This window comes from Streptococcus sp. 2021WUSS126, from assembly GCF_044427255.1.
GTDB classification, from domain to species: domain Bacteria; phylum Bacillota; class Bacilli; order Lactobacillales; family Streptococcaceae; genus Streptococcus; species Streptococcus hashimotonensis.
In genome coordinates, this window is the sequence record NZ_JAOTGI010000014.1 from 1 (window position 1) to 53,003 (window position 53,003).

At 41.8% G+C, this 53,003-nt stretch carries 47 protein-coding genes, 2 tRNA genes, 1 rRNA gene and 2 pseudogenes; 48 read left to right on the forward strand and 4 right to left on the reverse strand.

The window, feature by feature from the left end:
* Window positions 1-10 precede the first annotated feature (10 nt).
* From rrf to recG, 4 genes are all read left to right on the forward strand, one after another.
* Window positions 11-126: ribosomal RNA gene (rrf, locus tag ODU39_RS06615) — 5S ribosomal RNA — on the forward strand.
* Window positions 127-130: 4 nt separating this feature from the next.
* Window positions 131-203, forward strand: a tRNA-Asn gene (locus ODU39_RS06620).
* A 22-nt stretch (window positions 204-225) separates the two neighbouring features.
* Window positions 226-297, forward strand: a tRNA-Glu gene (locus tag ODU39_RS06625).
* A 115-nt stretch (window positions 298-412) separates the two neighbouring features.
* Window positions 413-2,431, forward strand: a complete 2,019-nt coding sequence (gene recG, locus ODU39_RS06630; RefSeq protein ID WP_398580125.1) for an ATP-dependent DNA helicase RecG — start codon at window positions 413-415, stop codon at window positions 2,429-2,431.
* Between the two features lie 63 nt (window positions 2,432-2,494).
* On the opposite strand, the gene ODU39_RS06635 is transcribed toward recG, so the two are convergent.
* Complete coding sequence (locus tag ODU39_RS06635; protein ID WP_398580126.1) at window positions 2,495-3,454, reverse strand: asparaginase; 960 nt, start codon at window positions 3,452-3,454, stop codon at window positions 2,495-2,497.
* 69 nt (window positions 3,455-3,523) lie between these two features.
* Here ODU39_RS06635 and ODU39_RS06640 point away from each other — a divergent pair.
* Window positions 3,524-4,889, forward strand: a pseudogene (locus ODU39_RS06640) (Cof-type HAD-IIB family hydrolase).
* A gap of 15 nt (window positions 4,890-4,904) precedes the next feature.
* On the opposite strand, the gene ODU39_RS06645 reads toward ODU39_RS06640, so the two are convergent.
* Window positions 4,905-5,357: a universal stress protein gene (locus tag ODU39_RS06645; protein WP_004195772.1), complete on the reverse strand. Its 453-nt coding sequence runs from the start codon at window positions 5,355-5,357 to the stop codon at window positions 4,905-4,907.
* A gap of 154 nt (window positions 5,358-5,511) precedes the next feature.
* Here ODU39_RS06645 and ODU39_RS06650 point away from each other — a divergent pair, with 154 nt between their 5' ends.
* The 9 genes and pseudogenes from ODU39_RS06650 to ODU39_RS06690 all read left to right on the forward strand — a co-directional run bounded on the left by ODU39_RS06650 (window position 5,512) and on the right by ODU39_RS06690 (window position 14,614).
* Window positions 5,512-6,726 (forward strand): pyridoxal phosphate-dependent aminotransferase, encoded by a 1,215-nt coding sequence (locus ODU39_RS06650; protein ID WP_105119851.1) that lies wholly within the window; start codon window positions 5,512-5,514, stop codon window positions 6,724-6,726.
* Window positions 6,727-6,877: 151 nt separating this feature from the next.
* On the forward strand, window positions 6,878-7,666 hold the full coding sequence (gene codY, locus ODU39_RS06655) for a GTP-sensing pleiotropic transcriptional regulator CodY (RefSeq protein ID WP_029172019.1): 789 nt from the start codon (window positions 6,878-6,880) through the stop codon (window positions 7,664-7,666).
* 12 nt (window positions 7,667-7,678) lie between these two features.
* Window positions 7,679-8,210, forward strand: a pseudogene (locus tag ODU39_RS06660) (cysteine hydrolase family protein).
* A gap of 311 nt (window positions 8,211-8,521) precedes the next feature.
* Window positions 8,522-8,869 carry a 50S ribosomal protein L19 gene (gene rplS, locus ODU39_RS06665; RefSeq protein ID WP_011921928.1) on the forward strand — a complete coding sequence of 116 codons (348 nt, stop codon included), beginning with the start codon at window positions 8,522-8,524 and terminating at the stop codon, window positions 8,867-8,869.
* 186 nt (window positions 8,870-9,055) lie between these two features.
* The gene (locus ODU39_RS06670; protein ID WP_012774968.1) at window positions 9,056-9,730 is read left to right on the forward strand and encodes a hydrolase; all 675 of its coding nucleotides are present in this window, start codon (window positions 9,056-9,058) and stop codon (window positions 9,728-9,730) included.
* Window positions 9,731-9,946: 216 nt separating this feature from the next.
* Window positions 9,947-10,249 carry an Asp-tRNA(Asn)/Glu-tRNA(Gln) amidotransferase subunit GatC gene (gatC, locus tag ODU39_RS06675; RefSeq protein ID WP_024408528.1) on the forward strand — a complete coding sequence of 101 codons (303 nt, stop codon included), beginning with the start codon at window positions 9,947-9,949 and terminating at the stop codon, window positions 10,247-10,249.
* Window positions 10,249-11,715, forward strand: coding sequence for an Asp-tRNA(Asn)/Glu-tRNA(Gln) amidotransferase subunit GatA (gene gatA, locus ODU39_RS06680; RefSeq protein WP_398580127.1), 1,467 nt, complete (start codon window positions 10,249-10,251; stop codon window positions 11,713-11,715). The genes gatC and gatA overlap by 1 nt, the downstream gene beginning before the upstream one ends.
* Complete coding sequence (gene gatB / locus ODU39_RS06685; protein ID WP_398580128.1) at window positions 11,715-13,154, forward strand: Asp-tRNA(Asn)/Glu-tRNA(Gln) amidotransferase subunit GatB; 1,440 nt, start codon at window positions 11,715-11,717, stop codon at window positions 13,152-13,154. The genes gatA and gatB overlap by 1 nt, the downstream gene beginning before the upstream one ends.
* Window positions 13,155-13,264: 110 nt before the next feature.
* On the forward strand, window positions 13,265-14,614 hold the full coding sequence (locus ODU39_RS06690) for a deoxyguanosinetriphosphate triphosphohydrolase family protein (protein WP_053866837.1): 1,350 nt from the start codon (window positions 13,265-13,267) through the stop codon (window positions 14,612-14,614).
* Between the two features lie 54 nt (window positions 14,615-14,668).
* Here ODU39_RS06690 and ODU39_RS06695 read toward each other — a convergent pair whose 3' ends face one another.
* A complete protein-coding gene (locus tag ODU39_RS06695; RefSeq protein WP_398580129.1) occupies window positions 14,669-15,667 on the reverse strand; it encodes a LacI family DNA-binding transcriptional regulator in 999 nt (332 codons plus the stop codon).
* Between the two features lie 132 nt (window positions 15,668-15,799).
* On the opposite strand from ODU39_RS06695, the gene ODU39_RS06700 reads away from it, so the two are divergent.
* The 23 genes from ODU39_RS06700 to glgP all read left to right on the forward strand — a co-directional run bounded on the left by ODU39_RS06700 (window position 15,800) and on the right by glgP (window position 40,579).
* Window positions 15,800-16,963, forward strand: a complete 1,164-nt coding sequence (locus ODU39_RS06700) for a galactokinase (protein WP_398580130.1) — start codon at window positions 15,800-15,802, stop codon at window positions 16,961-16,963.
* A 147-nt stretch (window positions 16,964-17,110) separates the two neighbouring features.
* Window positions 17,111-18,592 carry a UDP-glucose--hexose-1-phosphate uridylyltransferase gene (galT, locus tag ODU39_RS06705; protein ID WP_398580131.1) on the forward strand — a complete coding sequence of 494 codons (1,482 nt, stop codon included), beginning with the start codon at window positions 17,111-17,113 and terminating at the stop codon, window positions 18,590-18,592.
* Window positions 18,593-19,046: 454 nt separating this feature from the next.
* Window positions 19,047-19,955, forward strand: coding sequence for a DMT family transporter (locus ODU39_RS06710; protein WP_024384114.1), 909 nt, complete (start codon window positions 19,047-19,049; stop codon window positions 19,953-19,955).
* 48 nt (window positions 19,956-20,003) lie between these two features.
* Complete coding sequence (locus tag ODU39_RS06715) at window positions 20,004-20,633, forward strand: copper homeostasis protein CutC (RefSeq protein WP_398580132.1); 630 nt, start codon at window positions 20,004-20,006, stop codon at window positions 20,631-20,633.
* Between the two features lie 206 nt (window positions 20,634-20,839).
* Window positions 20,840-21,178 carry a hypothetical protein gene (locus tag ODU39_RS06720; RefSeq protein ID WP_174853945.1) on the forward strand — a complete coding sequence of 113 codons (339 nt, stop codon included), beginning with the start codon at window positions 20,840-20,842 and terminating at the stop codon, window positions 21,176-21,178.
* A 103-nt stretch (window positions 21,179-21,281) separates the two neighbouring features.
* The gene (locus ODU39_RS06725) at window positions 21,282-21,809 is read left to right on the forward strand and encodes a YqeG family HAD IIIA-type phosphatase (protein WP_105249352.1); all 528 of its coding nucleotides are present in this window, start codon (window positions 21,282-21,284) and stop codon (window positions 21,807-21,809) included.
* Window positions 21,810-22,916, forward strand: coding sequence for a ribosome biogenesis GTPase YqeH (yqeH, locus tag ODU39_RS06730; RefSeq protein WP_011922650.1), 1,107 nt, complete (start codon window positions 21,810-21,812; stop codon window positions 22,914-22,916).
* Window positions 22,917-23,287: 371 nt separating this feature from the next.
* Window positions 23,288-23,599 carry a ribosome assembly RNA-binding protein YhbY gene (yhbY, locus tag ODU39_RS06735; RefSeq protein WP_024379048.1) on the forward strand — a complete coding sequence of 104 codons (312 nt, stop codon included), beginning with the start codon at window positions 23,288-23,290 and terminating at the stop codon, window positions 23,597-23,599.
* Between the two features lie 12 nt (window positions 23,600-23,611).
* Window positions 23,612-24,244, forward strand: a complete 633-nt coding sequence (locus ODU39_RS06740) for a nicotinate-nucleotide adenylyltransferase (protein WP_105257502.1) — start codon at window positions 23,612-23,614, stop codon at window positions 24,242-24,244.
* Entirely contained in the window at window positions 24,241-24,828 is a 588-nt protein-coding gene (yqeK, locus tag ODU39_RS06745; RefSeq protein ID WP_105257501.1) for a bis(5'-nucleosyl)-tetraphosphatase (symmetrical) YqeK, read from the forward strand. The genes ODU39_RS06740 and yqeK overlap by 4 nt, the downstream gene beginning before the upstream one ends.
* A gap of 1 nt (window position 24,829) precedes the next feature.
* Window positions 24,830-25,339, forward strand: coding sequence for a cysteine hydrolase family protein (locus ODU39_RS06750; RefSeq protein WP_105257500.1), 510 nt, complete (start codon window positions 24,830-24,832; stop codon window positions 25,337-25,339).
* 1 nt (window position 25,340) lies between these two features.
* Window positions 25,341-25,700: a ribosome silencing factor gene (rsfS, locus tag ODU39_RS06755; RefSeq protein WP_105257499.1), complete on the forward strand. Its 360-nt coding sequence runs from the start codon at window positions 25,341-25,343 to the stop codon at window positions 25,698-25,700.
* 294 nt (window positions 25,701-25,994) lie between these two features.
* Window positions 25,995-26,741, forward strand: coding sequence for a class I SAM-dependent DNA methyltransferase (locus ODU39_RS06760; RefSeq protein ID WP_398580133.1), 747 nt, complete (start codon window positions 25,995-25,997; stop codon window positions 26,739-26,741).
* Window positions 26,738-27,826 carry a nucleotidyltransferase gene (locus ODU39_RS06765; protein ID WP_398580134.1) on the forward strand — a complete coding sequence of 363 codons (1,089 nt, stop codon included), beginning with the start codon at window positions 26,738-26,740 and terminating at the stop codon, window positions 27,824-27,826. The genes ODU39_RS06760 and ODU39_RS06765 overlap by 4 nt, the downstream gene beginning before the upstream one ends.
* A gap of 98 nt (window positions 27,827-27,924) precedes the next feature.
* The gene (locus tag ODU39_RS06770; protein ID WP_398580135.1) at window positions 27,925-29,577 is read left to right on the forward strand and encodes an SWIM zinc finger domain-containing protein; all 1,653 of its coding nucleotides are present in this window, start codon (window positions 27,925-27,927) and stop codon (window positions 29,575-29,577) included.
* Between the two features lie 3 nt (window positions 29,578-29,580).
* Window positions 29,581-30,021 carry a UPF0158 family protein gene (locus ODU39_RS06775; protein WP_172032978.1) on the forward strand — a complete coding sequence of 147 codons (441 nt, stop codon included), beginning with the start codon at window positions 29,581-29,583 and terminating at the stop codon, window positions 30,019-30,021.
* A 60-nt stretch (window positions 30,022-30,081) separates the two neighbouring features.
* Window positions 30,082-30,810, forward strand: a complete 729-nt coding sequence (locus ODU39_RS06780; RefSeq protein ID WP_398580136.1) for a MerR family transcriptional regulator — start codon at window positions 30,082-30,084, stop codon at window positions 30,808-30,810.
* A gap of 295 nt (window positions 30,811-31,105) precedes the next feature.
* Window positions 31,106-32,332, forward strand: coding sequence for a peptidoglycan bridge formation glycyltransferase FemA/FemB family protein (locus tag ODU39_RS06785; RefSeq protein WP_398580137.1), 1,227 nt, complete (start codon window positions 31,106-31,108; stop codon window positions 32,330-32,332).
* Window positions 32,332-33,564 carry an aminoacyltransferase gene (locus ODU39_RS06790; protein ID WP_398580138.1) on the forward strand — a complete coding sequence of 411 codons (1,233 nt, stop codon included), beginning with the start codon at window positions 32,332-32,334 and terminating at the stop codon, window positions 33,562-33,564. The genes ODU39_RS06785 and ODU39_RS06790 overlap by 1 nt, the downstream gene beginning before the upstream one ends.
* 30 nt (window positions 33,565-33,594) lie before the next feature.
* The gene (locus tag ODU39_RS06795; RefSeq protein WP_398580139.1) at window positions 33,595-34,005 is read left to right on the forward strand and encodes a peptide deformylase; all 411 of its coding nucleotides are present in this window, start codon (window positions 33,595-33,597) and stop codon (window positions 34,003-34,005) included.
* 526 nt (window positions 34,006-34,531) lie between these two features.
* The gene (locus ODU39_RS06800) at window positions 34,532-36,631 is read left to right on the forward strand and encodes an ATP-dependent Clp protease ATP-binding subunit (protein WP_398580140.1); all 2,100 of its coding nucleotides are present in this window, start codon (window positions 34,532-34,534) and stop codon (window positions 36,629-36,631) included.
* A 182-nt stretch (window positions 36,632-36,813) separates the two neighbouring features.
* Window positions 36,814-38,322 carry a 4-alpha-glucanotransferase gene (malQ, locus tag ODU39_RS06805; RefSeq protein WP_011922661.1) on the forward strand — a complete coding sequence of 503 codons (1,509 nt, stop codon included), beginning with the start codon at window positions 36,814-36,816 and terminating at the stop codon, window positions 38,320-38,322.
* On the forward strand, window positions 38,315-40,579 hold the full coding sequence (gene glgP / locus ODU39_RS06810) for a glycogen/starch/alpha-glucan family phosphorylase (protein ID WP_105121089.1): 2,265 nt from the start codon (window positions 38,315-38,317) through the stop codon (window positions 40,577-40,579). The genes malQ and glgP overlap by 8 nt, the downstream gene beginning before the upstream one ends.
* A gap of 229 nt (window positions 40,580-40,808) precedes the next feature.
* Here glgP and ODU39_RS06815 read toward each other — a convergent pair whose 3' ends face one another.
* Entirely contained in the window at window positions 40,809-41,516 is a 708-nt protein-coding gene (locus tag ODU39_RS06815) for a UTRA domain-containing protein (protein ID WP_004194205.1), read from the reverse strand.
* A gap of 199 nt (window positions 41,517-41,715) precedes the next feature.
* On the opposite strand from ODU39_RS06815, the gene ODU39_RS06820 reads away from it, so the two are divergent.
* The 11 genes from ODU39_RS06820 to ODU39_RS06870 all read left to right on the forward strand — a co-directional run bounded on the left by ODU39_RS06820 (window position 41,716) and on the right by ODU39_RS06870 (window position 52,856).
* Window positions 41,716-42,507, forward strand: coding sequence for an endonuclease/exonuclease/phosphatase family protein (locus tag ODU39_RS06820; RefSeq protein WP_014637507.1), 792 nt, complete (start codon window positions 41,716-41,718; stop codon window positions 42,505-42,507).
* 33 nt (window positions 42,508-42,540) lie between these two features.
* Window positions 42,541-44,709 (forward strand): PTS transporter subunit IIBC, encoded by a 2,169-nt coding sequence (locus ODU39_RS06825; protein ID WP_398580141.1) that lies wholly within the window; start codon window positions 42,541-42,543, stop codon window positions 44,707-44,709.
* Between the two features lie 109 nt (window positions 44,710-44,818).
* Window positions 44,819-45,535: a YebC/PmpR family DNA-binding transcriptional regulator gene (locus ODU39_RS06830; RefSeq protein WP_004194195.1), complete on the forward strand. Its 717-nt coding sequence runs from the start codon at window positions 44,819-44,821 to the stop codon at window positions 45,533-45,535.
* Window positions 45,536-45,962: 427 nt separating this feature from the next.
* Window positions 45,963-46,811 (forward strand): S-adenosyl-l-methionine hydroxide adenosyltransferase family protein, encoded by an 849-nt coding sequence (locus tag ODU39_RS06835; protein ID WP_398580142.1) that lies wholly within the window; start codon window positions 45,963-45,965, stop codon window positions 46,809-46,811.
* Window positions 46,812-46,831: 20 nt separating this feature from the next.
* A complete protein-coding gene (locus ODU39_RS06840; RefSeq protein WP_105249336.1) occupies window positions 46,832-47,380 on the forward strand; it encodes an ECF-type riboflavin transporter substrate-binding protein in 549 nt (182 codons plus the stop codon).
* Window positions 47,381-47,486: 106 nt separating this feature from the next.
* Window positions 47,487-48,407 (forward strand): hypothetical protein, encoded by a 921-nt coding sequence (locus tag ODU39_RS06845; protein WP_398580143.1) that lies wholly within the window; start codon window positions 47,487-47,489, stop codon window positions 48,405-48,407.
* A gap of 210 nt (window positions 48,408-48,617) precedes the next feature.
* Complete coding sequence (locus ODU39_RS06850) at window positions 48,618-49,601, forward strand: rhodanese-related sulfurtransferase (RefSeq protein ID WP_398580144.1); 984 nt, start codon at window positions 48,618-48,620, stop codon at window positions 49,599-49,601.
* Between the two features lie 118 nt (window positions 49,602-49,719).
* On the forward strand, window positions 49,720-49,872 hold the full coding sequence (locus ODU39_RS06855; protein WP_398580145.1) for a hypothetical protein: 153 nt from the start codon (window positions 49,720-49,722) through the stop codon (window positions 49,870-49,872).
* Between the two features lie 117 nt (window positions 49,873-49,989).
* Window positions 49,990-51,663 carry an ABC transporter ATP-binding protein gene (locus ODU39_RS06860; protein ID WP_398580146.1) on the forward strand — a complete coding sequence of 558 codons (1,674 nt, stop codon included), beginning with the start codon at window positions 49,990-49,992 and terminating at the stop codon, window positions 51,661-51,663.
* A complete protein-coding gene (locus ODU39_RS06865) occupies window positions 51,660-52,493 on the forward strand; it encodes an energy-coupling factor transporter transmembrane component T family protein (protein ID WP_398580147.1) in 834 nt (277 codons plus the stop codon). The genes ODU39_RS06860 and ODU39_RS06865 overlap by 4 nt, the downstream gene beginning before the upstream one ends.
* Before the next feature lie 159 nt (window positions 52,494-52,652).
* Entirely contained in the window at window positions 52,653-52,856 is a 204-nt protein-coding gene (locus ODU39_RS06870; RefSeq protein WP_004195223.1) for a cold-shock protein, read from the forward strand.
* Window positions 52,857-53,003: the final 147 nt, after the last annotated feature.

The following is a 53,003-nucleotide window of genomic DNA, read 5'->3' on the forward strand; positions in this document are numbered from 1 at the left end:
GACTCAGTAGTTAAGTGACGATAGCCTAGGAGATACACCTGTACCCATGCCGAACACAGTAGTTAAGCCCTAGAACGCCTGAAGTAGTTGGGGGTTGCCCCCTGTTAGATACGGTAGTCGCTTAGCATATTCCGCCATAGCTCAGTTGGTAGAGCGCATGACTGTTAATCATGATGTCACAGGTTCGAGCCCTGTTGGCGGAGTAAAGAGAAATCTTTAGTATATGGTCCGTTGGTCAAGGGGTTAAGACACCGCCTTTTCACGGCGGTAACACGGGTTCGAATCCCGTACGGACTATATTGGGAGGCTGCTTAGGTCTCTTTTTTTGTTTTTTGAGGTAAATGGGCTTTAATTGGCTCCTTTTCTTTTCTTGTTGCTTTGTCTATTCATTGTTTGTTGATATAATAGAGACATGAAAAGATTATGTGATGAATTATCGGTTTTGCCAGGGATTGGTCCAAAATCGGCTGAAAAATTTTTAAAAATTAACATTCAGAATATTAATGATTTGCTGACTTACTATCCATTTAGATATGAAGATTTTGAGAGTAAGTCTATTTATGATTTGCAGGATGGTGAGAAGGCAGTGGTAGTTGGGGAGGTGGTATCTCCAGCTAATGTACAGTATTATGGTTACAAAAGAAATAGACTCCGTTTTTCAATGAAACAGGGTGAGGTTGTCTTAGCAGTTTCGTTTTTTAATCAGCCTTATTTAGCAGATAAGATTGTTTTGGGGCAGGATATTGCAGTTTGGGGAAAGTGGGATAAGGCTAAGGCAAGTTTGACAGGAATGAAAGTTTTGGCTCAAGTATCAGATGAGCTGCAGCCTGTCTATCATGTGGCGCAAGGGATTTCGCAAGTAAATTTGGTTAAGGCAATTAAAACAGCTATTGATCAGGGATATTTGCATTTATTAGAGGAGAATTTACCATCAGTTTTACGAGAGCGCTATCGGTTAATGAATCGCCGAGAGGCGGTTTTTGCGATGCATTTTCCGACAAATTTAGAAGAGTATAGACAAGCTTTGCGACGTATGAAGTTTGAGGAATTATTTTATTTTCAATTACAGTTGCAAATGCTGAAAGCCAACAATCGTGATATTTCGAATGGTTTGAAGATTGCCTATGATGCTGATAGATTGGCTATGCAAATAAGACAATTGCCGTTTGTCTTAACGGATGCTCAGTCTGGGGCTTTGGCTGAAATACTATCAGATATGAAGTCCTATGGGCACATGAATCGTTTGTTACAAGGGGATGTTGGTTCAGGGAAGACAGTAGTTGCTGGATTGGCTATGTTTGCTGCTGTGACTGCGGGAATGCAGGCTGCAATTATGGTCCCGACAGAAATTTTGGCTGAGCAACACTTTGAGAGTTTGCGCCAGCTTTTTCCAGAACTTTCTATTGCTCTTTTGACAGGGGGAATGAAGGTTGCGGAGCGTCGTACTGCTTTAGAGGCGATTTCTAGTGGTCAGGTAGACATCATTGTAGGAACTCATGCTCTTATCCAGGAAAGTGTGACGTACCATAAGCTTGGTTTGGTTGTGACGGATGAGCAACATCGTTTTGGTGTTAAACAGCGCCGTCTGTTTCGTGAGAAGGGTGATAATCCGGATGTGCTTATGATGACTGCTACACCTATTCCTCGGACGTTAGCCATTACAGCTTTTGGAGATATGGATGTATCGATTATTAATCAGTTGCCTGCTGGTAGGAAGCCAATTATCACTCGCTGGGTCAAACATCAACAGCTACCCACGGTCTTAGCTTGGTTGGAGCGGGAGTTAGAAGTGGGTGCTCAGGTTTATTTTATCTCTCCGCTGATTGAAGAATCTGAGGCTCTGGATTTAAAGAATGCTGTAGATCTGCAATCTGATTTACAGGCGCATTTTGGAGAGCAAGTTACAGTGGATTTGTTACACGGTAAGATGAAAAATGACGAGAAAGATGCCATCATGCATGCTTTTAAGGAGCGAAAAACGAATATTTTGGTTTCTACCACTGTTATTGAAGTCGGAGTCAATGTGCCCAATGCAACGGTGATGGTTATTATGGATGCAGATCGTTTTGGTTTAAGCCAATTACATCAGTTGAGAGGGCGTGTAGGACGTGGTCATAAGCAGTCTTATGCAGTGTTAGTTGCTAATCCTAAAACAGAGTCTGGTAAGGAACGCATGAAAATTATGACAGAGACGACAGATGGTTTTATTTTGGCTGAAGCTGACTTAAAAATGCGTGGGTCTGGAGAAATATTTGGAACTCGTCAATCAGGTTTGCCAGAATTTCAGGTTGCAAATATTATCGAGGACTATCCAATTTTAGAGGAAGCAAGACGAGTTGCTAGTCAGATTGTTAGCGTGGAAAATTGGCAGGAGGACCCTAATTGGTCGATTTTACTTGCTAATTTGAAAGATGGAGAGGAATTGGATTAGTCATATAAAAAAGGCCAACACACATGTGTTGGTCTTTTGACATATTGTATAGTTCGTCAGCGATTAACCTTGGATGTAATCTGCCAAGCTTTGCTCTTCCAAGCCTGCATTGAGAGCGATAAGGAGTTTGAGTCGGGCTTTTTGAGCATTCAATTCTTTAACAAATAGAATGCCGTCTTGTTCCAGTTGGATGCCACCTCCTTGGTAAGCATAGACAGGCTCAGCAATTCCGTTAAAACAGCGAGATACCAGAATAATGGGTATCTTTTGATCAAGGAGTTTCTTAATGGCTGGAAGGATGGTAGGCGGAAGATTTCCGGCGCCGAGTGCTTCAATGACTAAGCCGGAAATTGAGCTTGCAGTGAGAGAATCAAGGAGGATGGAGTCCATATCTGCATAAGCTTTTATGATTGGGACCGTTCCTGTGACTGTTGACAAGTCAAATCGAACACGTGGTTCAGCAGTTTTAAAATAGAGAATCTCTCGTTTGGTGACTAAGCCCAGTGGTCCATGGGTTGGTGTTTGAAAGGTTGAGACATTGGTGGTATGCGTTTTTGTAACATATTTAGCAGCATGAATTTCATCGTTCATGACCACTAGAACACCTTTATTTGCGGATTTATCATCAGCAGCCACACGTAGGGCTGTTCGGTAGTTATAAATCCCGTCGCTACCTAGTTCATTTGAGGAACGCATGGCTCCGGTCAATACAATTGGTTTTTCTGGAATAGCCATTGTATCAAGGAAATAGGCAGTTTCTTCTAAAGTATCTGTGCCATGTGTAATGACAAAACCATCGAAGTTCATTTGTTCTTCTTTGATTTTTTGGTATAGAGCCATCATGTGTTCTAAGCGAATGTGTGGACTTGGAACATTGAGAAAATCCAAGGATGTCACTTGAATTTCTTCTAGTGGGCTATCAATTTGGGTCATTGGATTGATTTTACTCGATGCAACTTCACCCTGATGATTGGCTTGCATAGAAATGGTTCCACCTGTATGCAATACTAGAATTTTTTTCATAAATTTTCAGTTTCTTTCAAAGTGTGATATACTAATTGTAACATAATTATTAGAAAGTAGGTGAGTTGGTTGACGATAAAGGCTGTATTTTTCGATATTGATGGTACCTTATTGGCCGACAATCGTATGGTTAGTAGTTCAACTATTCTCGCCATTAATGCTTTGAAAGAGAAGGGAATTTTAGTTGGTCTAGCTACAGGACGTGACCCTCGTTTTGTTTTGCAGTATATGGCTAGTTTAGGGCTAGATTTGGTCATTGCTTATAATGGTCAATATATTTTTTCAAGAGAAGAAGTTATTTATAGTCAGAGTTTAGAGCCAAAGCAAATTGAACAAATTATGGAGTATGCGCAAACTCACCATAAGGATTTGTCTTTTGGAACTGCTAAAGGCATATTTGGTAGTAAGATTATGAGTGCTGGAACAGGAAACTTTGCATATCGTGTGACGCGTATGATTCCGGAGTCCTGGGCTGGAATCATAAACTTTATTTTCAATCGCTTGGTACGTTGGATCAGTCCTCAACAGGAAACGAATTTGAAGGGTTTTCTCTTTCAACCAATCTATCAGCTGATGTTGCTGACGACGGAAAGGGAGACGCAATCATTGGAGGTGCTCTTTCCGAACTTGTCTTTTACGCGTTCGAGTCCCTATGCGACTGATATTATCAGTAAGGGAAATTCAAAATTATCGGGTATTGTAAAGGTTGCAGGACGATATGGTTTTGAGTTAGATGAAGTTATGGTATTCGGGGATTCTAATAATGATTTTGAAATGTTGAATGAAATTCAGCACTCGGTAGCGATGGGAAATGGGACGAAAAAGGTTAAACAAGCAGCTTCCTTTGTTACAGATACAAATAATCGTGATGGGATTTATAAGGCATTAATTCATTTTGGTGTGATTGAGGGATAAGATGTTTCAGAGTAAGGACGATAATTTTAATAGGGTAAAGGATTTTCATTTTTTAATGGATGGTGAAACCCAAGAACTTCCCAGTGTGTATGATGGACAGACGGCTTTGCATCGCGCTGGTTTTAAATTGGAGGAGTTGGTAGAATTTCTACATGCAGCTTCAGAATCTGAAGTTGAGTTTCATGATTTTATTCAACAACTTCATCAGGATTTAGATACTGCTGCTGATAAGGTATCTGGCAAGAGAAGTTTCGGGGTTTCGATGCAGGATCAGGTAGATGCTTTGCTGGATATTCTTTATTTTACATATGGTTCGTTTGTTTTGATGGGGGTTGATCCAGAACCAATCTTTCAGATAGTCCATACTGCTAATATGGGGAAAACATTTCCAGATGGGAAGGCCCATTTTGATCCAATTACTCATAAAATTTTAAAACCTGATGATTGGGAAGAACGGTTTGCGCCGGAGGAAAAGATTCAGGAAGAGCTGAAAAGACAGATGAAAAGACTTGATTCGTAAATCAAGTCTTTTGGTTTATAAACTTTTTTCTCCATCGCGAACAATGAGTAAATCGATAGTTGCGTGGCGCATGATATATTCGGATGAGGATCCGATTAGGAGACGTTCAAAGGCATTTAGACCAGTTGCTCCAAGTAGCATAAGATCTGCACCAGTTTCCTTTGGAATATCAATAGCCAGGAGGGTTTTAGGGTTACCGAATTCAATGCGAATCTGTACATCGGTCAGACCAGCGTTGAGGGCTTCTTGTTTGTATTCTTCGAGGAGGAGCTCCGCCTCTCTTTCTAAAGATTCATAGACAGAGGCGTCAAATGCAACAACATTGTGGAGAGCACGGGTATCAATCACATGGGCGATAATCAGACGTGCTTGGTTGCGTAGTGCAACATGAATGGCTTTATGAAGAGCTAATTCTGCTCCTTTAGAGCCGTCTACAGCGACGAGTATTGTTTTGTAAGATTGTGTCATAATAATCACTCCTTTCAGAAGAGCTTTGTCCCGAAATAGGTAGAGTAGTTCCTTACATTTTTATTATAAGCCTTTTAAGAGAAAATGTAAAGGATTCTTGTACTTTTTTTGCTTTTACAGTACAATATAAAAGATAGAAAGTCGAGGTGACGACATGAAGCAATTTAACAAGTCAACAAAATTGGATGATGTAGCATATGATATTCGTGGACCTGTTTTGGAAGAGGCCATGCGCATGCGTGCCAATGGAGAGCAGATTTTACGTTTGAATACGGGGAATCCTGCAGAATTTGGTTTTACTGCTCCAGATGAAGTTATTCGTGACTTGATTCATAACGCCCGTAAATCAGAGGGATATTCGAACAGTAAGGGAATTTTTTCTGCACGTAAGGCTATCATGCAGTATTGTCAGCTAAAGAAATTTCCAAATGTTGATATTGAAGATATTTATCTTGGAAACGGCGTGAGTGAGCTGATTGTTATGTCTATGCAAGGTTTGCTAGATAATGGTGATGAGGTGTTGGTGCCAATGCCAGACTATCCTCTCTGGACTGCTGCGGTTAGTTTGGCTGGTGGTAAAGCTGTTCACTATGTTTGTGATGAAGCAGCTGAATGGTATCCGGATTTGGCAGACATGGAGTCCAAGGTGACTTCTCGAACCAAGGCAATTGTCCTTATCAATCCAAATAATCCAACTGGAGCTCTCTATCCGAAAGAAATTTTAGAAGGAATCATTGATATTGCTCGTAGACATGAATTGATCATTTTCTCTGATGAGATTTATGATCGCATGGTTTTTGATGGAGCTGTTCATATCCCTATTGCGACACTGGCTCCAGATTTATTTATTGTGACGATGAATGGACTGTCTAAATCGCATCGTATTTGTGGTTTCCGAGTAGGCTGGATGGTCTTATCTGGTCCGAAAAAACATGTAAAAGGTTACATTGAAGGCTTGAATATGTTGTCCAATATGCGTTTGTGTTCAAACGTTTTGGCTCAACAGGTTGTTCAAACTTCTTTGGGAGGTTACCAATCGGTTGATGAACTCTTGATGCCTGGCGGACGCTTATATGAACAAAGGGAGTTTATTACCAAGGCGATTAATGATATTCCAGGGCTTTCTGCTGTAAAACCTAAGGCTGGTCTGTATGTCTTTCCAAAAATTGATTGTGAGATGTACAGAGTTGATGATGATGAACAATTTGTATTGGATTTCCTCAAGCAAGAAAAAGTACTTTTGGTCCATGGTCGAGGTTTTAACTGGAAGGATCCAGATCATTTCCGTATTGTGTATTTACCACGTGTGGATGAGTTGGCAGAAATTCAAGAAAAAATGTCACGATTCTTGCGGCAATATCGTAGATAATGGAATTTTAGGCTGAGTGTTAATCAGCCTTTTCTTTTTGCTTGGATGAAATTGTTTGTGTTTTTCTAACAACGGTAAATATTCTGATAATTGTTGAAATTTTATGTATTTTTTGCTATACTGAAAGCAATTACAGAGTAAAGAGGAAAATATGACAACATTATTAGAGAAGACACGGAATATTACTTCTATTTTGAAGCGTTCCGAAGAGCAATTGGCAGAAGAATTGCCTTACAATGCTATTGCTGAACATCTATCAGCTATTATTGATTGTAATTCTTGTATTATTAATAGCGAAGGTGAAGTTTTGGGATACCACATGAGTTACGAGACAAACAATGATCGTGTGGAAGAATTTTTCCAAAATAAACAATTCCCAGAAGGATATGTAAAAGCAGTCGCGCAGGTTTATGATACGCAGGTTAACTTGCCTGTCGAGAGCGAGTTGACTGCCATCCCTGTTGAATCACGATCGACCTATCCAAATGGTCTGACAACGATAGCCCCTATCCATGTGACGGGAATTCGTTTTGGTTCGCTTATTATTTGGCGGAATGATGAGCAGTTTCACGATGATGATTTGATTTTGGTTGAGATTGCAGCAACAGTAGTTGGTATCCAGTTGCTTAATTTCCAACGGGAAGAAGATGAGAAGAATATTCGTCGTCGCGCTGCGGTCAATATGGCGGTAAATACGCTTTCTTATTCTGAGATGAAGGCGGTGGCGGCTATTCTGGGTGAGTTGAGTGGCAATGAGGGGCAGCTGACTGCGTCTGTGATTGCGGACCGTATCGGTATTACTCGTTCGGTCATTGTCAATGCTTTGCGTAAGTTGGAGAGTGCGGGGATTATTGAAAGTCGTTCGCTTGGTATGAAAGGAACCTATTTGAAGGTTCTCATCCCAGCTATTTTTGATGAAATTAAGAAACGTGACTACTAAAATGACAAAAGTATTGAATATATAATAGATTTTGTAGCAGATGAAAGAAAGTTGACTGCTGGAAAATCAGCTCAGGCTATTTCTGAACGAATTGCTCAGGTTACACAAGAAGCTTTTGAAAATGGAGACTACATTTTCTTTGTGATTGATGGTCATGAGAAGGGGGGATGAATTTCATCCTGAAGCTCAGCTTTTCCCAAGTCATAATATCATTGGGACGCAAGGGCGTGACTTGTATGGTTCTTTAGCAGATTTTTATCAAAAACATAAAGGGCATGCGCGTGTTCGTTGGATGGATAAACGTCATTATTCTACTTTTTCTGGAACGGATTTGGATGTTCGACTAAGAGAACGTGGTGTAGATACGGTTGTCTTGACGGGTGTTTTGTCTGATATTTGTGTTCTTCATACAGCTATTGATGCTTATAATGAGGGGTATCGTATTGAGGTGGTCTCATCAGCCATTGCTGCATTGACGGAGGAGAATCATCAGTTTGCTCTCAACCATTTGCGTCATGTACTTGGTGCGACAATCATTGACTAATAGTATAGTGACCAGTCTGTGGACTGGTTTTTCGTTTTTCTCCAACAGGAATCTGTATCATTAACACTCTTCGAAAATCAAACTCAGACCTTGTTGACTTAGCTTGATGAACTTCAGTTCCATCTACAACTACATCGTCAGTCTGATTCTGATAAAAGAAGCGGTATGATTGACCATGATAAATTTATCAAAATGCTTTACATAGGTGATTACTTGGTGTATAATATAGTCTGTGTGTAATGGACGCACAAAAATACAGTTTATCCGCTGGGTTTAAAAGCACCTAAGATTGACAAAGATAGGAGAATAAAATGAATCCATTGATCCAAAGTTTGACAGAAGGTCAACTTCGTACTGACATCCCTTCATTCCGTCCTGGTGACACTGTGCGTGTTCACGCTAAGGTTGTCGAAGGTAACCGCGAACGTATCCAGATTTTCGAGGGTGTTGTTATCTCTCGTAAAGGTCAAGGCATCTCAGAAATGTACACAGTACGTAAAATCTCTGGTGGTGTAGGTGTTGAACGTACATTCCCAATCCACACTCCACGTGTTGATAAGATTGAAGTAGTACGTTACGGTAAAGTACGTCGTGCTAAATTGTACTACCTACGTGCATTGCAAGGTAAAGCAGCACGTATCAAAGAAATCCGTCGTTAAGATAGTCCTACAGACTATTTTGGTCGGAGAATGGGAGGCAGCGAAAGCTGTCTCTTTTTTTAAAAAAATCTGTTGAAAAAGTACTTTATTGTGAAAGCAGTGGCAAAATGGATTGTTTTTGTGTATCTTCCATGAAATAATATGTTATACTATATATTATTGTAGCTAATATAGAGGAGGTTGCGGATGAGCGAACAGTTTATTCCATCTGTTTTATCAGATTTACGGCAGGATATTGTTCAGATGCCAGAAGTTATCAAGGAATGTAGTGGAATTCGTATTTATGGTCGTCGCATTCGTTCAGTCTTATTTACAACGGATGTGTCGATTATTGCCAATCACAACGCAGATGCTATTTTGGCTGTTTATCCATTTACGCCTAGTCCAGCTATTATCAAAAGTATTATGTTGGTTGCGTCAGTTCCAGTCTTGGCTGGTGTTGGTGGAGGCTTGACGACAGGTATGCGTTCAGCTAATATGAGTCTATTGTCTGAGTCGGAGGGAGCATATGCTGTTGTGGTAAATGGACCAACGGATGTAAAAACAATTGAGGCAATCAATAAAGTAGTGGATATTCCTATCATTTATACAGTTGTTTCTGAAAAGTCTGATTTAACCTCGCGGATTAAAGCTGGAGTAGATATTTTAAATGTTTCTTGCGGTATGGAAACGCCAAGGGTTGTGAAGAAGATTCGAGAAGCTTTCCCTGACTTTCCAATTATTGCGACTGGTGGTCCGACTGAGGACTCTATTCGTCGGGTTATCGAAGCTGGAGCCAATGCTGTCTCCTATACAGCACCAAGTAATGGAGAGCTTTTTAAGGGGAAAATGGAAAAATACCGCAAACATGCAAAGGATTAGTTCATAAAAAGATAGGCTAAGTAAACAGTAAGTTTTATTGCTAGATGAAACTTGCTGTTTTTTATCGTTTTACGGTGTGAGATTAGGAATACTTCGCAATTTAAAGAACGGATTTTTAGGAGGAAATAGGTAACATATTAGGTCATTTCTACCTTTGTCTGGGGCTGGAAATATGGTATAATGAGAAGATAGATTTCCATTAGGAGGAAAGTAAGAATGAAGATTTCTGAAGCTGAAGTCCGTCACGTTGCCAAGCTGTCTAAGCTGGAATTTTCGGATCAAGAAACAGCGGAATTTGCGACAAGTTTGAGCAAGATTGTCGATATGGTTGAATTGCTCAATGAAGTAGATACGACAGGTGTTGCGGTAACGACCACTATGGCTGACCGTAAGAATGTCTTGCGAGCAGATGTTGCCCAAAAAGGTGAGAGCCGTGAGGAACTCTTTAAAAATGTGCCTGAATCACAAGATAACTTTATCAAGGTACCAGCTATTCTAGACGGGGGAGGAGATGCCTAATGACTTTTAATAACAAAACCATTGATGAATTGCATGACCTCCTTGTCAAAAAGGAGATTTCTGCGGTTGAGTTGACCAAGGCAACTTTGGAAGACATTAAGAGCCGTGAGGGAGCAGTGGATGCTTTCTTGACTATCACAGAAGATGCAGCCTTGGCGCAGGCTGCGGCCCTTGATGAAAAAGGGATTGATGCGGACAATGTTATGGCAGGGATTCCTTTGGCAGTCAAGGACAATATCTCTACCAAGGGGATTTTGACAACTGCTGCTTCAAAAATGCTCTATAACTACGAGCCAATTTTCGATGCGACATCGGTTGCTCAGGCCTATGCTAAGGATATGATTATTGTTGGTAAGACCAACATGGATGAGTTTGCAATGGGTGGTTCGAATGAGAACTCTGCCTTCAAACCGACTAAAAATGCTTGGGACCAGACAAAAGTTCCTGGTGGTTCTTCAGGTGGTTCGGCAGCTGCAGTTGCTGCTGGTCAGGTCCGTTTGTCACTCGGTTCTGACACAGGTGGTTCCATCCGCCAGCCTGCGGCCTTTAATGGTATCGTTGGTATGAAACCGACCTATGGAACGGTATCCCGTTTTGGTTTGATTGCCTTTGGTTCATCTCTTGACCAGATTGGTCCGTTTTCACAGACGGTTAAGGAAAATGCCCAGTTGCTCAATGTCATCTCTGGTCATGATGTCAAGGATGCAACATCAACGATCAATGAAATTGCTGACTTCACTAGCAAGATTGGTCAGGACATCAAGGGTATGAAAATTGCTCTGCCAAAAGAATACATGGGCGAAGGGATTGATCCGCAGGTCAAGGAAACCATTCTCAAGGCGGCTAAGCACTTGGAAAGTCTGGGGGCGATTATCGAGGAAGTCAGCCTGCCACATTCTAAGTATGGGGTTGCTGTTTACTACATCATTGCTTCATCAGAGGCTTCTTCTAACTTGCAACGTTTTGACGGAATCCGTTATGGTTTCCGTGCAGAAGATGCGACCAATTTGGATGAGATTTACGTGAAAACCCGTAGCCAAGGTTTTGGTGAGGAAGTCAAACGCCGTATCATGCTGGGAACTTTCAGCCTGTCATCTGGTTACTACGATGCCTACTTCAAGAAGGCTGGTCAGGTGCGGACCTTGATTATCCAGGATTTTGAAAAAGTCTTTGCGGACTACGATTTGATTTTGGGGCCGACAGCTCCGACGGTTGCCTTTGGTTTGGATACGCTCAACCATGACCCTGTGGCTATGTACTTGGCGGACTTGTTAACAATTCCTGTAAACTTGGCTGGTCTTCCTGGTCTTTCTATTCCTGCTGGTTTTGTGGAAGGCTTGCCAGTTGGTTTGCAGTTGATTGGTCCAAAATACTCAGAAGAGACCATTTACCAAGTGGCTGCTGCCTTTGAAGTGACAACAGACTACCACAAGCAACAACCAGTGATTTTTGGAGGTGCTAACTAATGAACTTTGAAACGATTATTGGTCTAGAAGTCCATGTGGAGTTGAATACCAACTCGAAAATTTTCTCACCTTCATCTGCTCATTTTGGTGAGGATCCAAATGCCAATACCAACGTGATTGACTGGTCTTTCCCAGGTGTCCTTCCTGTTCTTAACAAGGGTGTTGTGGATGCTGGTATCAAGGCTGCCTTGGCCTTGAACATGGACATTCACAAGGAAATGCACTTTGACCGTAAGAACTATTTCTATCCTGATAACCCTAAGGCCTATCAGATTTCCCAGTTTGACGAGCCGATTGGCTACAATGGTTGGATTGAGATTGAGCTAGAAGACGGTACGACTAAGAAAATTCGTATCGAGCGTGCCCACTTGGAAGAGGATGCAGGTAAGAATACCCACGGGACAGACGGCTATTCTTATGTGGACCTCAACCGTCAGGGTGTTCCTTTGATTGAGATTGTATCAGAAGCGGATATGCGTTCGCCTGAAGAGGCCTATGCCTATTTGACAGCTCTCAAGGAAATCATCCAATACACTGGTATTTCAGATGTGAAGATGGAAGAGGGTTCTATGCGCGTGGATGCCAACATCTCTCTTCGTCCTTATGGTCAGGAGAAATTTGGTACCAAGACTGAGTTGAAAAACCTCAACTCCTTCAACTATGTTCGCAAGGGCTTGCAGCACGAAGTAGAACGTCAGGCAAAAATCTTGCGTTCAGGTGGTCAAATCCAGCAGGAAACTCGTCGTTACGATGAATCTACTGGTGAAACCATTCTCATGCGTGTCAAAGAAGGGTCAGCTGACTACCGTTACTTCCCAGAGCCAGACCTACCGCTCTATGAGATTGATGATAGTTGGATTGAAGAAGTGCGTGCAGAATTGCCAGTCTTTCCAAAGGCTCGCCGTGCCAACTATGTGGAAAACTTGGGCTTGACTGCCTACGATGCTGGTCAGTTGACGTCTACCAAGGTTCTGTCTGATTTCTTTGAAGCAGCCGTGGCAGCAGGTGGCGATGCTAAACAAGTTTCTAACTGGTTGCAGGGTGAAGTGGCTCAGTTCCTCAATGCTGAAGGTAAGACTATTGAGCAAATCGCCTTAACACCTGAAAACTTGGTAGAGATGATTGCCTTGATTGCGGATGGTACTATTTCATCTAAGATTGCCAAGAAAGTCTTTGTTCACTTGGCGAAAGAAGGTGGCTCTGCTAAGGCTTACGTTGAGAAAGCTGGCTTGGTACAGATTTCAGACCCAGCAGTCTTGATTCCGATTATCCACCAAGTCTTTGCGGATAATGAAGCAGCCGTAGCTGACTTCAAGTCTGGCAAACGCAATGCCGATAAGGCCTTTACAGGCTTCTTGATGAAAGCAACCAAGGGACAAGCTAACCCACAAGTTGCACAACAACTCTTAGCAGAAGAACTTGCTAAGTTGTTGGATTAGTTTTAAAACTATAGAATACAAAAATCGCTCAAAAAGAGTGGTTTTTTGTTGACTAAAATAATAATTATTATTATCATCATGGTATAAAGGTATGAGGGAGAATAATAGATATGTCAAAACAATTCGACAATTTTTTACTAAGACACGAGGAGAATGTCAAAAAATTAAAGAAACGTGATAAAGAAACTGAGTCAGACAAGGAAAGATCAAGAGATGAATTTTCTAGAGATTATTCTAGGGTAATCTATTCTAACTCCTTTAGACGGCAACAAGGGAAAATGCAACTGTTTGCTGTTAATGGTAGAGCTTTTCACAGGAATAGGCTGACACATAGTTTTGAAGTGGCACAGATTGCAAGGGGAATTGTTGATTATTTGAAAAAAAATACGTCTAATAATATTGATATAGATTTCAATTCGATGTCTGTCGTTGTTGAAACTGGTGCACTTGTACACGACATTGGCAATCCCCCATTTGGTCATCATGGAGAAAGAATTTTAAATGATTTGGCAAAGGATATTGGTTTTGAAGGAAATGCACAAGGGTTACGGGTATTAAAAAATATTGAAAAAAAGTCTCCAGATCATAAAGGCTTAAACTTAACATATAGAACCCTAGCTTCAATTCTAAAATATTATGTTCCATATAGAAAATCACGAAAGACTGAGAAGTTCATATACAAAGAAGATTATGAGGAATTTAAAAAGAGATTTAAAGAAATGGATGTGTTTGTGAGAACAATTGATGTTCAAATTGTTGATTTGGCAGATGAAATTGCTTATTGTGCACATGACTTGGAAGATGCATTGGCGAGTAACTACTTCACCATTGATCAATTTGTATTTTTGTTGGAACAGAAATTGGGAGAAGAGCAAACATTAGAGGATTTTAAGAAATGGATTGAAGAGGCAAAAAATAAAGCCGATAGAAGTAAATCCAATGATGACTATGATTTTTATTTTAGACGAGAATTGCTTTCCATTATTGTGAATAAATTCATTGAGGATATAGATATTGTAGAACTTAATGAAAAAGACAAGAAAAAATTAGGAACTGATCAGGATCAAGAACTAGGGCTCGGTCATTATAAAAAACTTGCTGGTGCATTGAAGAAAACAATTTTCGAAGGCGTAACAAATTCTGATGATATTATTTTATATGAAAATGTTGGGACGAAAGTGTTGACTAGTTTATTTGATTTATTCATGAACGAAGAATATAATCGGAAGAGTTTTTTGATGCCAATCGAATATCGATTTGAAAAAGACGATACCCAAAGTGACAAGAAAAGAAAAGTACTAGATTATATTTCTGGCATGATGGACACTTACGCAATTGAGATGTATATAAAACATTTTGGTACAGATCCGTTCTTAGAGAAATATGATGCAGCTATATTCAAGAAAGGAACTGGTAAAAAGCTAATAGAGTGTTTAGCACAAAATTTCTTACATAAATAGCAATATGTTTAAGAAAACCGAGAGTTCATATTGAATTCTCGGTTTTTTCGGCTATTAATAAGAACTTTCCCGTATAATCAGCTGGGTACCCAGCTTGATTTTGCGGGGGTGGTGGGGCTGCGGACTCACAATGACACGGTCCAGCAGCTGCATGGCTTCCTGTCCCATTTCTTCGGTGAAGACACTGATTGAAGACAGGGCTGGGTAGACTTGGCGCGTGATGGCTGTATCGTTAAAGGTGATGAGTTGGACCCATTCTGGCACGGCGATTTGGTGCTCTTGAAGGGCTCTAAGGGCACCGACAGCCAGAGTGTCGTTTGCCATGAAGAAGGCTGGGGGCAGCTGGTCACCCAGGTCGGCAATAGCCTGGCTCATCAGCTCATAGCCCGACTGGGTGGAGAACTTTCCTTGGTAGATGTAGTCTTCTTGGAGCATGCCCAAGGATTCTAGATAGGTCCGAAAGGCAGTTAGGCGGGGGTCTGTTGGCAGTTGGTGTCCGTCTGTGGTTTCTTCCTGTCCGACTAGGAGGCCAATATCAGTCAGACCTTGTGAACGGAAGTGGTCGATAACTGTCTGAACAGAGTGTTCAAAGTCAGTTGTGACGCAGGAGAATCCCTCGGTCAGTGTATCAGAATCTACAAAGATTAGCTTGGAAGACAAGTTGGTCAGCTCTGCTATTTGCCCAGAAGAAAATTTACCAACTGCGATGATGCCGTCCAATCCTTGAAGGAGGGGATTGGTCAAGTCGTTGAAGGAGCGGATGATTTGATAGCCGAGAAGGCTGGCGGTCTGCTCGATGCTGGCACGGATGGAATAGTAGTAGAGGTCAGACAGCTCCTCGCTTTCGGTGTACCATTGGACAATGCCGATGGTGCCTTTTTGTTGGGGTGCTTGTTTTTTGAGGTGTTTGGTGTAGCCCAGGTCCTGTGCCAAGTTGAAAATGCGGTCGCGGGTTTCTGGGCTGACGGATAGGGTCAGGTCTCCCTTGAGAACGCGGGAAATGGTGGCAGAGGATAGTTGAGCTTTTTCGGCGATTTCTTTGATAGTGACCATGTTTTTCTCCTGTTTATTTGTCTCTAGTATAGCATAAAAAACAAAATTAGTAAAAATTTAGTAAAAATATTGACTTTTAAATTGTTGAGTTGTACAATAAAAGAAAACGATTACAAAATCTAGGAGGTTCTTATGAATAAAGAACAACTCAAGCAAGCCTTTCTCGATGTGTTTGGTCAAGAGGCAGATGCAACTTTTTTCTCACCGGGTCGGATTAACTTGATTGGTGAGCACACGGACTACAATGGTGGACATGTTTTTCCTGCGGCCATTACCTTGGGGACCTACGGTGCTGCTCGCAAACGTGATGACCAGGTTCTACGTTTTTATTCCGCAAACTTTGAAGAACTTAGAATTATTGAAGTGGATTTGAATAATCTGGTCTTTGATAAGGCGGACAACTGGACCAACTATGCCAAAGGTGTTCTTAAGTTCTTGCAAGAAGCAGGACATAGCATTGATACAGGTATGGAAGTCTTTGTTTACGGTAACATTCCAAATGGTTCAGGCTTGTCATCGTCAGCTTCTCTAGAACTCTTGATTGGAATCATCGCAGAAGAATTGTATGGTCTAGAATTGACTCGCCTTGATTTGGTGAAAATTGGGAAACAAACGGAAAATCACTTTATCGGTGTCAATTCTGGTATCATGGACCAGTTTGCTATCGGTATGGGAGCGGATAATCGGGCGATTTACCTTGATACCAATAGCTTGGAGTATGAATTGGTGCCCCTTGACTTGGGTGACCATGTGATTGTCATCATGAACACCAACAAACGTCGTGAATTGGCAGATTCTAAGTACAATGAGCGTCGTGCGGAATGTGAAAAAGCAGTGGAAGAATTGAATGTAGTCTTGAATATTCAAACTCTGGGAGAATTGGATGAGTGGACCTTTGATCAATATAGTTATTTGATTAAGGATGAAAACCGTATCAAGCGTGCCCGCCATGCTGTTTTGGAAAATCAACGGACCTTGCAGGCTCGTAAGGCCTTGGAAGAAGGAGATTTGGCAACCTTTGGTCGTTTGGTCAATGCTTCTCATGTTTCTTTGGAGCATGATTATGAAGTGACAGGTTTGGAATTGGATACCTTGGCTCATACAGCTTGGGAGCAAGAAGGCGTCCTTGGTGCTCGGATGACGGGAGCTGGTTTCGGTGGCTGTGGTATTGCCATTGTCCATAAGGATAAGGTTGATGCCTTTACTGAAAATGTTGGTAAGACCTATACTGAAGTGGTTGGATATGAACCAAGCTTTTATGTAGCGGAGATTGCTAGTGGCTCTCGCGTCTTGTAGTCTTTCATTTTGTCTTTTGTTAGGTTGACAGAAGTGACTTATATGTAAGTTTATCGACTGGATGCGACGAACGTTGAGAAGTGGTATTGGCTTGTTTCCTAGCTTCTTCTCAAACTGAAAGACTATTTTTAATAATAGATTGGAGAAATGATGACAGGATTGGTGGATCGTTTTGTTGAGCAGGTCATTGCCAACAGTGGTTTTGAAGAAATGGATGCTCTTTACCTGCGCAATCGGGTCTTGGCTTTGGTGGGAGACCAGGTTCTGACTGTTCAAACAGAGTTAGAGGACTTGATTGAATTAAAAGATGAACTATTGGCTCATGGAGTTCGAACTGGTTTTGTGGGTGAATTGCTGGAAGAGCAGGACATGGTTGGGTCTTGTTTGATGGATTTGATGACACCGAGTCCGAGTCAGGTCAATCGTGATTTTTGGCAGACCTATCAGGACAGTCCAGAGCAAGCGATTGGCGACTTCTATGAATTGAGCAAGCGCAATGACTATATCAAGATGGCTGCGATTGCGAAAAATATCTATTATCCAGTTTCGACAGAGTATGGGAATTTGGAAATCACAATCAATCTGTCCAAACCTGAGAAGGATCCCAAGTCTATTGCAGCTGCTACGAAAGCTGAAGCAAGCAATTATCCCAAATGTCTACTCTGTATGGAAAATGAGGGCTATCAGGGTCGGATTAACCATCCAGCACGCGCCAACCACCGTATTATTCGCTTGGATTTAGGACAGGAGCAGTGGGGCTTCCAGTATTCGCCTTATGCTTACTACAATGAACATGCTATTTTCCTAAATCAGGAACATGTGCCGATGGTTATTAGTCCGCGAACATTTGAGCAGCTCTTGGACTTGCTGGACATCTTTCCAAATTATTTTGTCGGTTCCAACTCCGACCTACCAATCTCGGGTGGCTCCATCTTGACTCACAATCACTATCAGGGTGGGCGGCACAGTTTTGCCATGGAAAAGGCACCGATTGAGCGCCAGCTGGTCTTCGACGGCTTTGAGTCCGTTTCGGCAGGGATTGTCAAGTGGCCCATGTCGGTGATTCGCTTGAGTTCAGCAGATAAGCCATCGCTTCTTGGTTTAGCGACTAAGATTTTGGAAAAATGGCGGAGCTACTCAGATGATAGCGTTCAGATTAAGGCTGAGACGGATGGAACTCCCCATCATACCATCACCCCGATTGCTCGGAAACGAGGAGATTTGTACGAGCTGGATTTGGTTCTCCGCGACAATCAAACTTCGGAAGAATTTCCAGATGGCATCTATCATCCACATCCAGATGTGCAACATATCAAGAAAGAAAATATTGGCTTGATTGAGGTAATGGGCTTGGCGATTTTACCCCCACGTTTAAAGGCAGAATTGGCTGAAGTAGAAAAATTCTTACTGGGTCAAGCTAGTCAGGTAGCTGACTATCATCAGTCTTGGGCGGAAAGCCTGAAAACAGCTCATCCAGATGTGACGGAAGAAACCGTCGAACAAGTTGTTCGTGAATCAGTGGGACAAATTTTCGCGCGTGTATTGGAAGATGCAGGGGTCTACAAACGAACTCCAGAAGGACAGGCAGCCTTTCTACGATTCGTAGAATTTGTAGGTTTAGCAACATAATTGCAAGAAAGAGTGGGAGTGGGACAGAACTCGACCAATCTAAAGAGTTCGTCTTCCCACCCCCGCATAGCTCCAAAGGTTCGAGGAATCTTTGGAGACTGGAGATAGGGCGAACAGAGTTCGCTACAAAACTGTCTGGGGGACAGTTGGAAGTTGGAAATAGAGCGAACAAGGTTCGTTTCAAAATCGTTCAGTGAACCTTTTGAGGTTGGAAATGAAGCGAACTTTGTTCGTATCAGTCGTAGAGGTCAGATTTGGAGTGTGAAACGCGAATTGCTGAGATTTGCTCTGCAAATCCCATTTCCAACCTTTAACAGTTTCCCAGACTGTTAAAGCCAATCAACCACTGCGCTGAGATGTTGACGCAAACTTAGTGAGGTTGGACCTGTCTTTTTGCCTCCCTTCCCACTCTTTTGGTATAATGGAAGTATTCACAGTGTGAGAAGGAGATATGATGGCGGAAAAGAGATTGGGGACACTGATTACATTAATAGCAGGTATAGCCTGGGGCTTGTCTGGAGTGAGTGGGCAGTACTTGATGTCACGTGGTGTTTCAGTAGATATGATTACCTCCCTGCGTTTGTTGGTATCGGGATTCTTTCTCGTTGGCCTGGCTTATGCTACAGCGAAAGAACAGCTGTTGATAGTATTGAAAAATAGAAAAGCCTTGTTGGGAATTTTTGTTTTTGCGATGTTGGGTCTGGTTCTTAACCAGATGGCTTATTTACAAGCCATCTATCATACCAATGCGGGAACGGCTACGGTTTTACAATACCTTTGCCCTATCTTAGTCTTGGCTTATACCTGTTTGAAAAATAGGGAAAAACCATCAGGGATTGAGTTGATTTCAATTATCTTAGCCGTAGCAGGAACTTTTCTGATTGCGACTCATGGCAAATTAGATGAATTGGCAGTGACTCCAATCGGTTTGTTCTGGGGAATCTTCTCAGCCTTTACTTATGCGCTATATATTATTTTGCCAGGTAAATTGATCCGTCAATACGGCAGTATAACGGTAATTGGTTTAGGGATGTTAATGGGTGGTTTTGTAGTCACGCTTGGTTTGCAAACTTGGCAGCATCATCTTCCTATTGATGGTGGAAGTTTCCTGGGGCTGCTAGGTATTGTCGGAGTCGGGACGATTTTTGCCTATACTGCCTTTCTTAAAGGCGTCAGTATGGTTGGTCCTGTCAATGGTAGTCTTTTGGCCTCGATTGAGCCGATTGCATCTGTCTTTTTTGCAGTATGGTTGGTCAATGAGCAATTTTATGCAATTGATTTTGTTGGAATGTTGTTGATTTTACTTGCTGTTTTACTTATTTCTTTAAAAGATATATTGGTTGCCCAAAAGAGTATTGGTTAATATACTCTTTTTTTGTTATACTAAAGAAAAAACTTGAAAGGAATAAAGATGATTAAAGAATTTTGTTCCGAAAATCATGTAGGTGTGATGAAGGCCCTATCCCTAGGAGCTAAACGGATTGAGCTCTGTGATAATTTGGTAGTCGGAGGGACGACGCCGAGTTATGGAGTGATCAAACATGTTTGTCAACTGGCTCATGAGAATGAAGCCACAGTCATGACCATGATTCGCCCTCGAGGTGGAGATTTTTGCTACGATGAAGCTGAGGTGGAAATGATGGTTGAAGATTGTAAAGTAGCGATTGAACTAGGTTCAGATGGTCTGGTTTATGGTTTGTTAACCGAGGAAAATTGGTTGGACGAAGCAGCCTTGGAAAGACTGTTTGCTGTTTCGCAGGACTGTCAGATTGTCTTTCACATGGCTTTTGACCAAATTCCTCGCGAACGCCAATTTGAGGCTCTTGATTGGCTGGCAGAACATGGAGTGACACGGATTTTGACGCGTGGAAGTCTGACAGGTTCAGCTTTGCAGAATATCGATTGGTTACGAGACATTCAAGCCTATGCGGATGGAAAAATTGAAGTTCTTGTTGGCGGTGGATTGACTGTGGAAAATGTGCCAACGTTATTAGAAGCATTACCAATCAATCAAGTACATGGAACGAGATTATTTTGGTAAGGTAGCTTTGAATTTGAAATAAATTACAGAATAATAATCGAAGTTTATTCAGAAATGTTTAGAAGTTAAGGTTTGTTTAAGCATTGGAAGATACAATATATTTATTCTTTTTCATATAATCTCCACGGAAGCAGTCGATACGTTCGGCTGTTTTCATTTTTGTTTGTTAAAGTCCGGTATACAGACTAGAAGCTGCTGCGTCTCTATTGAATCCCCTACGTAAAGAATTGAGAACTGTAGCAGTGGAGATGAGTGATTTTGCTTTGGACTATGCTGTTCGTTTAGCCCAATCCTTGAATAGTACTTTGCGTTATCATAATTATGATAGCTTGATTGCCATTGCTAAAACCAAAGGAGTTGAACCCAAGGGTAAGGACTGTCAATCATTTTCAGAGTACAGACAGCGTTACAGTCTCTATGATGCTAAAAAATTAACCTATCGTGCTCTGATATGGCGCCTCTTTGACGATAGTCATGCAGATTATGGCCATGCAGCGACGATTTTGGGTATGGATTGGATTTTGGAAGAGTATAAACAGGAGTAAGAATAGACACTCGGTGTTACCGGGTGGTTTCCTTTTGGTTCTCTGTTCGCAATTTTTTGGGAAAAATGGTATAATTATCTGATAAAAAACTTTGGAGACGACAGTGAGTTTAGAAAATTACATGCCGGATTTTGCCTTGGAAAAGGCTTATGACGTGACCGTCGAAAGCTTGAAAAAACATGGCATAAAAGTAGTGTTTGTTGACTTGGATAATACCTTGATTGCTTGGAACAATCCCGATGGTACGCCAGAGATGCGCCAGTGGTTACATGATTTGCAGGACGCAGGCATTCCTGTTGTGGTGGTTTCAAACAATAAATACGAACGTGTCAAACGGGCGGTTGAAAAATTTGGGATTGAATTTGAAGCCTTTGCTCTCAAGCCTTTCACCTTTGGGATTAACCGTGCCCTGAAACGCTATGATGTCCAGCCACATGAAGTGGTCATGATTGGCGATCAGCTGATGACGGACATTCGGGCTGCTAAGCGAGCTGGTCTCAAGTCTGTCTTGGTCAAACCCTTGCTAAAGACGGACTCTATCAATACGCAGATTAACCGTTGGCGTGAGCGACGGACCATGAAAAAAATCATCGCTAAATATGGAGCGATAGACTACAAGAGGGAGATGTAAGTGGAAGAATTATTTTGTATCGGCTGTGGTGCCCAGATTCAGACGCTAGACAAGGCAGTCGCTGGTTTTACACCTCAATCAGCCCTAGAAAAAGGCCTGGAAACAGGGCAACTCTACTGCCAGCGTTGTTTCCGTTTGCGCCATTACAATGAGATTTCAGATGTCAATATCTCGGATGACGATTTCTTGAAACTCCTCCATAGCGTAGGAGAAAGCGATGCCTTGGTGGTCAATGTCATTGATATTTTTGATTTCAATGGTTCAGTCATTCCAGGTTTGCCTCGCTTTATTTCAGGCAATGATGTACTTTTGGTCGGCAACAAGCAGGACATTTTACCCAAGTCTGTCAAGACAGGCAAGGTCACTCAGTGGTTGACCGAGCGGGCGCATGAAATCGGCATGCGACCAGTTGATGTGGTCTTGACTTCTGCTCAAAACAAGCAGGCTATCAAGGATTTGATTGAAAAGATTGAACAACACCGCAAGGGACGGGATGTCTATGTGGTCGGCGTGACCAACGTTGGCAAATCAACCTTGATCAATGCTATTATCCAAGAAATCACAGGGGACAAGGATGTCATTACGACTTCACGTTTCCCTGGAACGACGCTGGATAAGATTGAAATTCCTTTGGATGATGGTTCATACATCTATGACACGCCAGGAATTATCCATCGTCACCAGATGGCCCATTATTTGACGGCTAAAAACCTTAAGTACATCAGCCCCCGGAAAGAAATCAAGCCAAAGACCTACCAGCTCAATCCAGAACAAACCTTGTTCTTGGCTGGTCTGGGACGATTTGACTTTGTGGCTGGTGAACGCCAAGGTTTTACAGCCTTCTTTGACAATGAGCTCCAACTCCACCGCACCAAGTTGCAAGGAGCTAGTGAATTTTACCAGAAACATGCGGGCTCACTTTTAGTGCCACCAACTAGCAAGGAATTGAAAGAATTTCCTGAATTGGTTCGTCATGAATTTACCATCAACGAAAAGACGGATGTGGTCTTCTCAGGTCTTGGTTGGATTCGTGTCAATGAAAAGGCTAAGATTGCTGCCTGGGCGCCTAAGGGTGTGGATGTGGTAATCCGCAAGGCGATTATCTAATACTCTTCGAAAATTAAAAGCAGACGTTGTTGACTTGATTTGATGAGTGTAAAGCTCCAGTGGAGCTTTACAGCCTGCTACCTGAAAACGTGAAAGTAGTAGGGTTTAATCTGCTCTTGGAGAGACGAACTTCGTTCGCTCTATTTCCAACCTTCAAAGGTTCCCCGAACCTTTGAAGCTAGTCTGATTTTAATTTTCATTGAGTATAAGAGGTATTTGATTTCAGTTTTTACAATTAAAGAGAAAGGAAGTTCAAGTCTTCTGATTTGAACACGGGCTAAGTATATCGGCGCAATAGGGAAAAACTTTGTTTTCTTTATTTCCCGATTGTAACAGTCTCCCAGTCTGTTACAATGCCCTTTGTATAATAAATTATGCTAACTTCAAAACAACGTGCCTTTTTGAACAGTCAGGCACACAGTCTCAAACCTATCATTCAGATTGGGAAAAATGGTCTCAATGACCAGATTAAAACCAGTGTTCGTCAGGCGCTGGATGCGCGTGAATTGATCAAGGTGACTTTGCTACAAAATACGGATGAAAACATCCACGAAGTAGCTGAAATCTTGGAAGAAGAAATCGGTGTGGATACGGTTCAAAAAATCGGTCGCATTTTGATTTTATTCAAACAATCTAGCAAGAAAGAGAACCGTAAAATTTCCAAACAGGTCAAAGAAATCTAAGAAGGAGAGCCTATGGCTATTGAACTCTTAACACCCTTTACCAAGGTTGAATTAGAGGTTGAAAAGAAAGAAACCAATCGCAAACAAGTGGGGATTCTGGGAGGGAATTTCAACCCTGTCCACAATGCTCATTTGATTGTGGCAGACCAGGTCCGTCAACAGTTGAAGTTGGATGAGGTCTTGCTCATGCCAGAATTCATTCCGCCCCATGTGGATAAGAAAGAAACCATTGATGAATACCATCGCTATTCCATGCTCAAGATGGCTATTGCAGGTATTGAGGGCTTGGGGATTGAAACCATTGAACTGGAACGCCGTGGTATCAGCTATACCTACGACACCATGAAATTGCTGAAGGAAAAAAATCCTGATACGGATTATTATTTTATCATCGGTGCAGATATGGTAGACTACCTTCCAAAATGGCATAGGATTGATGAATTGGTCAAGATGGTGCAGTTTGTTGGTGTCCAGCGTCCTCGTTACAAGGCAGGGACTTCCTATCCTGTTATCTGGGTAGATGTGCCCTTGATGGACATTTCCTCCAGCATGGTACGGAGCTTTATCAAGCAAGGACGGGTGCCGAATTTTATGGTGCCTCATGAAGTTCTGGACTATATCGAAGAAAAGGGACTGTACCAATGATTGCAGCAGATTTGACATTTGACCGTCAGGCTCTTTTGGAAAAAATCCGTGTAGCCATGAAGCCAGCGCGCTTCCAACATGTCTTGGGTGTGGAGCAGGCGGCGCTTGCCTTGGCAGACCAATACGGCTGTGATCCGAAAAAAGCCAGTCTGGCAGCACTTTTGCATGATTATGCCAAGGAAGTGGCAGACCAAGTCTTTCTGGATTTGATTGCCAAGTATGATTTGGACAAGGACCTGCTTAACTGGGATAATAACATCTGGCACGGTGTGGTTGGCGCCTATAAAATCGCAGAAGATTTTGGCTTGGAAGATGAGGAAATTTTCCAAGCCATTCAACGACACACCATTGGTGCTGGGCAGATGACCTTGCTGGACAAGGTGCTTTATGTGGCGGACTACATTGAACCCAATCGGGATTTTCCTGGGGTGGACGAGGCACGACGGATTGCAAAAGAGTCCTTGAACAAGGCGGTAGCCTTTGAAACTGCCCAAACCATTTCCTACTTGGCCAAGAAGGGTGTTCCCATTTATCCACAAACCTTGGAAACCTATAATGCTTATGTCGGAGAGTTAGGAAGGTAAGATGAAGTCAGCACTATTAGTCATTGACATTCAGCATTTGCCTGTGGAAGGCAAGCCCTATGGGATTGAAAATCGGCTTCGGCTCTGGCAAGATAGCCTTGCTCAAGCCCGTCAAGTGGGGCTAGAGGTCATCCATGTCCGCCATCATGACCAGGAATTGATCAAGGGGACTGCTGACTGGGAGATTCACTCAACTGTTGCACCCTTAGCTAGTGAGAAGATTTTCGATAAGACCTTCAATAGCGCCTTCAAGGAAACAGGGCTTCATGCTTATTTGCAGGAAAAGGGAATTGAGCAGCTCATCATCATGGGCATGGCGACCAATTTTTGCATTGACACGACGATTAAAGTAGCCTTTGAACTAGGCTACAAGGTAGCTGTGATTCAGGACGGAACGACGACAGGTTATTCAGGAAAATTGGATGCCAAGGACTTGATTGACCACTACCAAAACATCTGGTCATGGAGTTTTGCCCAGGTGGATAAATTAGAAAATATAATTAGAGGATAAGATGAAAGAACTAGATTTAGTAAAAGTTGTGGTCCAGGCTGCTGATGATAAGCGAGCTGAGGACCTTGTTGTAATTGATGTTCAAGGCGTGACTAGCCTGACAGACTACTTTGTGATTGCCAGTTCCATGAACAGTCGCCAGTTGGAGGCTATTGCGGAAAACATCCGTGAAAAGGTAGCGGAAGTTGGGATCAAGGGTAGCCGTATAGAAGGCGATAGTAACGGTGGCTGGGTCCTTTTGGACCTTGGAGGCGTAGTCGTTCATATCTTCTCAGAAGAAATGCGTGACCTCTACAACCTTGAAAAATTATGGCACGAAGGTGGCTTCCTGGAAGTTGCAGAACTTTTAGAAGAGGAGTAGTGAAACAGTTCGGGGAACTGTTTCAGCTGGTCACCCTAAAACTCGAAAGTGACCAAAATGAGTTCACTATTATGTGATTAGAAGTGATAGACTTCTTGAATAAATATGAAAACAGATTTTGATTTGGGTGCACTATTCGAAACTTGAGTCAACATCTCAGCGCAGTGGTTGATTGGCAGCTTTGTTCGTGCTTCCCACTCCAAATCTGACCTAATCAACTGTGCGGGGGCAGGAATACGAACTCTTTTGAATCCAAGAGTTCTTTCCTGCTCCCTTTTTACGAAAGGAAGAAGTATGGCAACTTATGAAACCTTTGCGGCGGTCTATGATGAAATCATGGATGACAGCTTGTATGATAAATGGACAGATTTTAGCTTGCGGAACTTGCCACAAGGCACCAAGACAATTTTAGAATTGGCCTGTGGAACAGGGATTCAGGCTGTGCGTTTTGCTCAAAAGGGTTATGAGGTGACAGGGCTTGACCTGTCCTATGAAATGTTGGAATTGGCCCAGAAAAAAGCAGAAGCAGCCGGTGTCATGTTAGAGTTGGCCAAGGCGGATATGCTGGCTCTGAAAGGTGTTGGAGATTTCGATGCGGTGACCTGTTACTCGGACAGTCTGTGCTATATGGCGGACCAAGAAGCTGTTTTGCGGGTCTTTGAAGGAGTTCACTCTGTTCTCAATCAAGGTGGTACTTTCCTTTTTGACGTTCACTCCATCTATCAAATGGAGGAAGTGTTTGCAGGTTATAGCTACCATGAAAACTACGAGGATTTTGCCTTTGTCTGGGATACCTATGAAGGGGAGCATGAGCATTCCATTGTTCACGAATTGACCTTCTTTGTCAAAGATGAGGACAGTCAAGAGGAGCGGTTTATCCGTCGGGATGAAGTTCATGAAGAGCGGACCTATCCGATTGAAACCTATATGGAATGTTTGAAACAAGCTGGTTTTACATCTGTGGAAGTCTTTGCGGACTTTGAAGATCAAGCTCCGACAGAAACTAGCCAGCGGTGGTTTTTCAAGGCGGTCAAGGCATGATTTCAGGGATTATTGCAGAATACAATCCCTTTCACACGGGACATAAATACCTGCTGGACCAGGCGGAAGGCTTGAAAATCGTGGTTATGTCTGGCAATTTTATGCAACGGGGTGAGCCAGCCATCGTGGATAAGTGGACACGGGCTCAGATGGCTTTGGAACACGGGGCAGATCTTGTTGTTGAGATGCCCTTTTTGGTGTCGGTCCAGTCGGCTGACCATTTTGCTAAGGGAGCAATTAGCATTTTACACAGGCTAGGTGTGGAAAAACTGGTTTTCGGTACGGAAGAACTGCTGGATTACCAGAAAATTGCGGATATCTATGTGGATAAGTCGGAAGAGATGGAAAATTTTGTAAAAAACTTGCCAGACAATCTCTCTTATCCGCAGAAGACCCAGGCCATGTGGCAGGAGTTTGCTGGGCTGACCTTCACAGGTGATACGCCCAATCATATTCTGGCTCTAGCTTACGCTAAGGCGGTGGCTGGAACAGGTATTCAGCTCGGTCCAGTTCTGCGGCAGGGGGCTGGTTTTCATTCGGAAGAAGTTGCTACGACCTACGCCTCGGCAACGGCTATCCGAAAGGGTGTTGACCAGCTGGACTTGGTGCGTGGCTTTTTGCCATCTGCCAATCTTTTTGAAGAGGCGGCCAAGGTGAGCTGGGACCAGTATTTTCCCCTGCTCCGCTATCAGATTGCGACCCACCGAGATCTCAGTCAGGTCTTTCAGGTGAACGAAGAACTAGCCAGTCGTATCCGCTCTGCCATTGGGAGCGTAGCGACCGTGGAGGAGTTAGTGGATGCTGTTGCGACCAAGCGCTACACCAAGGCGAGAGTGCGGCGGGTACTGACCTACATATTGGTCAATGCGGTGGAAACTCCCTTGCCAGAAGCAGTCCATGTCCTAGGCTTTTCGGCTCGAGGCCAGGCCTATCTCAAGACCGTCAAGGAGCGAGTGGGCTTGGTGACGCGGATCGGCAAAGAGCCCTGGGACAGGCTGACCCAACAGGCGGATGCAGTCTATCAACTGGGCGCTGACGCAATAGCAGAGCAAACCTACGGGCGCGTGCCGGTGAGGGTGGAGTGAGATGAATTCATCAAAGAATAGGAAGTTTTTGTAGTTGACTTGAAAACTTTCCTATTTTTTTTGTATAATTTAAGTAGAAAAATCAAAGGAAATAAGTCATGAAAAATTGGATGGACTATTTTAAGCCTCACATTGTAGATAGGGGTTACAATTTATTTTTGGATGACGCTGTTCAAGGGCTTGAAGAGGTAGGTGAGGGCTACTATGCTCTTGTCTCTGGTAGTCAAGTTTATCAGGTGGAGATTGACTTGGAGCATGGTCAGCTGGTCAGTATGTGGTGTGAGTGTCCTCATGCTCAGGAGATGAACCACTGCAAGCACATGGCTGCAGTCTTGTTTGCCATTTCTGAGTTGGAGGGTCAGCCAGCTGTTGAGGGGAAGGGACAGTCACTTGCCCAGCTCTTGGATAAATTGACAGTTGAGCAACTACGGGCTTTTGTTCTTGAATTAGCTCAAGAAGATAGGGAACTGGTTAATCGAATTCAGCTGCGTTTCTCGACCCAGTTAACTTCACAGCAAGTGGAAAATGTGAAAAAGGAAATCAGAGACCTGGGTTTGCCTTTTGAGGACAGGCGTATGGGCTATATCGAATATAGGCAGACTAGGGATTACGAACGGGCCGTGGAAAAGGCCATGCATCAGTATCTCCAGCCCTTGCTAGATAGATGTGAGTATGAGAGTTTCTTGGCTGTATCAGATGCCTTCTATCATCAGATTTGCCAACAAGAGTTGGATGATTCCAATGGAACGACTGGTAGTCTACTTTATAGCCTTGCTGGCTACTGGCAGCATTTATTGACTGTAGCTCCGGATAAGATTGTCCAAGAATTACTGGACTGGTGCTTAGGACAGCTAAGTGGCTATGAGGTTGCAGAGGATCTTCTCATGGAATTTGTGGAAATGGAGTTTCAAGAAGAAACCTTCCTTGAGCAGAAATTGACCTATTTTCAAGCGGTCTTGCAGACGATAGAAGAAGGAGATAAGTCCTCTTGGTCATGGAAGTTCCGTCGTGATCGATTTGCCATGCTCTGTTACAGGTTGTTGGTTCAGTTGGGCTCTAGTGAGGCAGACTTGCTGACCTTCCAGGCCAATCATTGGGAGGTGGCTGGACTTCGTAAACTGGCCATTACCCAGGCTGTAGCAAGTCAGCAGCTAGACCGGGCAGTTCGTCTCTTGCAGGAAAGTAAGCGCTTGGATGCCCAGTATAGAGGACTGGTGTCGGATTACAGCCAGCAGCTACGGGACATTTACCGGTCTCAGGGGCAGGATGACAAGGTGAGAGAAGAACTGCTGGAGATGATTTTTTCAGCTGGTGATACTGATTTGGATCTGATAGAGGAGTTGCGGGACTATGTTTCTAGGGAAGAATGGCAGAGCTATTTAGATGATTTGCTGGAGGATCGTCGTTTCCAGTCACAGCAGTTGAAGTTGTTGCAATTGGCAGACCGACCGCAGGAATTATTGGACCGCATTACAGCAAGTTATTGGTTCTTAGAAAATTTGGACCGGTTCGAGGACTACTTATCAGAGAAACTGCCTGAGCAATTACGAGATTCCTACGCCCAAGCTGTCAGTCAGCAGATGGAGGTGGCTAGTAGTCGAAGTCACTATCGCCAGTTAGCAGGGTATTTAGTAAAAATTGCAGGTTTACCTGATGGAAAAGTGGTGAGTACCAGCCTTCGCACCTCGTGGAAAGTCCAGTATCCGCGACGCAAAGCCATGATAGAGGAATTAGATGCAGTGAGGTGGTAGGATATGGCAGTTTGGTTTCAAGATGTGGTCGATGCATTGCAGATGCTGAGTCAAGATGACAGGTATTATTATGATAGTCACCTAGATGCATTAGTCTACCTGTCTGTTGAGAAGACGGGACTTGAAGCCCATGATGGTTTAAAAGAAGAGATTGAGGAGGATGTGATGGGACGGTTTATACGGCTGCCGACCTATTATGACTTCAATCCCTACACATTCATGGAGCGCTATGTTTATCATTTGCCTGATGGTGACTTATCTGACCGCCTGTCTCGAGCTATTCGAGGTCGCGGTGCTTTTAGGTGTTTTAAGAGTGAGCTAGAGAGATGTGACCGCTTGGAAGATTGGTATGCCTTTGAGACACAATGTTACAAAGAACTTGTACTGGAATGGTGCCAGGAAAATAAGATTGCTATTGTGGATAATCGGTTGAAGAAAATGTAGTATTTCCCTTGACTCTCACCTTACGTTATCTCTTATACTGGGCATAGAGAGGAGATTTCTATGAACGAAAATTGGACAGTTAAGCAGGTCAGTCGGTTGACAGGATTGACGGTGAGGACCTTGCACCACTATGACCAGATTGGTTTGCTCAAACCAGCATTTGTGGCTGAAAATGGTTATCGCTACTATAATCAGGAGGATTTGGCTCGTCTGCAAGAAATTCTTTTATTTCGTGAGTTGGATTTTCCTCTCAAAGATATTCAGCAGCTTCTGGACGTGACGGAAGTCAATCGTCAGCAGGTCTTGCGGGACCATATCACCCTTTTAGAGCTCAAAAGGGAACGGCTGGATCGCATCATCAATCACGCCAGATTGCTCACAGAAAAAGGAGGAGAAGCCATGGATTTTCACGCATTTGACAGCAGTCAACTAGAAGCCTACAAGGCGGAGGCAAAGAAACGTTGGGGACAGACCTCGGCCTATTCCGAGTTTGAAGAAGGTTACAATGCCAGTAAAGACCGGGTGTTTGCCCAAGAGATGCAGGCTATTTTTGAGGTTTTTGGAAAAATGCAGAGCTTGGGAGCCGTTCATCCAGATGTGCAGGCTCAGGTAGCCAACTTGCAGGCCTATATCACGGAAAATTTCTACACCTGTACCAAGGAAATCTTACAAAATCTAGGTCTTATGTATGTTGAGGACGAGCGATTTTCAGCCAATATCGACCGAGCAGGTGGACCAGGCACAGCAGCATTTGTCAGTCAAGCTATTGCGATTTATTGCAAAGAATAAACGAAAGAAGTCTAGTGAGAACTAGGCTTTTTTATGTTCATCTTGGCTATGTACATATCAATTTAATTATGACTTGGAGGTACATTGCTAAATTTTAAAATATTAGAAGCAAAACAAAACGATTATATATATGTACGTGTGATTTGGCGGCACAAATAAAACATTATTATTTTTTTATGATTGAGTAAAAATACTTGACAAAATCGATTGCTATACTAGTATAGCAGGGCTTGACACTACGGGCAAGCCCTTCCTAATTAGCGTTAAAAGTAATTATGAACAAGGGGAATAATTAATGTTTTACACTTATAAAATAGGTATTTCTGCTGAGGAACATGATTCATTTGTAAAGCAATCGCCACAGGCTAACCTGTTGCAGAGTAGTCAGTGGGCAACCGTAAAAAGTGAGTGGCGAAATGAGAGACTAGGCTTTTTTAAAGATGGGAAATTAGTGGCAGTTGCTTCTCTTCTTATCAGAAGGTTGGTAGTACCATTTGGTTTTACGATGATTTATATACCAAGAGGTCCAGTAATGGATTATGAAGATGCTGAATTAGTGTCATTTGTATTTAAGTCCATAAAAGAATTTGCCCTCCGAGAACGCAGTGTTGTTATAAAATTTGATCCATTTATTCGACTATCTAGTAAAACTATAATAGGAGATAGGGAAGAAGAATTAAATGTACTTGCCGTCAAAGATAGGATTGTTGATTTGGGAGGAATTTGGTCTGGTCGAGTGCAGACCATGTCGGCTACAATCCAACCTACTTGTCATGCAGTATTATATAGCGAATCTTTCTCAGAGGAATCACTAAATAAACGAGTTCGACAAAATATTCGGTCGGCGCGTAATAAAGGTATTGAGATTCGAATTGGTCGTGAGGAATTGTTAAGAGATTTTTCAGAGCTATTAAAAAAGACTGAGGAGCGCAAATCTATTCGCTTGCGGGGGAGAGAGTATTATCAAAAAATATTGAATGCCTATCCAGAAAATTCTTATATTGTAGTTGCCTATTTGGATTTAGCAGAGAGATATGAACAGTTATCTTATCTTGAAGAAAAATTAGTAAAAGAGGCCATGGCCTTCACGTCCACTACAAGACAATCGAAGATTGAAAATTATAAAAAAGAAACCCGAAGAATAAATACAGAATTAGAAATGATAAATTCTCTGACTCGTAACGGGAGTAAGCTAGTTCCATTGGCTGGTACTTTGACAATAAATTTTGCAGGAACATCTGAAAATATCTATGCTGGTATGGATGAAAAGTTTAAACATTATCAGCCTGCTTTACTAACATGGGTGGAGACAGCAAAGTATGCTTTCGAACGAGGTGTGAAATGGCAAAATTTAGGAGGAATAGAGCCAACTTTAGACGGAGGCCTTTATCACTTTAAATCACATTTGAATCCAGTAGTAGAAGAGTATATTGGGGAGTTCGACCTTATTGTTTCGCCAATATTATATAAGATTTTTCAAGTTTTACTGGAAATTAGAAAAAAATTAAGGAAGAAAAAATAATGACTTTTTGTCAAATAACTAAAGAAGAATTTTTAAAGCATTGTCAACAAGTAAATGAAAAATCATTTTTTCAATCCATTGAAATGGCTGGATTACTATCCAAGCGAGGATACGATGTTCGCTATGTTGGTTTTAAAAATTCACAATTAGAGATCGTTATTTCTACTTTGCTTTTCTGTAAGAAGATGGCTGGTGGTTTGTATATGGAATTGAATTCTGGACCGCTGGTTACCGATGATGCTTATTTAGAGGAATTTTATCAATCTTTAAAAAACTATGCGAAGCGTGAAGGCGTACTTGAATTGGTGGTCAAGCCTTCCCAAACCTATCAAGTCTTTGATAGTGTAGGGAATCCAATTAGTGAAGCAGATACTCAACTAATTGAGAAGCTGGTGCAACTTGGATTTAAACATGATGGCTTACAAACAGGTTATCCAAATGGAGAGCCTGTTTGGCATTATGTGAAGGATTTGCAAGGGCTAAGTCAAGCAAGTTTAACAGATTCCTTCAGTAAAAAAGGGAAAACATTGAGTAAGAAGGCAAACAGTTTTGGTCTGAAGGTTACGCGCTTGAGCAGGAGTCAGCTTTTTCGTTTTCAAGCAATCACAGCTCTCACCTCTAAAAAAAGAGGATACGAAGACAAGACATTGGCATATTACCAAGATTTTTTTGATTCTTTTGGAGAGCAGGCGGATTTCTTGATAGCCAGTATCAATTTTTACAGCTATTTAGACCATTTGGAAGAGCAAAGTGACAGACTACAACTAAGAATTGCGGAATTGTCAGATCGTTTGCGGCTATTTCCTCAGTCCAAGAAGAAGCAAAATGAACTCCGAGAGTTAATGGCTCAGCTAACCAGTTTTGAACAACGAAAATGCCAAGCCCAACAATGGATTGAGGAATATGGAACTGAGGATGTGGATATAGCTGCCAGTCTCTTTGTTTACAGTCGTCGGGAGTTGGTTTACCTGTTCAGCGGTTCCCGCACAGAGTTTGGCAGTTTCTATGCTCCGATTCTCCTACAAGAATTTGCTATGCGGCATGCAATCAGCCTATCCCTTCCCTTTTACAATCTCCTTGGCATTCAAGGAAACTTCGATGGTTCTGATGGTGTTCTTCGATTCAAACAGAATTTCAATGGGTATATTCTACGAAAAGCAGGTACTTTTCGCTACTATCCCTATCCGATACGGCATAAAATCTTGCAGATTATCAAGAACATAGTAAAATAGTAAGAGATACTTTGCCAAAGGAGACACCCCATGATTCAACCTATTATGAAAGATATTTTCTTCTTGCAGCAGAAGTCGGAGCCTGCGACTCAGCTAGATGTGCAGGTCGGTCAGGATTTGCAGGACACTTTAGCAGCCAATGCTCACGCTTGTGTGGGCATGGCGGCCAACATGATTGGCGTCAAAAAGCGGATTATCATCGTCAACATGGGCTTCACCAACCTGGTCATGTACAATCCTGTCCTCATCAGCAAGACAAAGCCCTATCAGACTGAGGAAGGCTGCCTATCGCTGGAAGGTAGCCGTCCGACGACACGCTATCAGGAAATTGAAGTGGAGTTTTTTGATGCTTCATGGAAAAAGCAGAGCCTAAAGCTGACAGACTTCCAAGCTCAGATTGTTCAGCATGAACTGGATCATTTGGAGGGGATTATCATTTAATTGCTACCAAATCTACCGTCAGGTAGATTTTTTTATCGTCGTTTAGTTTATCTTTTATTACGTCGACGAGCGAGGAAACGTCGTTTCCTTATTTCCAACTTCAATCACTCCACCGGAGTGTTTGAACTCACCTTGCCTGATTGAAACAGTCTGGGGGACTGTTTCAAGTCAATGCCTAGAAACAAGAAAGCATTGAGTTATGTCTGCGGCTCGTTGCCTAGTACTAAAAGTAAACTAAAAGACTATATCAAAAAGTCAAAAAAGGTCAAACAAAACCATTGACTTTTACTGACCAATGATGTAAAATAAGTTTCGTAAGGTAAAGGACCTTACGAATTCTTTGAACAAAAGGTCAGTTTAGGTCAAATGAAAAGGATTTGACTTACTCTTGGACCTATTGGTCAGTAAAAGACAAACTTCTGAGGAGGTTAATATGAAAGACAGGATTATACCCTATTAGCTATTTTTTTAAAACAAAGGTCAGTAAAAGTCAAAAACAATAGAATTTATAAACGAGGTAAAAACTATGAACAACAATTTCAATAACTTTAACAATATGGATGACATTTTCAATCAACTTATGGGCAACATGGGTGGTTACAGTACAGAACGTCGTCGCTATGCCATTAACGGTCGTGAAGTAACACCGGAGGAATTTGCCATTTACCGTCAGACAGGCCGCCTGCCGCAGACAGAAGAAGTGGCTCAAACACAGGCTAAAGGTCAGATAAAGTCAGATGGGATTCTTGCAAAACTTGGTCGCAATTTGACACAAGATGCGCGTGAAGGTAAGTTGGATCCAGTCATTGGACGAAATAAGGAAATCCAAGAAACCTCTGAAATTTTGGCACGTCGGACTAAGAATAATCCTGTTCTGGTCGGTGATGCGGGTGTTGGTAAAACTGCGGTAGTAGAAGGCTTGGCTCAAGCCATTGTCAATGGTGATGTACCAGCAGCCATTAAGAACAAGGAAATCATCTCCATCGACATTTCAGGCTTGGAAGCAGGGACTCAGTATCGTGGGGCTTTTGAGGAAAATGTGCAGAATCTTGTGGATGAAGTTAAAAAAGCTGGCAATATCATTCTCTTCTTTGATGAAATTCATCAGATTTTGGGAGCTGGTAGCACTGGTGGAGACTCAGGTTCCAAGGGCTTAGCAGATATTCTCAAACCAGCCCTGTCACGTGGGGAGTTGACCGTTATTGGTGCGACTACACAGGACGAATACCGCAATACTATTCACAAGAATGCTGCTCTGGCTCGTCGTTTCAACGAAGTCAAGGTCAATGCTCCGTCCGCAGAAGATACCTACCAGATTTTGAAAGGTATCAAGCCGCTTTATGAAGCCCACCACAATATTGAATTGCCTGATGAGGTTTTGAGAGCTGCGGTTGATTATTCCGTCCAATATATTCCACAACGTAGCTTGCCTGATAAGGCTATTGACCTGGTCGATGTGACCGCTGCTCACTTAGCTGCACAACATCCTGTGACGGATATTCAGACCTTAGAAGCAGAAATGGCTGAGGCAAAGCAGTTGCAGTTGGAAGCAGCTGAAAAAGAGGATTATGAAAAAGCCTTGAATGAAAAGGTCCGTATTGATAAGCTCCAAAAACAGATTGACAACCACACGGAGCAACAGAAAGTGGTGGCGACTGTTAATGATGTGGCTCAGGCGGTTGAGCGAATGACAGGAATTCCAGTTTCTCAAATGGGAGCTTCTGACATTGAACGACTCAAGGAATTGAAAAATCGTCTGGCAGCTAACGTTATCGGTCAAGACGATGCGGTGGAAGCTGTATCTCGTGCCATTCGTCGGAATCGTGCAGGTTTTGATGACGGCAACCGTCCGATTGGTTCCTTCCTCTTTGTCGGTCCGACAGGTGTGGGTAAGACAGAGTTGGCAAAACAGTTAGCGCTTGACTTGTTTGGTAACAAGGATGCCATTATTCGTTTGGATATGTCTGAATACAGCGATCGGACAGCTGTTTCCAAATTAATCGGTACCACAGCTGGTTACGTTGGATATGATGACAATTCCCATACTCTTACCGAGCGTGTCCGCCGCAATCCTTACTCCATTGTCCTCTTGGATGAAATTGAAAAAGCAGATCCACAAGTGATTACCCTCCTTTTGCAAGTGCTAGATGATGGGCATTTGACTGATGGACAGGGCAACCAAGTCAACTTTAAAAATACCCTTGTCATCGCGACTTCAAATGCTGGTTTTGGTTATGGAATGGCAGAAGGTGAAGAAAATCAAGACATCATGGACCGCATCGCCCCATTCTTCCGTCCAGAATTCCTCAACCGTTTCAACGCAGTTATCGAATTCAAACACTTGGGCAAAGAAGACCTCAAGGCTATCGTAGATTTGATGTTGGCCCAGGTCAATAAGACCCTGGCTAAAAAAGGTATTCAGTTAGAAGTGACCGAGGCTGCCAAAGACTTCTTGATGGAAGAAGGTTATGACCAGGCTATGGGAGCCCGTCCTCTGCGCCGTGTCATTGAAAATCAGATTCGAGACAAGGTAACAGATTACTATTTGGATCATGTTGATGTCAAATATCTGGAAGCGGATGTGGTTGATGGAAGCATCCAAATAAAAGAGCAAAGCTTTGCTTAAAAATAGTGAATAATTCGAAAAATCGGATAGAAATATCTGATTTTTTCTTTTTTGTTATTCGCTAACAAATGCTATAAAATAGGCTTTCTAGAGCACATTAAAACTTTTTTCATAAAATCCTTGACAAGTGCAAACGTTTGCGTTAAACTATATTCGTAACCGACAGAAAGGAAAACGTTTTTATGACAAATCGTACCAGTGGAATTTTGATGCATATTACCTCACTTCCAGGTAAGTTTGGTATTGGTACTTTTGGACAGTCTGCCTATGATTTTGTAGATTTCTTGGTGGAAACCAAGCAAACCTACTGGCAGATTTTACCACTAACAACTACAAGCTATGGAGATTCTCCTTACCAGTCTTTCTCTGCTATTGCAGGAAATACACACTTGATAGACTTTGACCTCTTGGTTGAAGATGGCTTATTGGCAACAGAAGATTTCCAAGATGTAAATTTTGGAGATAATCCTGAAAAAGTAGACTATGCTCTTATCTATCAAGTTCGCCGACCAATTTTGGAGAAGGCCGTTCAAGCATTTTTACAAGATGATAAGAAGAAGGCTGCTTTTCTAGAGTTTGAAAAGGCTAACTCATCTTGGTTGACAGATTATGCGGAGTTCATGGCTATCAAGGAATACTTTGGTAATAAAGCTCTCCAAGAATGGGAAGATAAAAAAGTTGTAGCTCGCAACGAGGAAGCACTTGATAAGTACCGCTTAGAATTAGCAAATCAAATCGACTACTACAAAGTCACCCAGTATTTCTTCTTCAGCCAATGGAAGCAATTGAAAGAATATGCCAACAAACACCACATCAAAATCATCGGAGACATGCCAATCTATGTTTCTGCTGATAGCGTTGAAGTTTGGACAAAACCCCAACTATTCAAATTAGACAGTGAACGCAAGCCGCTTTATGTAGCAGGTGTACCAGCTGATAACTTCTCGGCAGATGGGCAATTATGGGGAAATCCTATTTACGATTGGCCAGAACATGAAAAAACAGGCTATAACTGGTGGATTTATCGTATCCATGAAAGTTTCAAACTTTATGATGTCCTTCGGATTGACCATTTCAAAGGTTTCTCAGACTTCTGGCAAGTTGATGGTAAGGCAGAGGTGGCAAAAGTTGGAACTTGGGAACCAGGTCCTGGCTACAATCTCTTCAAGGCTGTCAAAGAAACACTTGGAGACCTTCCAATCATTGCAGAAGACCTTGGAAACATTGACGCTAAAGCTCGCAAATTGCTTGCAGATTGTGGCTATCCTGGCATGAAAATCTTAGAATTTGGTTTCTTTGATGTAACAGGTAAGAGTATTGATGCTCCACACCGTTGCATTCCAAATTCAGTTGCCTACACTGGAACTCACGATAATGAGGTTGTCAACGGCTGGTACAACAATCTTGATCCAGAACAACAAGAATACGTGGACGCCTACAGCAACCGTAAGCCGATTGAAAAAGTTAGCCAAGCTATGCTCCGTATGCTGTTTGCAACAGTGAGTGATACAGCTATTGCAACCATGCAAGATGTCCTAGACTTGGGTGAAGAAAGTCGAATGAATATGCCGTCAACTATCGGTGGAAACTGGGAATGGCGCATGAAAGCTGAAGACTTGACCCAAGAACGCAAAGACTTCTTGACAAAAATGACATTACTATACCAACGAGGAAATGAAAACCATGACTAAATTTACAACATTTGCAGAAACAAACACTTCGAAAAAATTAGCTGATTTGACAAATGAAGAAATCTATCTTCAATTGTTAAACTACGTAAAAGAAGCTGCAGCTACAAAACCAAAAAACACAGGAAAACGTAAAGTTTACTATATCTCAGCTGAGTTCCTTATCGGTAAACTCTTGTCAAACAACTTGATCAACTTGGGTGTTTATAAAGACGTTCAAGCAGAATTAGCAGCAGCTGGTAAATCATTGGCTCAAGTTGAAGACGTTGAACCAGAACCATCACTTGGTAACGGTGGTTTGGGACGTCTAGCTTCATGTTTCGTTGATTCTATGTCAACACTTGCTATCAACGGTGAAGGTGTTGGTCTGAACTACCACTGTGGTCTTTTCCGCCAAGTATTTAAGAAAAATGAGCAAGAAGCAGAGCCAAACTTCTGGATTGAAAATGATTCTTGGTTGATTCCAACAACTATCAGCTATGATGTTCCATTCAAAAACTTCACTTTGAAATCAAAATTGGATCGTCTTGATATTCTTGGCTATAAAAAAGAGACTAAGAACTACCTCAATTTGTTTGATATTGAGTCAGTAAACTATGACTTGATTACAGATGGTATTTCATTTGACAAGACTGATATTAAAGAAAACTTGACACTCTTCTTGTACCCAGATGATTCTGATAAGAACGGTGAATTGCTCCGTATCTACCAACAATACTTCATGGTATCAAATGCTGCTCAACTTTTGATTGATGAAGCAATTGAGCGCGGTTCAAACTTGCATGACTTGGCTGACTACGCTTATGTGCAAATCAACGATACTCACCCATCAATGGTGATTCCTGAGTTGATCCGTCTTTTAACTGAAAAACATGGTATTGAATTTGCGGAAGCAGTTGCCATCGTTAAGAATATGACTGGTTACACAAACCACACTATCTTAGCGGAAGCGCTTGAAAAATGGCCACTTGAGTTCCTTGAAGAAGTGGTGCCGCACTTGGTTGATATTATCAAAGAATTGGATGCCCTTATTCGTGCAGAAATTAAAGACCCAGCAGTCCAAATCATTGATGAATCAGGTCGTGTACACATGGCTCACATGGATATCCACTTCTCTAACTCAGTGAACGGTGTAGCTGCGCTTCACACAGAAATCCTCAAAAACTCTGAATTGAAAGCTTTCTACGAGCTTTACCCAGAAAAATTCAACAATAAGACAAACGGTATCACTTTCCGCCGTTGGTTGGAATTTGCCAACCAAGACCTCGCTGACTACATCAAAGAATTGATTGGCGATGAGTACTTGACAGATGCTACTAAACTTGAAAAATTGCTTGCCTTTGCTGATGACAAGGAAGTTCATGCTAAGTTGGCTGAAATCAAGTTCAACAATAAGTTGGCTCTCAAACGTTACCTTAAAGACAACAAAGGTATCGAACTGGATGAAAATTCTATTATTGATACACAAATCAAACGTTTCCACGAGTACAAACGCCAACAAATGAATGCTTTGTATGTTATCCATAAATACCTTGAAATCAAGAATGGTAACCTTCCAAAACGTAAAATCACTGTTATCTTCGGTGGTAAAGCGGCACCTGCCTACATCATTGCACAAGACATCATTCACTTGATTCTTTGCTTGTCAGAGTTGATCAACAATGACCCAGAAGTAAATAAATACCTCAATGTTCACTTGGTAGAAAACTACAATGTGACAGTTGCTGAGAAACTCATCCCTGCAACAGATATTTCTGAGCAAATCTCATTGGCTTCTAAAGAAGCGTCAGGTACTGGTAACATGAAATTCATGTTGAACGGTGCATTGACACTCGGTACCATGGACGGTGCCAACGTTGAGATTGCTGAGTTGGCTGGCATGGACAACATCTATACATTTGGTAAGGATTCAGATACCATTATCGACTTGTACGACAAGGCTGGTTACGTATCTGCGGACTACTACAATGGTGATGCCAACATCAAACGTGCGGTTGACTTTATCGTTAGCGATGAGGTAAAAGCACTTGGTAACGAAGAACGCCTTGCACGCTTGCACCATGAATTGATTTCGAAAGACTGGTTCATGACCTTGATTGACTTGGCTGAATACATCGAAGTAAAAGAACAAGTCTTTGCAGATTACGAAGATCAAGATTCATGGAACAAGAAAGTTGTTCATAACATTGCTAAAGCTGGATTCTTCTCTTCAGACCGTACCATTGAACAGTACAACCAAGACATCTGGCACAGTAACTAATTGAATTCCAACAATTAGTAGGAAAGTTGATTGAACCACTCCAAAACTTATCAGATCAATACTTCCTATGTGTTGAAGAATAAAAAACTATCAGTTTTTACCATTATTGGTGCTCTCCTTAGTATATAAATGCAAAGAATGTCTCTGCAAAAAAGCGGAGACATTCTTTTTATAACTATAAAATTCTAGAAGTTTTGTACACTTGGTCGAAAAAATCGAAAGTTTCCTTTTACCGTTTCGCCATAGAAACAAAGCTTACCTTATCAGGTCGATAGCTAATTGTTCCATACTGGAAAGCTTGACCATTTGAAAGATAGGTGATACTAGTGACCACGACGACCATATCATAGTCTCCTAAGTCCATCAATTGTTTTTCTTCTTCGTTTGCAAAACGGAAGGAGATTTCACGTCTGGAATGAGAAATTGTTAAATGGAGTTCTTCTTCTAAGTAGCGGTAAATAGAGCTTTCGGCAATTTCTTTGCTGAGATAAGGGACGACCCTACGGTCAAAATAGGAAATGTCATATTCCAATCGCTCACCGTCAATTGTCCGTACCCGACTCACTCGATAGAAATCTACCTTATCATCAACTTCGAAAGTTGACATTAAGTCTTCCTGACCTTGAATAATATAAAGCGAAGTAAGTTGGGTCTGGATTTGGTGCTGTGATCTTTTGTTCAATTCGCCCGCTGTTTTAATTTCAGAAAGATACTGGTCCTTCATTAGACCATGTTCGATAACAATAGAAGATTTCCCCTGTTTCTTTTGAATATAACCATCCATTTCAAGAAGAGATAGTGCTTTGCGAATGGTGTCCTTGGAGTAGGAATACACTTCCATTAATTCATTTTCTGTCGGTAGAGCCTGTCCAGTTGACCAAACCTGCTCTTCAATTTTTTTCTTAATATCTTGATAAACTTTTTTATACTTACTCATAGTTTCCTGTCTTTCTACCCATTAGTGTATCATAAAAGAGCCAGAAAGGGGCAATACATCTATTTTATTTAGTAGAACACACAACTTTTACGTAAAAGTTTAAAATATTACGGAAAAGCTATTGACTAATGCAAACGTTTACGTTATACTATTTCTATAAAAAGAAAACGGTTACGCATTTTCAGAGAGAGGGGGAGCAATGAAATTACTAACAATTAATGTCCATGCCTGGTTAGAAGAAAGGCAGGATGAAAAACTAGATGTTTTAGCCCAAACAATAGCTGAAAAGGCTTATGATGTCATCGCTCTTCAAGAAGTCAATCAGCTCATAACTGCTGATTTGGTAACGAAAGACTTGAAGGCGGATAATTATGGCTTGATTTTATTAGAAAAATTAAGAGCCTTAGGACAATTTGACTATTCATATTATTGGAGCAACTCACATATCGGCTACGATAAGTACGAAGAAGGGATTGCCTTTCTTACCAAGTTGCCAGTTTATGAAGTGGATCCATTTTATTGTAGTCAGAATAAATCTGTTGATTCCATCCTATCACGAAAAATTATGGGCTTGACGGTCTTCTATCAAGACCAGTTGATCGACCTGTATTCTTGTCACATCAATCTTCCAGGGAGTGAAGAGGAAGACCAGCTTGATAACATTCGTACGATTGTGGAACGGACTGGCAATAGACGTTTTAAGATTCTCATGGGAGATTTTAATACCGATGCCTTCTCAGATCGAGAGGCCTACGAAGCGATTACAGAGCTTGGGCTTTATGATTCATACAATCTAGCGATGGAAAAAGACCAGGGGATTACGGTTGAAAAGGCTATCGATGGCTGGGCTGGTCACAGTCAGGAAAAACGATTGGATTACATTTTCTTAAATCAGAAAAAGGAAGTTTTATCCAGCTTAGTGATTTTCAATGGAGAGAATCGTCCGATTATTTCAGACCATTTTGGTGTGGAAGTTGAAATTAATGTATAAAATGGCACAGAGCCAAAAAATAAAGGAGAAAAAATGAAAAAATTTCTTAGTTTCGAATTTTGGCAAAAATTCGGTAAGTGTTTAATGGTCGTGATTGCAGTTATGCCTGCAGCAGGTCTTATGGTTTCTATCGGAAACTCTATTCCGTTAATCAGCTCAGAATCAGAACTCTTGATTCGTATTGGGAATATTATCGCCCAAATCGGTTGGGGGATTATCGGAAACCTTCACTTGCTCTTTGCCTTGGCTATCGGTGGTAGCTGGGCTAAGGAAAAAGCTGGCGGTGCTTTCTCGGCAGGTCTTGCTTTTATCTTGATTAACTTGATTACAGGTCACTTCTTTGGTGTGACGACTGACATGCTTGCAGATGCAGCGGCAACCGTAACTACTGTTTTTGGAACAGAGATTCCAGTTTCAGGCTACTTCGTCAATATCTTGGGTCAACCTGCTCTGAACATGGGTGTCTTCGTTGGTATCATCGCTGGTTTTGTAGGGGCAACAACCTATAACAAATACTACAATTACCGCAAATTACCTGATGTTTTGACCTTCTTTAACGGTAAACGCTTTGTACCATTTGTAGTTATCTATCGCTCAGTTCTTGTAGCGCTAGGATTAGCTATCTTTTGGCCGGTTGTTCAAACAGGAATCAACAGCTTTGGTAAATGGATTGCAAGCTCACAGGATACAGCACCAATTCTTGCGCCTTTTGTTTATGGTACCTTGGAACGTTTGCTTCTTCCATTTGGTTTGCACCACATGTTGACCATTCCAATGAACTATACGTCACTTGGTGGTACCTATGACATCTTGACAGGTGCACAAGCAGGTACACAAGTATTTGGACAAGATCCGCTCTGGTTGGCTTGGATTACAGACTTGATCAACCTCAAAGACGCTGGTGATATGGCTCAGTACAATGACCTTCTTGCAAACATTACTCCAGCCCGTTTCAAAGTTGGTCAAATGATTGGTTCATCAGGGATTTTGATGGGATTGACTTACGCTATGTACCGCAATGTGGATGAAGATAAAAAACATAAGTACAAAGGTATGTTTATTTCATCAGCACTTGCCGTATTCTTGACAGGTGTAACAGAACCAATTGAGTTTATGTTCATGTTTGCAGCAATGCCACTTTATGTCGTTTATGCTTTTGTACAAGGTGCGGCTTTTGCCATGGCTGACGTTGTCAACTTGCGTATGCACTCATTTGGTAATATCGAATTCCTTACACGTACACCGATGGCGATTAAAGCTGGTATCGGTATGGATGTTATTAACTTCATCTGGGTAACAGCCCTCTTTGCGGTTGGTATGTACTTCATTGCCAACTTTATGATTAAGAAATTCAACCTAGCAACAGCTGGACGCAATGGTAACTATGATACAGAAACAACAGATGTGGTTTCGAACTCAAACGTAGATACTGCAGACGCCAATTCACAAGTAGTTCAAATCATCAACTTGCTTGGTGGTCGTGATAATATCGCAGATGTGGATGCTTGCATGACTCGCCTTCGCGTTAGTGTTAAAGATGTGGCACAGGTTGGAGATGAAAATGCTTGGAAACAGGCTGGTGCTATGGGCTTGATTATCAAAGACTCAGGTGTTCAAGCAGTCTATGGACCAAAAGCGGATGTTCTCAAATCAGACATTCAAGACTTGCTAGAATCAGGTGTAGCTATTCCTCGTACGGAAATTGTTGCGACAGAAGAAGTTGCTCCTGAGACTCAGTTTAAAGGTGTGACGGAGACAGTTTACTCTGTTGCTGAAGGGCAAGCTATTGGCATTACAGAAGTAAAAGACCCAGTCTTCTCACAAAAAATGATGGGCGACGGTTATGCAGTTGAACCTAGCTCCGGCAATGTCTACGCACCAGTTTCAGGTATTGTAACTAGTGTCTTCCCAACTAAACACGCTGTCGGTATTTTGTCTGACAAGGGTGTAGAAGTCTTGGTGCACGTCGGCCTAGATACGGTTGCGCTAAACGGTGCTCCATTCTCAGCTAAGGTAACAGATGGCCAACGCGTTGAAGCAGGAGACTTGCTCCTTGTTGCAGACCTTGAAGCTATTCGCTCAGCAGGACGTGAAACAACCATCGTCGTTGCTTTCACAAACACAGCAGAAATCAAATCTGTCAGCCTTGAAAATCTTGGACAGGTCAGTCAAGATAGCCAAGTTGCGACAGTTGAGTTGTAAAAAGTAAAAGACAAGTTCATCAGAGCTTGTCTTTTGCCTTTAAAAATCTTCTCAATCCTTTCCATTTATGGTATAATAAAGCGATTTTATAAAATGTAGGAGGTTCCCCATGGGACGTAAATGGGCCAATATTGTAGCCAAGAAAACCGCAAAAGACGGTGCTAACTCAAAAGTTTACGCCAAATTTGGTGTTGAAATCTATGTAGCAGCGAAAAAGGGTGACCCAGATCCAGAAACAAACTCAGCGCTGAAATTCGTTATCGACCGTGCTAAGCAAGCGCAGGTTCCAAAACACATCATTGATAAAGCCATTGACAAGGCAAAAGGAAACACGGACGAAACCTTCGTGGAAGGTCGTTACGAAGGCTTTGGACCAAATGGTTCTATGATTATCGTTGATACCTTGACATCAAACGTAAACCGTACCGCAGCCAATGTTCGCTCTGCCTTTGGTAAAAACGGTGGAAACATGGGTGCATCTGGTTCCGTATCATTCATGTTTGATAAAAAAGGTGTGGTTGTATTTGCAGGTGATGATGCGGATGCCATCTTCGAATTGCTCCTTGAAGCAGATGTCGAAGTCGATGATGTAGAAGCAGAAGACGGCACAATCACTGTCTATACAGCCCCAACTGATCTGCACAAGGCAATCGTGGCACTTAAAGAATCAGGAATCCAAGAGTTCAACGTCACTGAACTTGAAATGATCCCGCAATCAGAAGTATCACTTGAAGGCGATGACCTCGCAACATTTGAAAAACTCTACGACGCCCTCGAAGACGACGAAGACGTCCAAAAAATCTACACGAATGTAGATGGCTTCTAATAAAAATGACTGTCCGGGGGACAGTCATTTTTATTAGAAGGTTGGAGATGAGAACCAGCGACAGCTGGTTTTCTTTTTATCTAAAAATAGAGTAGCACTTTTTTTATATTAAAAGGTTGGAAATAGAAATCGTCGGCAGACGATTCTCATTGCACGTAGGATGTCCTAAAAGGTTGGAGATTGGAACTGCTGCTAGGCAGTTTTCTTTGTATCCAATTGCTCAAAGACGATAGTTGGTTGGAACTAGAGAGTGGGGGATTTTATCTTAAGTTCGAAGAAGGTACGATGGAAAAATTTTCGGTGGCTGATAGTAGAGTGCTTGACAGATGAGGTATAAGGAAAAACTATAGCCAGGCTTTGGAAATATCTATTTGAATGGTCACGGGTTTTCTGTTATCATAGAACGGTAATAAGATTAGGAGAATATATGTCAAATAATTTACTTGTTTTACAATCAGATTTTGGTTTAGTTGATGGTGCAGTTTCAGCGATGATTGGTGTTGCTCTCCAAGAATCGAGAGATTTAGTTGTTCACCATCTAACACATGATATTACTCCGTACAATATCTTTGAAGGTTCTTATCGCCTCTTTCAAACGGTCGAATACTGGCCGGAAGGGACAACATTTGTTTCGGTTGTTGACCCAGGAGTTGGTTCAAAACGTAAGAGTGTAGTAGCTTTGACCGAACAAAATCACTATATTGTAACGCCAGATAATGGGACGCTATCCTTCATCAAAAAATATGTGGGGATAAAGGCGGTTCGAGAAATTTCAGAGGTGGCCAATCGCCGTGCCAATACAGAACATTCGTACACCTTCCATGGTCGAGATGTTTATGCCTATACGGGAGCTAAATTGGCTTCTGGACACATTAGCTTTGAAGAAGTTGGTCCAGAATTAAGCGTGGATAAGATTGTGGAAATTCCAACAGTCCCAACGGAAGTTGGTCCAGATTATGTAAAAGGCGCAATTGATATTCTAGATGTTCGATTCGGCTCGCTTTGGACCTCGATTACGAGGGAAGAATTTTACACCTTGCAACCGCAGTTTGAAGATCGCTTTGAAGTGACCATATACAATAACGACATGCTTGTGTATCAAAACCAAGTAACCTACGGCAAGTCCTTTGCGGATGTACGCATCGGACAGCCATTGATTTATATCAATTCCCTCTATCGTGTAGGTGTTGCGATTAATCAGGGCTCATTTGCCAAGGCTTATAATGTCGGTGTAGGTCAAAACTGGCATATTAAAATCAAACGTATTAGTAATTAAAGAAATTTTAGGAGATAGTTATGAAAAATAATTCAATCAAAACAGTCGTTGCTACTGGCATCGGCGCAGCCCTCTTTGTGGTTATTGGTTTGCTGATTAGTATTCCAACCTTTGTACCAAATACCTACATTCAATTGCAGTATGCAGTTCAGTCGCTCTTGTCAATTGTTTTTGGACCAATTGTTGGTTTCTTTGTAGGGCTTATTGGTCATGCCTTTATAGACGCACTGCGAGGTGGGTCGCCTTGGTGGTCATGGGTTCTAGCCTCAGCAGTTTTTGGCTTGGTGTTAGGTTTTGCTAGAAATCGTCTGCGTATTCAAGAAGGAATTTTTGACGGAAAAGATATTTTTGCTTTCAATATTTTTCAAGTAGTAGCTAACCTCATTGCTTGGGGAGTCATTGCCCCAGTTTTAGATATTCTTATCTACAGTGAGGCGGCGAATAAGGTCTTTGCACAGGGACTTGTAGCAGGTATTACAAACAGTATTACAGTTGCTATTGCAGGGACACTCCTTTTGGCTGTTTATGCAAAATCTCAAACGAAGACAGGTAGCTTGTCTAAAGATTAAGTTTTTATTTTCCCTAGAAAAAATTCTAGGGTTTTTAAATACAAAAAAATACATATATGATATAATAATATAAAACAAACAAAAACATGTGTTCAAAGGGAGAAGTATGGTCTGGACAGAAGAAAAGTTGGGACCGATTATTCATTCTATACTCAATCCTGACGAGGAAGTTTTAAGTCTTTATCAATCGAAAACGACGAAATCAATTTATGGATGCATTCTTTGGAATAGTTATTATTATAAGGTTTTCCGAGTTAGTAACCACCCATCACAATCTACATATAAACAGCCAACTTTTTATGATTTCCATGGCGAATTTTATATGAAAGGAGCGATTCGGACCTACCTTTACCACACGAACAGTTGGTATGAACTTAGTAAGCAAGGCTACTACCTTCTTCTCTTTTTTCAAAAGTTATGGGATGAAAAGCAAGAGGTGGAGGCGAGTTGGCAAAATGGTAGGATGCAGATTCGCTTAGTGGTTGAAGAAGAGGAGGGGCAAGTCCATTACCGTTTTCCAGATTATCAGGCAAGGGAGGTTGAACGCCTATTGGTCTCAGGCATGCTGGTGGCCATTCGCTCCTCCAGAAATTTTATTAAGATACGGACGAGTCGTTTTGTTGCACCGTATATAGCTCTAATCAAACAGCGTCAACTTTATCGGAAAAAGCCGAGTAAAGCTATGCTCCAGTGGGAAAAATATCAAAGTCAACTTATTGAAATCCAAAGGACCTATCGGCTAGTGGAGGAAAGTGCTCCGCAAACTTTTTTTGGACACTGGTTGAATAAGGTCCAACTCTATCTCTGCTCTGCCATTTCCAGCTATTGGGAAGAAGTTATTAAAGGAGTGGAGTGGCAGGAGGCAAGAGAAATCAAAGAGCAAAGGAAAATCGAGAAGCCACATAATCCTATTGAAGATAAATGGAAGGAAAATATTGCTAGACGCCATAAGCGAAAAGTGGACCAACTTATCGGACATGATACCTTGGAAAAACTCCGACAACTGAAAATAGAATTAGACGACTAAGAAGTTATAGCGAACCTTCAATAAATGCGGTAGCATGTCATCCATGTTACCGTATTTTTTACATATAAGCACTGAACCTGCGAATATAGGTTCTAAATTTTCAGTTCAGATTTTTGTCTTTTGAGGGGCTAAACGATATAATCGTAAGGTATCATTTATTAGAAATGACAGAGTTTTATCATCTATTGCAAAGATTGAGAAGGAGAAATCATGTCAAAAGACATTCGTGTATTACTTTATTATAAATATGTCCCAATTGAAAATGCGGAAGCCTATGCTGCGGAGCATCTAGCTTTCTGTAAGTCTATCGGACTCAAAGGACGTATTTTGATTGCTGATGAGGGAATCAACGGTACTGTTTCTGGTGACTATGAAACAACTCAAAAGTACATGGACTACGTTCATGCAAACCCATTGTTCAGCGATTTGTGGTTTAAGATTGATGAAGAAAATGAGCAAGCTTTCAAGAAAATGTTTGTTCGTTATAAAAAAGAAATTGTTCACCTTGGTTTGGAAGACAATGACTTTGACAACGATATTGACCCACTTGTAACAACAGGTGCCTACTTGTCACCAAAAGAGTTCAAAGAAGCTCTCTTGGACGAAGATACAGTTGTTTTGGATACACGTAATGACTACGAGTACGACCTTGGGCATTTCCGTGGTGCTATCCGTCCAGACATCCGCAACTTCCGTGAATTGCCACAATGGGTCCGTGATAACAAAGAGAAATTCATGGACAAGCGCGTAGTTGTTTACTGTACTGGTGGTGTTCGCTGTGAGAAATTCTCAGGCTGGATGGTTCGTGAAGGCTACAAGGATGTCGGCCAGCTCCACGGTGGTATCGCAACCTATGGAAAAGACCCAGAAGTTCGTGGCGAATTGTGGGATGGTAAGATGTATGTCTTTGATGAGCGTATCGCAGTTGATGTCAACCATGTAGACCCAGTTGTCGTTGGTAAGGACTGGTTCGATGGTACACCATGTGAGCGCTATGTCAACTGTGGCAATCCATTCTGTAACCGTCGTATCTTGACATCAGAAGAAAACGAGCACAAGTATGTTCGTGGCTGTTCAGCAGAATGCCGTGCCCACGAGCGCAACCGTTACATCACTGAAAACGGCTTGACTCGTCAAGAATGGGCAGAACGCTTGGAAGCGATTGGGGAAACTCTGACTCCAGCAAATGCTTAGTAATACCAAAATTGCATTGAAAAATCAGTGCAATTTTTTTGTGCAATCAGAATTCTTTATATTTTTCAGTCCATTCTATACGAAGCCTATCAATTAGAAAAGAGAAGGAGATGAAGTCTTGATTTCGCTTAATGTGGCGAGTAGGGAAGAAGTAGATAGACTTATCGAGCGTGTTGAAGCAAATGGTGGGCAAATTGCAGATCGCTTGACAGATGCCACAGCTTTTATAGAGCAAGTTTTACGGGCCTTGATGGGCATTATTTTAATGTGATTGTGAGGTAAGAAGGTAGAATTCATCTGCTCTAGAATCATGGATGAAGGTATTTGAAAAGGGAGAAACTGATGATTCTTCCTTTTTTTCAGAGTCAATTTACGCTATAATAGTCCTATGAAAAAAATCATTGAGTTTAAAGATTTTACATTTAGATACCAAGCGCAACAGGAACCCACTTTAAAAGATGTTCAGTTAACGATTTATCAGGGAGAGAAAGTTCTGATTATTGGTCCATCTGGTTCAGGAAAGTCGACGATTGGACAATGTCTTAATGGTATTATTCCCAATATTTACAAGGGAGAACATAGCGGAAGTTTACTATTGGATGGTCAGGAAGCTTTTAATCTTTCAGTTTATGATAAGTCCTTGCTCGTATCAACGGTTCTTCAAGATACAGATGGTCAATTCATTGGCTTATCAGTTGCCGAGGACCTAGCTTTTGCTTTGGAAAACGACATGGAAAGCCATGGGGTGATGAAGCAAAAAGTAGGGGATTGGGCAGAAAGACTGTCTTTGACCGATTTGCTGGCACATCGACCACAAGATTTATCTGGAGGTCAAAAGCAACGTGTCAGTCTGGGCGGGGTTCTTATTGATGAGAGTCCTATTTTGTTGTTTGATGAGCCACTTGCTAATTTAGATCCCAAATCGGGCCAAGATACGATTGATTTGATTGACCGTCTGCACAAGCAAGAAGGGACCACAACCATTATTATCGAACACCGTTTAGAGGACGTACTGTATCGTCAGGTGGACCGAGTTGTATTGATTAATGACGGTCGGATTTTGTTCAATGGAGGACCTGATGATTTATTACGTACCTCATTGTTACAGGAAAACGGCATCCGTGAACCCTTATATCTATCGACTCTTCGCGCCTTAGGATATCCGATTGCGCAGGCAGAACACCTCTCCTCAGTTTGGGAAATTGATATTGAGGCTTTGAATATAGCATCCCTACCAACCCTACACTTTGAAAATGGAGAGAAAGAGGCTTTGTTAGAAGTCAAGCATCTTCATTTTTCCTATCCTAATAAACAAGTTCTTACAGACATTCAACTGACGATTCATAAGGGGGAACGTCTAGCTATTGTTGGAAAAAATGGTGCTGGGAAATCTACTTTAGCCAAGGTGCTTTGTGGTTTTATTCAGGGTGAAGGTGAGATTCTCTGGAAGGGGCAGTCAATCAAAGAAGATTCTGTTAAAGAGCGAGCAGAACGGATTGGTTATGTTCTTCAGAATCCCAACCAAATGATTAGCCAAACGATGATCTTTGATGAGGTTGCCCTTGGTTTGCGCATGCGAGGGGTGACAGAAGAAGAAATCGAACACCGAGTTCACCATATCTTGAAGGTATGTGGCCTGTATCCGTTTCGTAATTGGCCGATTTCGGCACTTTCGTATGGGCAGAAAAAACGGGTAACGATAGCATCTATCTTGGTTCTCAATCCAGAAATTATTTTGTTAGATGAGCCAACAGCAGGACAAGATCAACGGCATTATCGGGAAATGATGGAGTTTTTGGATCAATTAAATGCTCAAGGGCACACCATTGTCATGATTACCCATGACATGCAACTCATGCTAGATTATTCAGATAGAGCTGTTGTTGTGGTGGATGGGCAGATTATTGAAGATGCCAGTCCAACAGAAATTTTATCTGATGATACGGTGATTGAGCGAGCCAATTTAAAAGAAACATCAATTTTTCACTTGGCGGAGAGGTTGGGAGTTAATCCCTTAGCATTAACTACGTTTTATATGCAGGAAGAAAGGAGAGGAAGATGAGTCGACAAAAACTAATTGGTTACCATCCAGGAACTGGCTTTATTCATAGTTTATCGGCTGTCAGTAAATTACTCTTTTTTCTCATAGTTTCCATTCTTGCTATGATTACTTACGATACCCGCTTGATTCTTTTTATCGCAGTATTTTCTCTAGCCTTGTTCAAAATGTCAGGGATTCGTTATAAAGAAATCTCTCTTGTTTTAATTCTGACGATCATTTTTGCTGCAATGAATGCCTTGATGGTTCACTTGTTTGCACCACGGTATGGAGTGGAACTTTACGGAGCAGACACTCCCTTGCTATCAGGTCTGGGAGTTTATTCCTTGACGAGTCAGCAAGCATTTTATCTGGTAAATCTTCTCTTGAAGTATTTTTGTACAGTTCCTTTAGCGATTATCTTTCTCATGACCACTCATCCTAGCCAGTTTGCTTCCAGCTTGAATCAAATTGGGGTATCCTACAAAGTTGCTTACGCAGTCAGTTTGACCATGCGTTATATTCCAGATATTCAAGAAGAGTTTTATACGATTCGAATGTCTCAAGAAGCGCGTGGTTTGGAATTGTCCAGGAAAGGAAAATTGATGGAGCGTATAAAAGGGAATCTATCCCTTGTCATTCCTCTGATTTTCAGCTCCTTGGAGAGGATTGATACGATTTCAACGGCTATGGAATTGCGGCGTTTTGGAAAGAATAAAAAAAGAACATGGTATACCCAACAGCCTCTACAGAGAATAGATTACGCTGTCTTGCTATTTATTCTTGCTCTAGTAGTCGTGACAATCTATCTATTTTTTGTTAATCAGGGTCGATTCTATAATCCGTGGCGATGATTATTGAGTTTATTGGGCTGATTAACCCTTTATCGTTGACATTTAGGAAATATACTGTTACAGTAGGGAATGTAAATAAGTTTAGAGTTTAAGTATCAGTTTCATCTTTTGTTTTTCCTCTTGATAAGTTTTACAAATAAATAAAAAGAGGTAACACAAATGGTACAAGGTACAGTTAAATGGTTTAATGCAGAAAAGGGATTTGGTTTTATTGCTCAAGAAAACGGTCCAGATGTATTTGCACACTTTTCTGAAATTCAGTCTAATGGTTTTAAATCTTTGGAAGATGGTCAAAAAGTGACATTTGAAGTGGAGCAAGGCCAACGTGGTCTTCAAGCAACCAATATTACAAAAATTGGATAATAAAAGAGCGGGTTTCTTAGTGATATACTCCCCTTATAGTGGACAGTGAAAAAACAAAAATTTTCACTAGAAACTATAAAGGGAGTTTTATTATGTCCAAAAGAAGTCCAAAGTCTGTCTCTGAGAAACTAGAAATTGTTCTACTCC

Excerpts from the sequence above, each read along its gene's own strand:
- recG (WP_398580125.1), top strand. The coding sequence starts at position 413 with ATGAAAAGATTATGTGATGAATTATCGGTTTTGCCAGGGATTGGTCCA.
- ODU39_RS06635 (WP_398580126.1), bottom strand. The coding sequence starts at position 3,454 with ATGAAAAAAATTCTAGTATTGCATACAGGTGGAACCATTTCTATGCAA.
- ODU39_RS06645 (WP_004195772.1), bottom strand. The coding sequence starts at position 5,357 with ATGACACAATCTTACAAAACAATACTCGTCGCTGTAGACGGCTCTAAA.
- ODU39_RS06650 (WP_105119851.1), top strand. The coding sequence starts at position 5,512 with ATGAAGCAATTTAACAAGTCAACAAAATTGGATGATGTAGCATATGAT.
- codY (WP_029172019.1), top strand. The coding sequence starts at position 6,878 with ATGACAACATTATTAGAGAAGACACGGAATATTACTTCTATTTTGAAG.
- rplS (WP_011921928.1), top strand. The coding sequence starts at position 8,522 with ATGAATCCATTGATCCAAAGTTTGACAGAAGGTCAACTTCGTACTGAC.
- ODU39_RS06670 (WP_012774968.1), top strand. The coding sequence starts at position 9,056 with ATGAGCGAACAGTTTATTCCATCTGTTTTATCAGATTTACGGCAGGAT.
- gatC (WP_024408528.1), top strand. The coding sequence starts at position 9,947 with ATGAAGATTTCTGAAGCTGAAGTCCGTCACGTTGCCAAGCTGTCTAAG.
- gatA (WP_398580127.1), top strand. The coding sequence starts at position 10,249 with ATGACTTTTAATAACAAAACCATTGATGAATTGCATGACCTCCTTGTC.
- gatB (WP_398580128.1), top strand. The coding sequence starts at position 11,715 with ATGAACTTTGAAACGATTATTGGTCTAGAAGTCCATGTGGAGTTGAAT.
- ODU39_RS06690 (WP_053866837.1), top strand. The coding sequence starts at position 13,265 with ATGTCAAAACAATTCGACAATTTTTTACTAAGACACGAGGAGAATGTC.
- ODU39_RS06695 (WP_398580129.1), bottom strand. The coding sequence starts at position 15,667 with ATGGTCACTATCAAAGAAATCGCCGAAAAAGCTCAACTATCCTCTGCC.
- ODU39_RS06700 (WP_398580130.1), top strand. The coding sequence starts at position 15,800 with ATGAATAAAGAACAACTCAAGCAAGCCTTTCTCGATGTGTTTGGTCAA.
- galT (WP_398580131.1), top strand. The coding sequence starts at position 17,111 with ATGATGACAGGATTGGTGGATCGTTTTGTTGAGCAGGTCATTGCCAAC.
- ODU39_RS06710 (WP_024384114.1), top strand. The coding sequence starts at position 19,047 with ATGGCGGAAAAGAGATTGGGGACACTGATTACATTAATAGCAGGTATA.
- ODU39_RS06715 (WP_398580132.1), top strand. The coding sequence starts at position 20,004 with ATGATTAAAGAATTTTGTTCCGAAAATCATGTAGGTGTGATGAAGGCC.
- ODU39_RS06740 (WP_105257502.1), top strand. The coding sequence starts at position 23,612 with ATGGCTATTGAACTCTTAACACCCTTTACCAAGGTTGAATTAGAGGTT.
- yqeK (WP_105257501.1), top strand. The coding sequence starts at position 24,241 with ATGATTGCAGCAGATTTGACATTTGACCGTCAGGCTCTTTTGGAAAAA.
- ODU39_RS06750 (WP_105257500.1), top strand. The coding sequence starts at position 24,830 with ATGAAGTCAGCACTATTAGTCATTGACATTCAGCATTTGCCTGTGGAA.
- rsfS (WP_105257499.1), top strand. The coding sequence starts at position 25,341 with ATGAAAGAACTAGATTTAGTAAAAGTTGTGGTCCAGGCTGCTGATGAT.
- ODU39_RS06760 (WP_398580133.1), top strand. The coding sequence starts at position 25,995 with ATGGCAACTTATGAAACCTTTGCGGCGGTCTATGATGAAATCATGGAT.
- ODU39_RS06765 (WP_398580134.1), top strand. The coding sequence starts at position 26,738 with ATGATTTCAGGGATTATTGCAGAATACAATCCCTTTCACACGGGACAT.
- ODU39_RS06770 (WP_398580135.1), top strand. The coding sequence starts at position 27,925 with ATGAAAAATTGGATGGACTATTTTAAGCCTCACATTGTAGATAGGGGT.
- ODU39_RS06775 (WP_172032978.1), top strand. The coding sequence starts at position 29,581 with ATGGCAGTTTGGTTTCAAGATGTGGTCGATGCATTGCAGATGCTGAGT.
- ODU39_RS06780 (WP_398580136.1), top strand. The coding sequence starts at position 30,082 with ATGAACGAAAATTGGACAGTTAAGCAGGTCAGTCGGTTGACAGGATTG.
- ODU39_RS06785 (WP_398580137.1), top strand. The coding sequence starts at position 31,106 with ATGTTTTACACTTATAAAATAGGTATTTCTGCTGAGGAACATGATTCA.
- ODU39_RS06790 (WP_398580138.1), top strand. The coding sequence starts at position 32,332 with ATGACTTTTTGTCAAATAACTAAAGAAGAATTTTTAAAGCATTGTCAA.
- ODU39_RS06795 (WP_398580139.1), top strand. The coding sequence starts at position 33,595 with ATGATTCAACCTATTATGAAAGATATTTTCTTCTTGCAGCAGAAGTCG.
- ODU39_RS06800 (WP_398580140.1), top strand. The coding sequence starts at position 34,532 with ATGAACAACAATTTCAATAACTTTAACAATATGGATGACATTTTCAAT.
- malQ (WP_011922661.1), top strand. The coding sequence starts at position 36,814 with ATGACAAATCGTACCAGTGGAATTTTGATGCATATTACCTCACTTCCA.
- glgP (WP_105121089.1), top strand. The coding sequence starts at position 38,315 with ATGACTAAATTTACAACATTTGCAGAAACAAACACTTCGAAAAAATTA.
- ODU39_RS06815 (WP_004194205.1), bottom strand. The coding sequence starts at position 41,516 with ATGAGTAAGTATAAAAAAGTTTATCAAGATATTAAGAAAAAAATTGAA.
- ODU39_RS06820 (WP_014637507.1), top strand. The coding sequence starts at position 41,716 with ATGAAATTACTAACAATTAATGTCCATGCCTGGTTAGAAGAAAGGCAG.
- ODU39_RS06825 (WP_398580141.1), top strand. The coding sequence starts at position 42,541 with ATGAAAAAATTTCTTAGTTTCGAATTTTGGCAAAAATTCGGTAAGTGT.
- ODU39_RS06830 (WP_004194195.1), top strand. The coding sequence starts at position 44,819 with ATGGGACGTAAATGGGCCAATATTGTAGCCAAGAAAACCGCAAAAGAC.
- ODU39_RS06835 (WP_398580142.1), top strand. The coding sequence starts at position 45,963 with ATGTCAAATAATTTACTTGTTTTACAATCAGATTTTGGTTTAGTTGAT.
- ODU39_RS06840 (WP_105249336.1), top strand. The coding sequence starts at position 46,832 with ATGAAAAATAATTCAATCAAAACAGTCGTTGCTACTGGCATCGGCGCA.
- ODU39_RS06845 (WP_398580143.1), top strand. The coding sequence starts at position 47,487 with ATGGTCTGGACAGAAGAAAAGTTGGGACCGATTATTCATTCTATACTC.
- ODU39_RS06850 (WP_398580144.1), top strand. The coding sequence starts at position 48,618 with ATGTCAAAAGACATTCGTGTATTACTTTATTATAAATATGTCCCAATT.
- ODU39_RS06860 (WP_398580146.1), top strand. The coding sequence starts at position 49,990 with ATGAAAAAAATCATTGAGTTTAAAGATTTTACATTTAGATACCAAGCG.
- ODU39_RS06865 (WP_398580147.1), top strand. The coding sequence starts at position 51,660 with ATGAGTCGACAAAAACTAATTGGTTACCATCCAGGAACTGGCTTTATT.
- ODU39_RS06870 (WP_004195223.1), top strand. The coding sequence starts at position 52,653 with ATGGTACAAGGTACAGTTAAATGGTTTAATGCAGAAAAGGGATTTGGT.